Source organism: Mesorhizobium sp. M1295, from assembly GCF_040318135.1.
GTDB lineage: Bacteria > Pseudomonadota > Alphaproteobacteria > Rhizobiales > Rhizobiaceae > Mesorhizobium.
This window is the reverse complement of sequence record NZ_JAMYLU010000028.1, coordinates 1-55,861: the sequence shown is the minus strand read 5'-3', so window position 1 is coordinate 55,861 and position 55,861 is coordinate 1. Positions and strand designations below refer to the sequence as shown.

Genomic DNA, 55,861 nt, shown 5'->3' with positions numbered 1-55,861 from the left:
TCTGCTCCAGCGAGAAACCTTCAAACATGCAACTCCCTCCATTCGCAACATTTGCCAAACGTGTAAACGGAGAGGCAGTTCAATGTCGGCTTCCGCGGGATCTGAACTTGCTTTGTATTCCGCGAAAAGGTCGTGAGCCGAACGGCGGCTTTAACTGGTCCCTCGGCAATAACCGGACGGACAGCAAACGGCCCCCAAAAAGCCGCCAGGCGGCGACGCGCCTGATATCGCACTTCGAGATCAACTCTGCCGTTTCCTGTTAGCCGAAGTTGCAAACGGCCCCGCTCACAATCGTGGTTGCGCCTTTGGGCATCGTGGTTCAGACCGCTGGCGGATTAGAACTCATATTGGCTTTGCGATCGGCTCATCGCTGCCGACTATCGGGGACCTATATAAAGGGGCATGTCCACGCGCCGTAAAATCAATGCAACAGCGAAGCTGATTGGAGAGTGGCCTTTAACCCCAGCTGCAACGTTTGGATCGTCCGTCAGAGCGAGGGGTATTTTTCTCGAAATACGCGCCCGCCTTCCAAGGGAGTTCAGGAAATTGCTCATTATCGAGTCCCGCGTGCTTACCCTGCGCCTGTCTGAGGGCGCCGAGAATGATGTGCAGGTGGTATTCGGGATCGTATCCAAAGCACTGCAGAATATCGAAGACCTGCCCGTAATCCCCCGTGAAATCGAGGACATTCTGACGATCTCGACGGCCGAACGGCACCGCTGGCTGAAAGATGGTCGCTTGCAGAGCGCCGGGACGAAAACGGTGAAACTCCGCGGGCGGGCAAGGAACATCACCTTTCACGTGTTCGACCCGCAGCACGTGGAGGATGTGCTTGACCGCGACCTGGTTACGGTCTGGCGCGAACAGGACGCAGCGACAGCTGCAGAGAATAGGCGGCGAGCCGCAGGGAAGGCCGCTATGAAACGTGCTCAAAGAAGCGGTCGCGGAACTGCAGCTTCAGCTGGCTACGGCCCCGATGAGAACGCGCACTCCAGTTTGCGCGGCTGGGAAGATTTTGAGAATGACGGACTCCTGCGCTGATAGGCCGGGCGCACAAGCAGGTTAGGACGTTTGCCTGCGCCGTGCGAGATGCGCAAGGAGGGCGGTCAAACGCATCGCGTTCAGGACCCGCTTCGCAGGGACACCGCCCTTGCGCGCCATCTCGACACCCCAATGCATGTGGTCGAGCTCGCGGATCGAATGAGCGTCCGGATTGATGCTGAAGATGCAGCCCTGATCGAGTGCCTTTTGATGCCAGCGCCAGTCGAGGTCGAGTCGCCACGGATGTGCGTTGATTTCGACAGCGACGCCGTGTTTCGCACACGCTTTGAGGACTTTGTCGACGTCGAGATCATAACCGGGACGGCGCAACAGCTGGCGACCGGTCATGTGCCCGATGATTGTCGTCCGAGGATTTCCGATCGCCGCGATGATACGCTCCGTCTGTTCCTTCTTGGGCAACTTGAAGCGGCTGTGCACGCTCGCGACGACGAAATCGAACTGCTCCAAGATATGATTCGGGTAATCGAGCGAGCCATCCGCCAGGATGTCCGCCTCGATGCCCTTCAGTATGCGAAATTTTCCATTGTATGCCTTGTTCAGCCGGTCAGCTTCGCGGTGCTGTTCAGCAATCTCCTGCAACGAAAGGCCGCCTGCGTAGTGGGCGGACTGCGAATGATCTGCCACACCATAGTATTCGAAACCGCGCTTGCGCGTGGCCTCAGCCATTGCCTCAAGCGTTTCAGTGCCATCGGATGCGGTCGTGTGAGAATGCAGGATGCCATGCAGATCTTCATCCCGGACGAGGGCGGGTAGCTTCTGCTTTGCCGCTCGCTCAATCTCGCCCCTGCCTTCGCGCAATTCAGGCTCGATGAACTGTAAGCCCAGCGCTTGGTAGATTTCTTCTTCTGTGGCTGACGCGATCAGCTTTCTCCCGCGATGAAGCCCGTCGGCGTTTAGGGTGAATCCCTTGTCGGCCGCGAACGTCTTCAGTTGCTCAAGGTGGTCTGCCGAACCGGTTGCTTCGAGCAGGCTCGCGCCAAAGTGCTTCCTGTCCGTGACAACAAGCCTGAGGGTCGTGTCCTCGATTCCAGTCGACTTTCTGCCCTGCGCTACCAGGGCGAAGTCGGAAACGAGCTCGCAACCGCGCCGGAAGTCACCTGCAATTTCGACGCGCGAAAACTCTGGATGCTCTTGCTTCACCGATATGACCGCATGTTCGAGAAGAGCGGCGGCCTTGTGCAGGTGAAGTTGCGTTTCGCCGCTTCGCACGATGGCCAAGTTCTGCAGGAGCTTTGTCTGAAGCGCAGCGCCGAGGCCTTTGACTGGGCGTATGCGGTCTTCTCTTGCTGCGGCCTCGAGCTCCGCCAGCGAGTTCACGCCGAGCGCCTGATGAAGCTTCAGTATCTTATCTGGACGAAACCCGGGTATGGCAAACAGCTCCATCACGCCCGCTGGAACATCCTCGCGAAGCTTCTCAAGGCTCGGGTGCGTGCCGGTTTGGTAAAGCTTGGTCACGATGTCTGCGATCGCGTCACCGATCCCCGGGATCTTTGTGAGGGCGCCGGCGGCGATGATCCTATCGAGCGGCTGCGACAGCGCCGTCAGACTGTCTGCCGCGCGCAAGTATGCCTTTATGCGATAGGGATTGTCGCCGCGCATAGACGCCCGTTGTGCGTATTCCCTCAAAAGGCTGGCGACGGTCCTCGGATTGATTTTTGCCATGGCTTCAGCCAAACGAGGCCGATCTCCGCAGGTTCCAATCAGGCAAGGCCATGAGCGCCGCGTTGCCCTTAGAGTCCCGGCTTTACTGCCTCTTCACGTACGCTACAGATTGGGCAAGGATTGGTCAGCGCGACCCCATCCAGCCAGAGCTTTGGAGCCTGCGCGTTTCTTTAATTCAGGAGCATCGCCCACGTGGAAATGAGAGGGCGCATCTATTGTCTTCATCTCCGCCCACGTGATCGGTGCCGCGACAGGAGCGCCCGGACGTGATCTTGCGCTGTAGGGCATGATCGCGGTCGCCCCGCGCTGATTGCGCAGATAGTCCACAAAGATGCGACCCTTGCGGCGCGCCTTTGACAACACAGCCGTGAAATGGGCCGGATCGCTCTGGGCGACCGCCTGCGCCAGGCGAGACGCGAAGTCCTTCACCTCTGGCCACTCGGCGCCAGGGGTGAGGGGCGCGATGACGTGCACTCCTTTGCCTCCCGTTAGCATCGGGAAAGTCGTAAGCCCCAGCGATTTAAGGATAGCGCGGAACTGAAAGGCAGCGGCGCGGACGGCCTCAAAATCGAGGCCTTCATCGGGGTCGAGGTCGAACACGAGGCGGTCGGCCTTTTCGACATCCTCGATCCGAGCCCCCCATCCATGCAGCTCGATCGTTCCCATCTGGACGCAAGTCATCAGTCCGTCGGCATCGTCGACATAGAGATATGGTTCCTCGTGCCCGTCCTTCTCCGTGATGCCTACGTGGTGGACTTTGTCGCCAAAGCTGCCGGCGTCGTGTTTCTGGAAGAAGCACTTCTTCGCGCGGCCCTGTGGGCATCGAACCAGACTGATCGGCCGGCTGCCAACCCAAGGAAGCATGATCGCCGCGACCGCTGCGTAATGGTCGGCAAGCTGTCCCTTGGTGATGTTGGACTCCGGATAGATGACGCGGTCACGGTTACTTATCGCGATGGCGGTTGTCGCAAACGCGGCGAGATCGGCTGCATGACGTTCCGTCTCGAGCACGACCGCCTCCGGCTTCTTGTCTTCACGGAGACCAAGATAGCTCGGATGTCGTAACGTCCCTTCATTTGTCATTTCGGTGAAGGCAATCTCAGCGACCAGGTTCGGACGGAGCCAGTGTGCGCCGCGCACTTCGGCGCGTGGTGCGTCGACGGTGGCGGCCTTCTGCTCAAGCGGCGCCATGATCTTCAAGAGACGAAGAAGTTCAGCGGTATCGAAGCCGGTGCCGACTTTCCCGGCGTAACGCAGCTTGCCGCCGTCATGAACGCCAAGGATCAAGGACCGAAACGCGCGGACCTTGTCGGACGGCGTCCAGCCGACAATCACAAATTCCTGCCGCCTGATGCATTTGATCTTCAGCCAGCTTGCGCCGCGGGCCGCCACATAACTCGAATCCGCGAGCTTTGAGATGACGCCCTCAAGGCCGGCAGCGCAGAAGCGATCGAGCAGCTCTTCTCCGCGGCCGAGGATATGGTCGGAGTAACGAAGGACCGGATTTTTCGCAGGCAAGATCGCCTCCAGCTTCGCCTTGCGCTCAAGAAGAGAAAGCCTTGTCAGATCTTCGCCGTCGAGCTGCAGCAGATCGAACGCATAAAAGTCGATAGTCGCCGGGGCACCCTTCAATGCATTCTGAAGCGCCTGGAAGTTAGATCTTCCTTCCGCATCGACAACCACGGCCTCGCCGTCAATCAGGGCGGAGCGCACCTTGAGCTTGCGAGCCTCAGAGAGGATCGAGGGAAAACGGCTAGACCAGTCCAGACCAGATCGTGTGTAGGCTCGCGCCTCGCCAGCGCCGACTGCAACGAGAATACGATAGCCGTCGTATTTCATTTCATGGATCCAACGATCGCCGGCAGGGACCGTGTCCACGAGCGTTGCGAGCTGGACCGGCCGGAAAGCGGGCGGCGCTAAAGTGACCTCGTCACGAGCGGGCGACTTCGCTTGACTAGCGCTCGACGCATTGATTGCCTTACGCGACGTTGGCTTGACCACTCTGACCTAAACCATACTCAGAGACGAAACAGCGTTATCCGCCGTCCAACGCGCGACTACTTCTTTAGTTTCGCTGCCGGCCGTGTTGAGCTTTTCGCGATCATTACCGACCCGCTTGATTAGCGCCTCGGCCTGAGGCCGTGCTTCCTGCCTCCGGCCCTTCCATTCCCGATTTTCGCGCACAGCTCACAGGCAATAATCAAGAGCAGGAACGTGCCCTCAAATGCCGCCACAGCGTATCCGGTTTCTGCCATCGGCTTTCGAAGCCTGACATTCCGGTTCCGGTCCCCCTACCTCAACGTGCCCCATTGACGCCAAGTACCTCGCCCAGAGCAGCTCCGATGCCAGTTTCAAGAAGTGCAAAATGGCCCATATATGCGCCGACCAGAGTGAATGCTCTCGTATCCGGGTCTATTTCGAGCAGCGCGGACTTGGTCAGCATTCAGACAGCCTAGCGGGTCCTTCCCAACATAGCCATGGGCATTGGCCTGCTACTCACGGAGCACCCCCTCCTCCTTGGCAGCAGCCTCGAAAGCCTGACGGACCTCTTCCGGAGTCACACGGTCCTGAAAGGCGTCGGCGCACAGTTGCACAGCCTTCCTCCACTTAGGTCCCATCTTGGTCCATTTCATGAGTTCCTCGGCGGCACCCTCGACATTGTTACACCCGTAGGTGACCCCAGGTCGGTCGGTCTTGACGTACACCGGAGGGGAGAACCAATGGGTTGCCATGACACCTCCTCCTACTGGGAAAGATACATCTTGGCTTCCTTGGCGGCAGCCTCGAAGGCCTTTCGGACCACCTGAGGGTCAATCGAATCGCCCTCCAAGGCTGACAGGCAGAGGGTCACCGCCTTGTGCCAGCGAGGCCCTCGCCGGGTCCACATCTTGAGCTGCTCAAGGGCTTCCTTCGCGTTGTTGCAGCCATGCCTGACACCGGTTTCACTCTTCACGAACACCGGCGGGACGAACCAGATGGGCGCCATGATACCTCCTACTCAGGGAAGAGATACACGTTGGCCTCCTTGGCAGCCGCCTCAAAGGCTTCACGGACCTCTTGGGGGGAGGCTTTGCCCTCGAACGCATCGACGCAGGATTGGACCGCCTTGGTCCACTTCGGGCCGTTTGTGTCCCACCCCATGAGTTCCTCGGCGGCTCCCTCGACGTGGCTGACCCCATTGCGAATGCCCGGACGTTTCGTCTTCACGTAGACCGGTGGAGAGAACCAGAGAGGACCCATAAGGGGGAACTTAGAGCGGCAAGAGCCCGCCGACCAACCCCGCTTTAGCCGCAGCTAAGGGAACGATGTAGGCCCTCGCGGGTTTAGAGGTGGCAGCGGGATTCTTCGTGGATGTGCAGCCGCTGTGGGGGGTCCGTCGCCTCTCCCTCACCGGCGGCGGGCTCCTTTCGCGAAGGCGGTTGGTAATAGACACCTAGAACCTTATACCGCATCCAATTTAGCTGGTTCTCATTGGGGGAGTAATGTCCCCTCCTCTTTTGCAGCAGCCAGGAATGCCTTGCGGGCCTCCTCAGGTTCCATCTCGTCGAAAATCACGGCCATACAAACGCGCACCGCGAGGTCCCAGCAAGGGCCACGCTTGGTCCACTTCATCAGCTCCTCGCCGGCAGTCTCGGCGTTGTTGACGTTGTGGATGATCCCGGGACGCTCGGACTTGACCGGGACCGGAGGGTTGAACCAGTGGAGAGCCATGCGGTCACTCTTTGTCGGCCCGATCAAGTTCCTCCAGCAAATCTTTTGCTCAGCCCAGTTCCCGTTCTACAGGCAGAGTGAGCAGGTTGCGAAGGTAATTGCGGATTACTCCTCTAGCTATTGAAAATGGCGCAGGACGGCGCGCTTTCGTTGCGATGCCACAGTGACTGAAGTTGGCTGACAGCTACTCGCGACAGTCGAAAGCCACGCAGAGGCATGGCAGTTGCTGCCTCGACGATCGCCTCGGTTAGTTCTTCGTCGGAGGCCACCAAGCAAGGCGCAGCCTCCCGAGCTTCGCGTAGTGCAGCTTTGATCGAGACCGTGTCGCCACGGTCCGCCCTGTTGAGGAGGCGGTTATTCGCGGAGATCGAACCCGACGAACAGGCCAAAGGCTGGGGCAACATTGACAATAAGCTCCACCAGCTCGCAGTCAGTTTCCGCCAGGTGTGGCCCGTCTCGGCGCACCGCTGCAATAGTCTCTTTGACGGAGATGATCTGGCCGCGACGGGCTTGTAGGATCAGCTCGTGAACAAGGTGTTTGGCAGTCACTTTGTCGGGTCGGCAGTTCGTCCAAACGTTCATACAAGGCCTCCCACCTCAGCGAGAACCCAAGGGAACATTCATGATCCTCTGTCGAGAAAAATCAAGAAGAATGTTTGATAACTTCTGAGTGGGAATCAGAGGGACAAGCCACGAAGCGAGCCTCTATACTCTTTGACCTGACGCTCAGCCAGCCCGCTAAGGGACTTCTTCCGTCGGCCCCTGTTTGGCCCGATCAATAGCCGCAAGTAATGACTGTAGGGTTGGCGGCAGTTCTGGTTCGACCTCCAGATTTAAGAACGTTTGTACGTGATGACGATAGCCTTCGGAACGGATCAGTTTCCGAAACGCTCCGGAGACAGACTGATGGTCTGCTTTGTTGCTCGTTGTCATGTTCGGGAAGTCCCCAATGAGCCGTAACTCGCCCGCAACGAACGGGTTCCATCAGGAGGTCGGAATATTTTGGCTGAAATTTCTGAGCGGGAGATCGGCTAACTGGCTCGCGCGAAGACCCCCGTGCCCCCTTCGATTGCCGCAGCATTAATCCCCGCTGTTTGAACAGAAGATCGTGTCGATCTAGCGTCGGTGTTGCACATAGCGACCGTTGAAATGCTTCTGTCCAATGTTTGCTCACGCTGTGATGCCAACAGGGCAGGCTCTTGCGGCAGGGTGCCGCAAGGTCGCGACGATGAAAGGCCGGCCCAGTTCAACCCGCGCGACGTCCTTCAAAGCTGGGGGGATCGATCTTCACCAAGCGGTCTGCGGCCTCGACCGCAGTTCGTATCCTGCTGCACAGCGCGAGATTTTCGGCCAGCATTTCTTCAGTGCGTTGAATCGCGAGCTCGGTCCGGTGGATGCGCTGCCTGGCATTGGCAACTTCCGATGTAAAAAGATCGGCCAGCCATCCCGTGGCCGTGGGGTTCCATAGTGTCCATGGGTTTCTAATACATGGGGGAAGATATCGTTCCCTGATGTCGGGCGAAACGGCGGGCCGCAGAAAAGCGCGATGGGCCGAATGACCAATGCGCGCCCTGTCAAAACAGCGCCGGCAACAGGCGAACGGCTTCGGCCGCTCTACATCCCACGGGCAGAGGCGATCACGGTCCAGAGGGCCATTGATCTATTCAGTACGACTACAACGTAAGCGAAGACACACTCAGGCGGCTGGTGATCAAGCACCGTCTTCACAACCAGACAATGCCCGGTGCTCCGTGGAGAATAAGCGCTCCCGGTTTGGCTATGGCGCTCGCCGGCGATGATGACGCGCTTGCGCGGTTGAGGCGGGACGATCGCGAGCATCCGGACGTAACTCGGTATTTCAAGCGGCTCGGCATCCCGCGACCCTGACCTGTTATCAAAAGTTATGGTCGCGGCGACTGTCTAAAATAGACAATGTCGCGGCCCGACAGGGCTCCAAGAGCGACCGTTGCTGCCTTGCGCATCGCCCTCTAGGCCGCCGGCGTCGAGTTCATCCCGGAGAACGGCAGCCGCGCCGGCGTGAGGCTCCGCAAACCTTAGGCGTAGCTCGTTACTGCGCAGCCACACACCTACTTTTCGCCATCGGACGAAGCGGTTGCAACAGGTGGTGCGCGGGCCATAGCGCTGAGGCAGGTCGCGCCATGGAGCACCGGAGCGCAGCACCCAGAAGATGCCGTTCAGCACGCGCCGATCATCAACACGTGGCACACCTCTTGGCTTGTTGGGTAGACGCTTTATTCCATTGCTGACCATTGTCCAAAAGCGCTGTTAACCAAATTTTCTCACCCGCCAATGCTTATTCGCGCGACTGAAGGGGTGAGGTGATCGATGTGTGATTCAAACATAAGCGCGTTTCCGCTGCATCGGCGGCGGAAGTTGGTCGAAGGGATCGCCCGGGTCCTGGAATCCAAGAACGGGAAGGACGCGAACGCCTTCTGGCGCAACACCGCCAAGGCAATTCTCGTTCAACTGTCCGAATCAGGAATTGCACCCGGGGTCGCCGAACAGGAAGTTGGAACGCTTCTTCATGCTGTCTTGGCCGATATCGCCACCCGCAGTGCTGCGAAACTTGCACAATAGCATCGGCTCACGATGAAGGATTGCCGCATAGAGACGCCAGGGGCTCCACAAGCGTAGCACCACTGCATCCGTCAAACGCAGGTTTCTCACTGCGGATGAAAAGATAGGCGCGTTCGTCGAAATCATGCGCGCGAATGTGCTCTCGGGCGAGATACGGCTCCGCCTCGCCTGTCCGGCGGTCATCGACCAAATCGAGGTAGGCGATGCGGAAACCCGCATTCACGAAAGGCCGACGGACCTTTTCCACGAGCTGAACCCGCAAAACCAATGAGCCGCCGTTGAGTTCCACACTGCCAATTATGCGACTTTTCGCGCACAGACCGGGAACATCTGACCGTTTCCATTCATCGCCCAAGGCCAGTTTAGCGCTGGAAAAGCCAAAGTGGGAGTTCAGAAATGGCCGCAACTGGGCCGGTAGCGGTCCGGCAGCTAACAGTTAACGTAGGGCGAAAGCCACCTCAAGCTCTTGGAAAAACATCCTCAGGAAGTTACGCTGATGAATCTACTGTAACATTGGCGCATGCGAATCGATTTGTCAGATCAGTCGGTTGATGCCTTAGCCGAGATTATCTCGGGCGGCTCGGCCGGCGGCCACGAGCCGTCAATTGGCCTTTACCGGCAGGGGTGGCGGTTGGAGGCTTGGTTCAAGGGCTTTGGGGTACCCTTCGACATCAAAGGCGAGAGCCGTTTACCTGCCACCAAGACGGCCATCCATGGCGCAATGTTCATCGACACAGGCAACGGCGAACTGCTCAAAAGGATCATCGAGAGCGCGGCAGACCCGCGCGACTTCATCAAGGAGCCTGAGCGACACATCGCTGTTGTCGAGTACCTCAACAAGCACTTGTTCTACGACGGACTCACGTTAGAGCCGGCCGGGCGCACAATGCGCCTGGTCGAGATTGTGGAAACTGCCCCGGTTACCAATGAGCTTTCCGCAATGGCCGCCGGCATCGACTTTGATACGGTCAGCCGGGACCTAGATCGTGCGCTTCGAGCGGCCACCGCAGACCCCGAGTTGGCAGTTACATCGGCTTGCGCAGTCGTCGAAAGCGTCTGCCGCTCTATCCTTGTCGAGCTCGAGCTCGACTTCCCTGCCAAACAGGACATCAGCTCGCTCTATCGCGCAGTACGCGATCCTCTTGGTCTGGATCCGATGAAAGAAGGTTTGGCGCCCGAGATCGTCAACGACGTGAAGGCGGTGCTCTCCGGTTTGGTTACTTCGGTGCAGAGCATCGGCTCCCTCCGCACTCACGTCGGCGGCGCCCATGGCAAAGAGAAAGGCTTCCGACGTATCGATGCCCGCATAGCCAAGCTTGCTATCCATTCCGCGCCGCGATCGCGCTCTTCATCATCGAGACGTGGCAACTGCGCCATCCTGGGCGTGCGCTACCACTGCACGACAAGCCGAAAGAAGCGTCATGAGTGAGAAGCCGATAATCCTAAAGTTGATGCCCGATCGCGCGGACGAAGGCCTTCGTGTCGCCTATCATCCGAAAAAGGTCGGTGACTATGAGATCGAGCTCCAACTCAAACCGGAAGCAATGAAAGCGGCGGCGAAAGCCAACCCCGACTTCGAGACGCCGACAGAGCCGATCATTCTTGCCCGATACAAGGCCTCAACCCGCACCCTCACCACATATCCGATCAGCACAACCTTCGGGGCCTACTTCCTCGAGCCGAAATACCTCCATCTAGAGACCATCATTCTCGAAGACGTCGACTCACCGGGCGCGATCAATGACGATGACTATCTCTACTTTGAGGAGTTGCCAGCAGGCATCATCAGGGAGCCCTTGGCCGGCTTCGGCTTGGCTTACGACATGCGGTTCATCGCGGAGGCGGCAGAGCGCCAGAGCGGCGTTACCACGCTGCGAATCTCGGACGACAAAGGGGTATCCCGCAAGGGCGACGTGCTTGCGATGTCGTACTCGATGTTCGACAAATTTCGTCGCGATATCAACCGTACGCACAAGCGATCCATCGACCTGGCAAACAGGGCGAAGCGCGAGTACCTCGACGCCAATCTCAACATCATGCTTGATCCAGACTTCGAGCTTCCGATTGGCGACGGCACCCGTCGGCCAGTCGCCGACATCCTTGCTGAGACGCTCATCGGCAAGTCTCGATCGCCGGAGGCCGAAGCCAAGGCCGCAGCTCGCACGGTCAAGAAGTCGGTCAGGACGTTGGCAGAGAAAGAGCCGGGGGAGCTGCTCGAGTTGCGTCGTGAAATTGAGCTCGTGTCGTTGGAGGAGCTGATCGAGATTTTCGATAAGAAGCTCGGCCAGACCGGTCTGCAAGAGCGTCACTGGCAGGAGTTCTTCAACGCAAACGCTTTTATTCTGCAGCTCGCTTTCAACCTGCCAGCACTGGCCTTCGGCGACCAGGTCGCGGTTGGTGGCACGAAATTCGATGGTAGCGGCGGCAAACTGGCTGATTACGCCATCAGGCTCGGACTGTTCGGCAACCTTGCACTGATCGAGATCAAGACGCCCAAGACGGCTTTGCTTGTGAAGCGTCCCTACCGCGGTGGCGTATACGCGCCTTCCGAGGAACTGAGCGGTGCGGTTACGCAGGTGCTTGACCAGCGGCACCAACTGCAGAACGACATCAACAGCAAGAAGATCGCCTCGAAGGCGTACGACGTCTTCACCTACGCGGTGCCCTGCATCGTGATCGCAGGTCAGTCGCCCGCCGCAGACGAAGAGAAGAAGAGCCTCGAGCTTTACCGCAATAACCTACGCGACGTGATTGTCATCACTTTCGACGAACTGCTCGCCAAGCTGACGGCGCTGCATGAATTTCTGGCTAAGAAGCCCGAACCGATGAAGCCTGAGCCACTGAGGCGAAAGCCGGTCGAGTCTAGTGACGATGACCTGTTCTAGTGACGCGGTCCGATAGTGCCGCGCACTAACTAACTATAGGGGAGAGAGGCCGCATCGGGACCTCAACCGTCGGATAGCATGGTGTTCTATCACGCGACTGGGTTTGGCAGCTTGGCAGCCGTTGGCCACTGACTATCAGCGTGTCCACTTTCCATCCCGTTGCTGACACGGCCTCTTCGAAAAGCAGGCTGGCCGCTTTCTGTAGCTTGCGTACCACCAACGGCCGGGATGCGGCGCAAACTGCCGTCCTCTCAGCAACAACCCCAACAATCAGTGATATCGGTCCTCACTGAAAAATCGAAGTTGAAATGCACTAATTCCCATACTCGAGTTTTGGGTATAGTTTGTTGAGAGGGAGGACTTGGTACGTGGGGGCGGCGCGCTTTCTAGGACGGGCAACAATCGAGATTCCACAAGACTTTCAGCGTTTTGTGGAAGGCGCGTTAATTCGACTACAAGTCCAATATCCGTCGCTGCGGTTTTCGGCCTCCAGTCAGGGCGTGGCGGTTGAAGAGCTTCCGCCGGACAGGCTGGACGATCTGCGAAAGAACGTCCTTCACGCCATCTATCGCGAGAAGATCTACTCGGAAACGCTTCCGCTACGACATGCGTTGATCGGGGCGGTCACCGCCAGATGACTGTGTGGCCGCTCAAGTTTAGAGATCTCCCAAACGGAACGTTCCTGTTTAGCGACGATGCCGGTGGGTTTTTTCTCGGAAGCGGCGAGTTTCTAGGGAGATACGCGCGCGATGCGCTGTTGCCCGAGGACCTGAGATTTCTTCGTGGCAATGGGCATACGTTTGAACGCGAAGGCGATCCTGATTGGACATCCTTTGCCTATCGTTGGGCGGGAAGGCAATCGAAGCAGCAAGAGCTCTCGTATCTCATTCTCGTCCCGACTTTGCGTTGCAATCTGACATGCGGCTATTGCCAGGTTTCCCGGGCCCCTGAGGCCGCGCGCGGCTTCGACTGGTCCAACGAAACATTGAACGCCTCCCTCGACTTCATCGGCAATTTGAAAGGTCCGGACATTAAGATCGAGTTTCAGGGCGGGGAGCCTTTGCTTCGCGTTGATCTCCTCGAGCAAATTCGGGCTTTCACCCGTTCGAAATTTCCGCGCAGCCAGTTTGTCGTTTGCACCAACCTCCAGCGCATGGGTGAGGTTGAGTGGGCCTTCCTTGATCAACCGGACACGTTCGTCAGCACGTCATTGGACGGGAACCACGAGACGCATACCCGGCAGCGCACTGGCAACGGCCTGGCTACGGACACCTTCTTCGGAAACATGGCTGAAGCTGTGCGGCGCCTCGGCGTCGGCAAGGTGTCCGCCCTGCCAACCATCGACGTGGAGCATCCGCCGGATTTCGAGGATCTCGTAGGCAACTTCGAGCGCCATGGGATACAGTCGATATATCTGCGACCGATAAACCACCAAGGCTTTGCGCGCCGGCGGAAGAGCGATCCCAATGCGATCGCTCAATGGAATTCACTTCATTCAGGTTTCATCGATTACCTCATAGAGCGTAATCAACGCACTGGCCGATACGTTGAAGAGTACTATTTCAGCCAGTGCCTGCGGCGATTTTTGAGATCAGGCACCGACGACCACGTCGATCTTCGCAATCCGAATTTCTTCGCGTCCGACTACATCGTTGTCGATTACGATGGGCAGTTGTATCCGACGGACGAAGCCAGGATGCTGTCGCGGATCGGACGTGTCGACCTCTCGATTGGAACAGTGACCCGCGGCATTGATCAGCAAAAGGTACAGCTCCTCAATCGAGCATCGATCAACAATTTCGATGCCGACTGCATCCACTGTGTTTATCAGCCTTTTTGCGGCACGGACGTCGTCGACGATTTGTCACGCGACGGCCATATCGATCTCATTCGCAGTGAGACGTGGTTCTGCAGACGGCATATTTCTCTATTCGACAAAGTCGTAGAGGTGATGACGCGTCGCGACGATGCAGCTCGGCAATCCGTCGCCAATTGGGCCGGAGTTCCTTCCTGGGGAGATCACATGGTCCCGGTCCACGCATGATCCCGCTTCGCCTCAGAATTGAGACTGACGCGACCGATCCATATGTGGTTCGGCTCCGGTCCTTCGAGGGCGTTGCCCACGACACGCCAACGCTCAGCTCGTTCGATGCGGTGCTGGGTAACGCATCCGGCGAAAGTGCAGACTTTTCGGGCGGAGAGGGAACCCTCCGTGTCTTCGGAATAGACGCCAGTGATTTAAATGGCGACGTGCTGTTCGTTGTGCCTCGACGTCGGACTGCACACCGCCTTATCCGAGCAAATTCCCGTCACAACACACTGCTGGTCACTGAACGGTGCGACCAGCTTTGCCTGATGTGCTCGCAGCCACCGAAAAAGCAGCATGTCGACATGTTCCCGTATTTTGAGACGGCAGTCCTGCTCTCGCCAGAAAACGCAACGATTGGTCTATCCGGTGGAGAGCCGACGCTGTTCAAATCGGAGCTGCTGGAATTCCTAGGACGAATGCTAGCAGCGCGGCCCAACATTGATTTCCACGTTCTGACCAACGCGCAACACTTTGACCGCGATGATCTGGCGAAGCTCGGCGAGCTGGATTTAAATCGTGTCCTTTGGGGTGTTCCTGTCTACTCTAGCGATCCTTACGTTCATGACCGGATTGTGGCAAAGCCGGGCGCGTTCGACAAAGTCAGAGAAGGCCTGTCGATCCTTTGTCAGGCCGGCGCAAAAATCGAATTGCGTACGGTGCTCATGAAGCCGAATGCAGCCGGTCTGGCGGATCTGGCTAGGTTCGTGACGACATCGCTGCCTTTCGTCGATAAGTGGGCGATCATGCAGCTTGAGAACATCGGCTACGGCAGGCAGAACTGGGACTCGTTGTTCTTCGACAGTTCCAGAGGTTTTGACACGGTTAAAAAGGCGCTCGATGTCGCCATCAGCCGCGGAATCAGCGCCATGCTGTATAATTTCCCGCTATGCACTGTTCCGCCCAACTACAGAACATTTGCTCCGTCGACGATTTCAGACTGGAAGCGAACCTACGTCTCGGAGTGCGCTGGTTGCGGACTGCGTGACGATTGCGGAGGCTTCTTCGAATGGCATCCGAAAGCGCATGGGTATGAAAGGTTCGGCGTCACATGAGAAAGCGGCTCTTTACTATCCCGTCGTTGCTCGCAGCCGGCTTCATGCCAATCGAGAGCACCGCAATGCCGATCGCTCCATTCAATGATGGAGGCAAGTCGAAATCGTTGTTCGACATTTTCAAGCTGGATCACAAATTCACATTGGCGGGGCATAGGTCGCATTCGAGCCATAGCAGCCACAGCTCCCACAGCAGTCATCGATCTTCCACGGGAGGCACCTACTACCCACCTGCTGCACCCGTTTATCAGCCTCCAGCACCGGTGTATCAAGAGCCCGCGCCAACCTACCAGGCGCCGACTGCCACTGCGCCGGCTGCAGCACCTCTGGTTGTGCTTCCCGGGAACGCTGCCAAATTCAAGGAGATCGTTCTCCAGGTTCAGTTCGCGATGCTGTCGTTCGGCTACTACAATGGCGAGTTGGATGGAAAGATGAGCCCTGCTATGCGATCTGGGCTCCTGAAAATGCAGTCGGATTACAATCTGAAGGTAACCGGCACCATTACGCCCGAGACACTAAACGCCTTGCGCATTACAGCGAATTAATTTCACCGCGCGGCTCAAATAAGTCTAGCATTCTTGATTTCCCTAGCCCGTGGGTTCTTAAGGCTGCATTTTGATTGCCCGCCACGTGGAATCAAATGAGGCCTCAACGCAAGCGATGAGGCATACAACCGTGGTGCCGCACGCTCAACTCTGGCAAGCGCATCACTGGGCTTTGCGACCCTAAAGCAGCAGCGACACATAATTCGATTCGAAAATCCGTTGCTCGCTCTCAATGGCCAGACGCAAATGGCAGTAAAGCGCCCAATATTTGCGCCAGACCACGTCGGTTGCTGGCATGTATTCGATCGTCAAACCGATCTCGGTCGCGGCTTCCCAACCGATCATCTGAGCATGCGACTGATATTTGGCGACGTCCATCAATTCGGTGGTGATTTTCGAGAAATTCTTGCCCCGCCGTTTGAGCAGATTCTCGGCGAAGGACCGCGCGCGGTCCCTGACCGACTGGAACTTGCGCACGATCGTGGGGTCGAATTTTTCGAAGGTGATCCGATCAGTAAGATCGTCGGGTGCTTCGCGAAGCGCCTTTTTTGCCGCGTCATAGGCGTTCAGATAGGTCAAAACAGAATAAACTACGTCGGACCCGTTGCCGTCCTTGGATGAGACCTGAGGATCGATCGGTCCGAGTTCCGACGAGTCGCTCATGACGATCGTGTTGGCGCCGAGCGCCATTAATGTTCCGGCGCTCTTAGCAAAATCCGGCACGATGACCCTTAGTTGCCCTTCCTCGCCGGCTGCGCTCCTGACCAGCGTGATTAGCTTTTCGGCTGCATCAATATCGCCGCCGGGCGTATGCAGCAGGAGATCGATGGGGTCGCCTGGATTGGTGTTGTGAAGCATGTCGACGAAGCCAAGCGTATCGATGCGGTCGACAGCCGCCTTGTTGCCGGCCACGTAGCAGATCAATTTGGGCTGATCCCTTTCGATGTCGCGAATGAGCGTTTGCCGTTGATAGCGCGCCGCATTCATCGCCGTGTACATGGGTGTCTTTTCGATCGCACGCGGCGGCTGCGGCGTAATTGGTTGCGGCTCTTGGGCTGCCTCTCCGCTATCGGTCATCGGTCGCTATCCTTAGCCCAGGCAATCCTGCCGTTACGAATGAAGTAATGACACCGTCGCTGACTTCCTTTGAAATCCACACTTGGAGAAATGGTTAGTCGAACGACTTGGTTCAACGTCCAGTAGGGCCGCCGACTTGGATCGGCGTTGAGCATGATCCGATGTCCAGTCCGACAAGGGCAATCAAAGACGATCCACTTCGTTCGATTGATGTCGCGAATGAGCGCGACACCATTGCGCGGCAACCGGTCCGGCACCTCGTCGGCCGACTCGGCCGCGCCGACCACGCGCCAGCGCCAGATCGGAAGCCATTGCCCCCAAGAAATCCTCATGCCGTGCTCCACAACTGCCCTAGGAACGGCTCCTCATCGCCAGCCCCCCACTTGCCCTGGGCCACATGACAATAGTGGCCTTGGCGAGGTACGGCCTGATTGGTCGAGATCTCGCGCTCGTGAAGCCTCAGCAGCGTCTCGGTCGGCCGCTCAGGCGGACCGTAGCCTATCAGCCGATCGAGCAGTTCGTTGACTGCGGCGGCAGCGACTGCGGTCGTGAAGGCAACGACCGCTGGTTCGACCTGGCCCAAGGCCGGCGCGTAGCCCTCGTCTGCCAATCGCTGCCGTTCCTCGGGCGTGCGCATCTCGGCGGCCGCACGTGCCATATCGACCCGACTGCGGCAGACGAGACAAGCCGCGCCGGCCGTTAGCGTCGTTATCCGGCCGTCAATGCCGGTCAACACCCCTGTACGATCGCTGCTGAGCAGAACGCCTACGTCAATCACTGGAGTCAACAGGAAGGTCGACAGTCGCGACAAGACGAGCCGGCCTGCGTTGTCGTCGGTACAGCCGAAGACGAGATCGCTTGCCCGAAGGGCCTGGGCAACATGCTTGACAGTCACCATGCCCTGGATCGTTGAACAGCGAAGTTCGGGAGCGATCCGCGTCAGATGTGCCGCCAGCACATCCACTTTCGGCTGACCGACCTCGCGGGGTGTCGACCCATACACGCGCGTGACGTTGCTCGCCGACAGGGTATCGTTGTCGATCAGTAGGAGATGTCTCACGCCAAGCCGAACAAGCTGTTCAGCGACGGCCGACCCGGTGCCGCCGGCACCGACAATGGCAACCCGAATATCGCCGAGCACACTTTGAATATCGGGGCCAAAAGCGCGCACGTTGCGATCGAAGATCGCGTCTGGCGTCGCGACTTGGCTCGCGAAACTCGGCAGAAGGCGCCAGCGATCGCCGACCAGCCACACGCGGTCAATCGGCGCCGTATCGCCGTCTTCAGGCGTGATCTCGCCGCTGAAGACAAAGCTCTCGCCGCGCGGTGACGCAATAAGCGTCGCGTATACGCCAGAGCCGCTGCGCAGTTGAAAGAGATCACCGATTTCACGGTCGACCTGTCGGTCGTGGGGGCTGGGCAGCGGTACGCCCTCGTGGCCGGGATGGGTGTGAAACCAGATCGGGACCGCACCGTCTTTTTCGGCAGCGCCGAGCGCGCCGACATAGCCTTCGGAGCGGATCAGCATGTGGTGCGAACTCTGCTCGCAATAGGCCGCCTGCGGCACCCAGTGCAGCGATCGCCCAAGAAGACGAATCTCGGGGCCAGTGTCGATCCGCCGCGCAAGAAGGACCGCTGCGCATTCAAGCGGATTGCGCGAGGCTGTCGCGATCTCGTCGGCGAGCGAGCCCGGGAGGACCAAGGTGGTGATCATGCGGCGCGCGCCCTCCCGGCAACGTCAAGTTCCTTCCTGACGAGCGTCAGGTAGCTTTCGAGCGAGTCGATGCCGGACCGCCACTGTCCAGCCTGAAAGTGGCGCGACCAACGCTGCCATGTACGGCCAAGATAGGCCTCCTGCGACTGGGTCGCCTCGATCACCTGCCGATCCGTACGGCACACCGCAGGCTCAAACCACCACATGTCTGGTGCAACATCCGGGTACCCGGGCGACAGCCGCAGCAGCAGATCAGCTGCGACGGCGGTGAATCCGGACGGCAGCGGAAAGGATGGGATAATGATAGCGACCATGCCGCCATCGAGCGAAAGGCTATGGCCCGGCGCCCGCGCCTGCAGATAGTCTTGGTCGATCGCTGGCAGCATCGTCGCCTTCCCTCACCCATGGCCAGGATTGATCTGCGCAGGCGCCGTGAAAAAGCGCAGGCCATTGCGCATTTCGACCTTCGCGTCAGCCTCGATCTTTACGTCGGATCCGCCCGGCACGACCTCGAAGAGATCGCGATCCTGGCCAATGTCCGGCTCCGGCAACTGCCGCAACTGCGTTCCAGTCAGAACGGCCTCGGAGACCTTGTAATTCATGCGATCTATCTTGATCTCGAACATCTTGGGGCGGTCGGGACGCCCGTGCTCGTCATTCTGTATGTCGCTCATCATCACCTCCATGAATTGATACCGTGATACCATGATACCATGGTGGTTGACAATAGGCTTGTTTTGGTGCAAAACAGCGCCATGAAACAAGCTAAAGCGATGACTGTTCGCCTATCCGAAGAGCAGGCTCAGGCCCTGGAGATGGTCGCCAGCGTCGAAAATCGGCCCGTGTCCGATATTATTCGGGCAGCGATAACCACTCATATTGAGACCCGCAGACGTGACCCAAGCTTTCAGGCCGGGCTCAAGGACCGCATTTCACAGGCGCGTAAGCTGCTCGACCGCTAGTTGGTCAGTGTTGCCTTCGATAATAGGGGAAGCATGAAGAAATACACCAAGGGTCTGACGCCTAGCGCGCCCAGCCATATCCTCGGACAGCGCACATTCGCGGCGATCACAGCCGTCGAAGGCATCAACTTGAGCGCGGCCAGCCGTAAGCGTCTCGCGGACCTGAAGAAGCGCAAGCTTTCGCCTGACGATCAGCGGGCCGAGATCATCCGCGCTTATCAGGATGCCAAGTCACGCGGGTGATGTCGGTCGGTTACGACGCCTTCGACGATCCCTACGCCTATAAGGGAACCACGACCCTAAAGAACAAGCTAGGCTTGCGCGATCCCACATTGCTTGAAGCCTTCGAGCTTGAAATGACAACGCTGCGCGCTGGCGAGCCGCTACCGCGCGGTCGTTATGACCCGAGCCACTATCGCCGCGTCCATCACCACCTGTTCCAGGATGTCTACAGCTGGGCTGGCAAGTACCGCACGGTGCGAACTGCAAAGGCTGGCAATCCGTTCTGCTTTCCGGAGTATATCGACGGCGAGATGAAACGGCTTTTCAGTGCGCTTCCGTCGGTGATTGGAGCGGAGACCGCTGAGGCTTTCGTGACCGAGGCGGCCCATTTCCTGGCCGAACTGAACGCGATCCATCCCTTCCGAGAAGGCAATGGCCGTTCTCAATTGTCATTCATGGCGATGCTCGGCGAGCGCGCTGGATATCCCATAGATTTTAGTCGCGTCAGAAGAGAAACATTTTTACCGGCGATGGTCGAAAGCTATGCGGGCGATCTCACAAGATTGGTTCTGGAGGTTCGCCATCTGCTCCGTTGAGATCTTGGATCTGTGCCGGACCCGTGTTCCGGAAACTCTAAGATTTCCGGTACTGGACCCATAATCCACCGTGGTTTTCAACGGACTCCCTTTGATATTTGTTCTGCGTATGTTCATATCAGGGGACAACACGAGGACTCAACTATGGGCATGCGATACAAGGGCCGGCCGTTTGACTCGGGGGATTTTGCGAAGGATTTTGAAGCTGCGGCTATCGAGAGCATCAAGGAACAGCTGTGGGAGCGGTTCAGTGCCATTCGCCATCCTGATACAGGCGAATTTCCCACTGTCCTGGTCCTTGGAGAAGCCCTCGATGATTTGCGGCTCAGTATTGAGGGCTCGCCGCAGCTTCTCGCGCTGGTGAAGGACAAGATGAGCGACAATGAGCAGGCGTCGACTGTGTTCCTGCCCCTGCAACAGGGCTCCCCGAAAGCCTTTCTCAGCTACTCGTTCGACGATCGCCAGCTAGCAGAGACGGTCGCGCGCGCCCTGATGGCGGATGGAATCGATACCTGGTGGGCGGAATGGGAGATCCGTTCAGGAGATTCCTTGCGCCGCAAAATCGACGAGGGACTGGGCAACTGCACGCATTTCATCGTGCTGCTGACTCCGAGCGCCATGCAGAAGCCGTGGGTCCAGCAGGAGATGGATGCCGGCCTGGTCCGCCGCATCTCTGGGCAGGCGCGCTTCATAGCCCTTCGCTACGGTGTCGCGGCACGGGAATTGCCGCCGCTTCTGTCGGGCATGCTCTCGCCAGAACTTGATGCCACGCGCCTAGACGAAGGCGTGCGCAATCTGGTGAACGACATCCATGGCGTGACGCGTAAGCCGCAGCTCGGCCCAGCGCCCATTGCGGCTGTGCAGCCGGCGACGGGTTACTCCAAGGTCGCAACGGCAATTGCCAAGATCTTTGTTGAGGAGACGTCGGATGCAATGTTCTCGCACCCTCAGAAAGGGGTAGATGAGCTGGCGGCCACCATTGAAGCGTCCGAGGAGGACATCGAGGACGCTCTGCACGAGCTGCGCGATCTGGTTTCCGTCAGCTTCGGCCGCGTCTTGCCCAAGGAGGACCTGTTTGCCACATTCGACAAATATTTCATGGATTGGTCGCCCGAAGATGACGCGCTGCGTATCGCTGCCGACCTGATCAACGACCCGTTGATGCCCCACGATACAGGCCAGGTCGCCGAGCGGTACGGCTGGGAGCCGAGGCGCATAAACCCCGCTCTGGCCTATCTGATGGCCCGCAAGCTGATCGTCGACTACAAGGTACTCGCCAGCCAGTACAATTCGATCCGGGTGGTGAAAACGGACGCCACGCGGCGCTTCGTGAAGAGCCGAAGCTGAGGATGCCAATCCGCAGGGTCATGCCCGACAAGGCGCAGTGACCGGGGAGCCCGACCACAGGACCATGGAGCAGTCACCCTTCTATTTTGGCAAATGGGGAGACGTCCCCATCGACGGCGATGTGAGGCCATTTAGCATCTTCAATCCGGTCCGCAGCGGGGCGGGACGGACGAACCGAAAACACCACTTCATCTCGGTCACCTATATGGAAGGCTTCGCCAATGACCGCGGCCGCGTCCAAGTCTATCGGGCCGAGGCGCCAGAGGCACCGCTGCCGAAGCAGCCGAGGGCAACTGGGTACGAGAACTACTATTACTCTCAGAAACTCCCCGGTGGCGGTCAAGAAAACCACAGATTCGAAGACCTCTGGAATCCGATCGAGACCGTTTGGCCGGAGACCGTCCGTGCGCTTCAAGCACGTCGTCTTTCACCGGCTTTATCCTTCAATGTCCAAGGCATGCAAACGATCATGCGCACGCGCGTTCCGGCGACCCGTGATCGCATTGCGCTTATGCTGGAGGCTAAGCTGCGAAGCGAATGCAAGGTGCTCGAGGAAATCGGTAAACTGCCCCCAGACTTGGAACGCTACGCCGGTCAGTTCGACACAGTCCCGGTCGGCATCAATCCGCAAGAAACTCTGCTCGCGATGGAGGACGAATTCCAGACGTTCGGCGATCTCTGCTTTAGGCTTGGCTTCGAGGTTCTTCACAACAAGACCGACATCCCATTCCTCACCTCCGACAATCCGGTGTGCACCTATGACCCGCGCAAACCGCTGCTCGCACGCACCCCTTACGATCACTCCGGTGACATCGAGATGATCTTTCCCCTGACCGCTCGCATGCTGGTGCTCGGTTCAAGCAAGCGTCAGCCGTTTGGCGTCCTGTCACGGCACCGCGACGTCACGGATAAGCACAAAGTTCGCCGGTTCAATCGAACAATCGCTCAATTCGCGTACCGGATGACCGTCGGCCAGGACCGGTCGAGCGATGCGCTGATTTGTGCCCATGCGCATCTCGTACCGACGATCAGCACCGAGGTCCGCCGACACAACAATGAAATCCAGATCGTCTGGCGGCATATCTTCGGGTCGAAACCTGCTCTTTCTCAGTACATTGACACTCCGGAAAAGGCCTCTCGGCTAGAAGCGAAAATGGCCTCAGCCGCATCGAGCCCCGTGTCCGACGGGAGCTAGTAGCGCAGGAAAGAGACGTCGGCACTGCGGCGCGTCAAGCACCTCCGGCAGCAGTATTCCCTAACCAAGCCGCAGCTGTTGCTTCGACAGACCGTCCCAGACTAACCCGCTGAAAGACGGGGATAGATTGAAATTCCGCAGCTTGGCCATGCGAGGCGTGCTAGTTCTCTCTGCTCTGCAAAGGAGACATCATGTCCGACGTGACGCGGGAACGCGTGACAGACGAACTTCTCCGCATGGAAGAAGATTGTATTCATTCCGGCAAAGCGCACTTCAACGCTTCAGCGCGCTGGGCGGTGTGGAACTATGTCTTCGGCATTCCCTCGGTGATCCTCAGCACCGCAGCGGGCGCTGCTTTTTTCAAGGACTATCCTGTCGTCGCGGGGTCCATGGCGCTTTGCGTTGCCGTCCTCACGTCGCTGATGACGTTCCTGAAACCCGGTGAGAAGTCGGCTGACCACAAGAGTTCGGGCGACCAGTACCTGGCGCTACGCAACAATTCCCGCGTTTTCCGCGAGGTCGAACTCCACAACACTCCCGATGCCGAAACCGTGCTGACCGCCCTGAAAGGCTTCACCACGCGGCGCGATGAACTGAACCAGGCAAGCCCTGCTTTTTCAGACCGCGATTTTAAGAGGCCCGCGACGGCATTAACGCCGGCGAAGCCAAGCACGCGGTCGACAAAGGTTCCACCAATGACGGTCAATAGCTACCTCATATCCCGTGCAAGCGACGCGGTGCTCTCGGCCGACGAGAAGGCCTCGATCGCGACCTCGGTCACGACCTTGAGCTCCCGGCTGGCCAGTTATTTCACGGTCGCCGGTGATGGCCTAACGTCGCATTTCCGGTTCGGCTCGCACACCCGTGGCACGATCCTTCCCCGCAAGATGGATGCGCACTCGGACGTTGACTACATGATCGTTTTTGAAAAAGGCGGACTGAACCCACAGACCTACCTCACCCGACTGCGTAAGTTCGCCGAGCAGAAATACGCCAACTCCGAACTCTACCAATCGAGCCCCACGGTGGTGCTGGAGCTCAACCATATCAAGTTCGACCTAGTGCCCGCCTTGTTCTCGTGGGGCACGACGTATCAGATCCCCAAGGGTCCCGATGAGTGGCAGAGCACGAACCCGAACGATTTCAACAGCACGCTCGAGACTGTCAACGGCAACAATTCCTATTTGATCAAGCCAACCGTCCGCCTCGTCAAATTCTGGAACGCAGAAGCCGGCTATGTCTACGATTCGTACGGCCTCGAAAAATGGATCGTCGGCCTGGGCTTTTATGGCTGCTACACCCAGAAGGACTACTTCTTCAAAGTGTTCGACAACCTGTCGGCGAACGAAGTGGCCCAATGGCGCAACGATAAGATCACGCGCGCCAAGGACATCATCGCCAGGGTCCGCAAGTACGAAGCCGATGACATGCCGAATTCGGCTGAGATCGAGGTCAAGAAGCTTGTCCCGGCATAGCGAGCAACTCTTGTGATAGCTCTTCCGCTCCGGCCAACACGGCTGCGCCTGCTGTCCCTGTAAACGCGATCATGCGCATCAGTGATCGCAGGCCGGTCAAATGCCGTGTCCCCTCCCCGTCGTTGGAGTGAGCACCTTGAGCGAAGCCAGGTCAACCTGTCCAACGTGCCCCACGCCTCTGTGATTGGGACATGCGCCGACGCTCCAAACCACCTGTCAGTCGCGTCGATCTAACCTAGGAAACCTGTTGAGGCTCCGCGACAACTCGCGCTTCGGGCGTTGGCGGGTTAACGCTGGGGACTTTGTCCGAACAATCTAGAGCACGTCCTGTTTAATCAGGTTCATATCCTGCGGCTTTGAAGTAGTTGGCGCATTCGGCTGGGGTGAAGAGGTCGACGACCGCGCCGACCGCGTCCCAGAGAGCCTTGATGGTTCTCTCGGCCTTTGCTCGCAGCAGCGCCTTGAGTTTGGCGAAGGCGTTCTCAATAGGATTGAAGTCGGGACTGTAGGGCGGCAAGTAGAGCAGGCTCGCACCTGCGGCCTCAATCGCGTCGCGCACGCCGGCGGCCTTGTGGGCGGGCAGGTTGTCCATGACGACTACGTCGCCCTCCGACAATGTAGGGACCAGCACCTGCTCGACATAGGCCAGGAACACGTTGCCGTTCATGGCGCGGTCGTAGACGAAGGGCGCAGTCATGCCCGTCAGCCGCAGCGCTCCGGTGAAGGTCGTGGTCTTCCAGTGGCCATGCGGCACGCCGGCCCGGCAGCGCTCGCCGCGCGGCGCTCTTCCACGCAGGCGGGCCATCTTTGTGGAGAGGCCAGTCTCATCGATGAACACGAGCTTCGCCGGATCAAGATCGAGCTGGCCGTCGAACCAGTCCCGGCGCCGCTTCAGGATGTCGAGGCGACCCTGCTCCAGTGCGTGCGCGGACTTTTTTTGAATGTCCAGCCGTGACCGCGAAGCCAGGCGCTCAAGGCGCTGCGGCTGATCCGCACTGACTGCTCGGCGACGAGCCGCTCCACCATCTCGTTCAGCGTGATGTCCTTGCGCTCCTCGATCAGCCCGACGATGAAGGCTTCATGCGCATCGAGGCTGGAGGCGCGGCGGCGGCCCTGCGGGCGTGGCGCCAGTTCGCCGATCTTCGCCCGCGCAATCCAGCGGATCGCGCTGGACACTCCCACGCCGAACCGCGCCGCCGCTTGCCGCGCCGACATGCCCTCGTCCGAAGCCTTCAAGACCCGCGACCGAAGATCACCGCTCAATGCTCTTCCCATCGTCCACCTCCATCGAGGTGGATGTTGAATCAGCACAAAACGCAGCCGTCACATCACAATCGATTCATCGATCACAGGACGTGCTCTAGTCCTATTTCTGACGAGATCACGGTTGAGACGTCAGAAATATGCTACGAATTTCGGAAAAGCCTCACAAACAATAAGCTGCGGCTATTCGTCGAGTTCGCCTCCGACACCCTCTGGGCCGACGGCAAAGTCTGGCACGATGTCACCGCCCAGCAACTTCTCCTTCGACAGCAGCCCGGCATCCTCAAGCGCCTCGAAATCCGGCAGGTCGCGCAGCGTGTCGAGCCCGAACTCCAGCAGGAATTCTTTCGTCGTCACATAGGTGTAGGGCGCGCCCGGCGTTGGGCTGCGCGGACCGGAAGCGATCAGGCCGGCACCGCGCAGATGACCAATAAAATCGCGACTGATCTCCTTGCCGAAGAAAGACGACAGCTCGGCGCGGGTGATCGGTTGAAAGTAGCCGATGCACATAAGCACGAGCACCTCTGACTGCGTGAGGTCGGCCGTCTTCCCACTTCCACCTACAGCAGTGCGGATGGCGTCTGCATAGGCAGGCCGGGTCAAATGTTTCCAGCCGCCGGCGACCGAAACCAGATCGTAAGGGCGGCCGCGCAGCTCCTCGCGGATGTCGTCGATGAGAAGATCAATGCTGCAGCTTTTCCCGACGATGCGGGCGAGCATTTCGCGGTCGACCGGCTCGCTAGCGGCGAAGATCGTTGCTTCGACTCGGTGCATCCATTCACGCCAACGCGCTTCCGGCGGCAGATGATCCAGTTCCCGGTCAAACAGCTGGTCAGCTGATCGACGGTCATCTGGCTGGCTCCCTCCTCGCCTACGTGCACTCTCCGCCATTGTCTTCACAGCCCGTAGATGCGGAAGGTGGCGCGGCCGGACAATTCACGCACGGCACCGAGCTCGACCAGCCGGTCGAACAGGCGGCGCAGGCCGCGATCGCTCATGCCGGCGATTTGTTCCGAAGCGACGATCGCGTCGTCAGAGAGCAGCTTTTCCACGACGACGTCCGCCGCCTTGGCCCTGAGTTTCGGCGCGACCGCAAGCAGCCGATCCGCGCGGCGCTCAAGTTCGGCGAAAAGATCAATGGCGCGCAGCGCAGCGCGCGCCTGTGCGGCCAGCAGGCTTTTAGCCCAATCCGCTTCCGTTTCGGCGCCGGCAGCCAGAGCGGCAGTCCCTGGTCGACGCGCCCGGCCCGTACCCACAACTAAGGTCGCTTCGGCGCCCAACAAAGGGATTGCATGTGTCCAGCCTAGCCGCTGCGCGAGCAAGACATCGGCAACCCAGGCTCCGAAAACGCGCCGGAAGCCGTAACGCTCCGCGGCCGCGAAGGCCCCGACCAGCGTTTCGACCGTGCCGGTGTTGGCGGCAAGCTGTCGCAGATCGTCCATCAGATCGCTGACCGCCTCATCGTTGAGTGTGAGACCTAGATCTTCCAGCACCGCCGCGACATTTCTCTCCGTCAGCAGATCGTCCGCTGGCCGAGATGCCAGACGCCGCCAAGCAAGAAGGAAAAGGCCGGCGGGACCGACATTGTCGCCCGGTCTTGTAAGCAATACGGCATCGCGCAAGGCCGCTTCGTCCTCGACGCGACCCGCCTGCTTTGCCGTTGCCGCGGCCGCCGAAAGTGCCAGCCGCTGCCGCCAGGCGCCGGCCCATCGCTCTTGCCGGCGGACCACCGCATCGAGCGCGCCGATGGTGGCGCCGGCGGCGAGCGCGACGTCCTCAACGCCTTTTCCCGCAAGGCTTTGCGCATCAGGAACCGCCCGACGTAGCCAGGCCGGCACCGTTGCCATCGGCGCGATCGAAGGGGCACCAACAAGCGTGGCGTCGTGGCGCGGAGAGGGTTTAGGACGCAGAATCATCGACAGCACGATGAATCATGGCGGCGCTTATGGCAACAGAAATGGACAACAAGCGCTGCGCCTGTCGTACTGACAAAACGAAATGTTGCATTATCATTCGTTGTTTACGAGGCTAGGGGTCCATGGTAGAATTGGCCAGAAAGGTAGAATTTTGGAGTCTTTCGTGTCCCTGAACATCAAAAATCCGGCCACCGTGGCTCTCGCCGACGAACTCGCGCGCCGCCAGGGTATCAGCAAGACGGCAGCCATTCATCAGGCCCTGAGCGAGCGCTTGCATCGCTTGGGCTTTGGAGAGACCGCTCAGGAGCGGCTGCTGGCAGAATTGCGCGCCATCCGAGAAAGAGTGGCACGATTGCCTGAACTGGATAGTCGCAGCGACGACGAGATCATCGGGTACGACGAGCATGGAATCCCTAACTGATGGTGATCGACACCTCAGCCGTTGTAGCGATCCTTCGGAGCGAGCCTGAGGCAGCACGGCTGGAACGAGCGCTGGTCTCCGACCCAATCCGTCTGGTCCCGGCAACCTGCGTGCTCGAGGCACGCATGGTGCTGGTCAGCAGGCGCGGCGAACACGCATTGGCCGAGATCGATCTTTGGCTGCGCAAAATCGAGGCCGACATCATTCCTGTCGACTCCGAATTGGTTGATCTGGCGACCCAAGGTTGGCTGACCTACGGCAAGGGCCACCACCCGGCGGCGCTGAATTTTGCCGATTGCCTCTCCTATGCTTTGGCAAAGCGTGCGGATGAACCGCTGCTTTTCGTCGGCAAAGACTTCTCCCAAACGGATATCGAAGCGGCATGAGCATGGCTGGCGACGCGCAACGATCATCGGCTGCTTCCGGCGAGGACGACATGCCCGACATCATCGATATCGTCATGCAGATGGGCGATGCCGACCTAGCCTCGTCCCCTCCCCTTCCAGCCATTGCCAATCCCAGCCTGCCTGCGCATCTTGAGGCGCTCGCCGGCCGCGCGCGCGATTATATCGAGGCGGCGAGTTCGGCCAACACGCGCCGCGCCTACGCAGCCGACTGGAAGCATTTTTCGAGCTGGTGCCGGCGCCAAGGCATCGAGATGTTCCCGCCCGATCCTCAGGTCGTCGGGCTCTATATCGCCGCCTGCGCGTCAGGTACGGCCACTGGCGACAAAAAGCCCAACACCGTTTCCACCATCGAGCGCCGGCTTTCGTCGCTCTCCTGGAATTTTGCCCAGCGCGGCCAGCCGCTGGACCGCAAGGACCGGCATATCGCCACGGTGATGGCTGGCGTTCGCAACACCCACGCCTCCCCGCCCCGGCAGAAGGAAGCGATCCTGCCCGAGGATCTGATCGCCATGCTCGAAACCCTCGACCGCGGCACGCTGCGCGGGCTGCGCGACCGCGCCATGCTGCTTTTGGGTTTTGCCGGTGGGCTGCGGCGCTCCGAAATCGTCGGGCTCGACATTGGTCGCGACCAGACCGAGGATTCTTCTGGCTGGATTGAGTTTTTTCCTGACAAGGGCGTGCTGGTGACCCTGCGCGGCAAAACCGGCTGGCGCGAGGTCGAAATCGGCCGCGGCTCCTCCGACGCCACCTGCCCGGTGGTCGCGCTGCAAACCTGGCTGAAGCTGGCGCGGATCGGCCATGGCCCTTTGTTCCGAAGGGTAATAGGGCAAGGCAAAAGAGTCGGCGCCGATCGGCTTAACGACCAGGAAGTTGCGCGGCTGGTCAAGCGCACGGCGCTCGCCGCCGGCGTGCGTGGCGATCTGTCGGAGGGCGAACGCGGTCAAAAGTTTGCTGGCCATTCGCTGCGCGCCGGCCTCGCGTCCTCGGCCGAGGTCGACGAGCGCTATGTGCAAAAGCAGCTCGGTCACGCCTCGGCCGAGATGACGCGAAAGTATCAGCGCCGGCGCGATCGTTTCCGCGTCAATCTCACCAAGGCGTCCGGGCTCTGAAAAGCCCCCCTCCCTGCCCCGTTTTGTCCGCTGGGATGAGGTGGTCAGATCTCAGGCGATAACAATACCTCATCGAGCACAGCGAGCGCTGTATCCAGACTATCGGCGGCCGACGCTTCGTAGTCAGGCATGATCATCAACTGCGTTATGGCACGGCCCACAAGAGGGCATCGCGATAAAAGTACGCCAAACAACGCTAAGGGAGAACAAACGGTGATCTGATTTCGTTCGACGCTCGTTTTCGAGAGCCGTTCTGGGTCGTTCGCAATCAACTGTGTAGGCCAGCGGAGCGAGCAAGGAGCGCCAGATCCGGACAGGGCTGAGTGGGGTGTTTCTCGGTGGGGCCATGCCCTAAGGGACACGAGATGTAGTGGATTCGTCGATCCGCGCTGTTTCGATTCGCGCACCCGGGCACAACGCTTGGATAAGTCCCATCAGATGCTCTCCGGTGGCCGTCATCTGTTTAGCTGACATTGGGCCGAGGGCTTCCAGCACGAGCCACATGGCGCGGGTATCGACCGTGACCATGGTGCGCCGCCCCTGCCGCCAGTTCCAGCGGCGGCACGTGACACCGGCATCATCGCACCAGATGACTTCGCCCGGTTCAGGATGCTCGGTTACCATTTCACCTTGCTGGATCGTGTCGAATGGCTCCGCTCCCTTCGCAATTAAAAGTCTCGGGACCCCCTGGTAGAGATCGAGATCTTCCCCGCCAATCGGAACGCCATACAACACGCTGACGGCATTGTAGGCATCAACCAGTGGGGATATCCGCGGGAGAGAGCCATCTTTCCGCACCCGCTTGAGAAGCGCGGCGGCCGAGCACGGCGTTCGATTGGCCTTTGTGCCGAAAGCCTCGTAGGCAACGGCCCACGCCGCAAGACGCGCGTCCCTTTGGGCGTCATCGCGAAGCGCTGCCTGTTCCGCCGCCGCAATCGTGTCGTTCAACGCCTGTGCATCCGGCACGTCGATTCCAGCGTTCCGCACCACAATGCTGATCAGATGAAAATCCGGGTGGCGGGCCTTGATCTCGGGGTCAATCAATGGCGTGAAAGACATGGGAAGCTCTTTTCTCATGGGGAGGCTTTGCGCTGCGGGTCGTTCGGGAAATGTTTCAAGAAAGGTGCTTGTCGAGCGTTGGTGCGTGGAATATTTTTCAAGGGTTTGCCGATAGGCAGGCGAGATCGCCAACGACATGATCTTCGCCCGATGCCCTACAAACACAATGCCAGCCGCCGTCACCGAGTCGCGAAGATGAAATTCAAGGTGACAAACTGGCCGGAATACGAGGCGGGCCTTCGGCGGCGCGGCAGTCTGACGCTGTGGTTGACAGAAGAAGCCTTGGCCAGGTGGCATGCGCCGCGAAGAACGACCCGCGGCGGCCAGCCCCGCTATTCCGATCTCGCCATCGAGGCGGTCTTGACACTGGGATGCGTCTTCGGGCTTCGTCTGCGCCAGAGCGAGGGATTGGCGACCTCGCTGCTCGATCTGATGGGGCTTGATCTACCGGTTCCCGATCACACGACGCTAAGCCGCCGGGCGCAGATATGGGAACCATCGGCCAAGCGGCAGCGGCATCCGAGGACGGTCCGCTGCATGTGCTGATCGATAGCACCGGATGAAAGTCTACGGCGCCGGCCAATGGCTGGAAGACAAGCACGGTGCCAGATCACGCCGGACCTGGCGCAAGCTGCATTTGGTTCTCAATGCCGACAGCGGCGAGATCATCGCCCATTGTCTGACCGACCAGGACGGCGACGATCCCTCGCAGGTGAAGCCGCTGCTCGACCGGATCGACGCAGAGATCGACCAATTCACGGCCGACGGAGCATATGATGGCGGTCCCACCTACTGCGCGGTGCTGCAACACAGCGTCACCGCAAGGATAGTCATCCCGCCACGTTCAACGGCCGTGGAGAGTGATGACACCGGACCACCCGGTCAAAGGGACGGTCACATCACGGCGATCGCCAATGATGGAAGGCTGAATTGGCAGGCGTCCACCGGCTATGGCAAGCGCGCCCTGATCGAGACCGCCGTCGGGCGCTACAAGGGGCTGATCGGACGTCGCCTGCGAGCCCGCTCCTTTCGGCTCAGCAGACTGAGGTCGCCATCGGCTGCGCCGTTCTCAACCGCATGACGGCGTGCGCACGCCCGGAGTCCGTTCGCTGCCCGGCAAGGCCGACATAGCAGGCGGCATCAAAGAGCTGATTGTGCCTAATGCCACATTTGTGCACCAACGCCTTGTGGCGCGGGCAGCCACAGGCACAGGCTACGCGGAAAATGAAAAGCGGGGCCAACCCATTCGCTTGCACACAGCCTGCGTTTTGCCAGCTCCTCAACCGCAACGTGCTGTCAATCTTCGTCTTGCCATGTCTTGAACGCCGAACTGTTCACGCCATTGGCGCCGCTTTGTCATCCCGTGCCCCGAAATGAGGCCGTCGTTCGAACGATATGCGCAGTTGCTTATCCGCCAGAAACCGGCGAGCCAGATCGGTGTCGCGCTTACCCACGCGTGACACCCAGTCCGAAAACAGGCGAACCGCGCGCCGGTTCATATGCCGCGAAGGACAGACCAGCCAGTATCCCGGAAACTCGATGACCTCGAACTCTATCGAGACCGGAACCAGAGAACCCGACACCAGGTCCTCGAATGCGATGGATGTGCTTTCCAGGACCACACCTGCACCGTCCTTCGCCAGTTGAACCGACATTGACGAACGGTCGAAACGATAGGGATACGTCATGCGGGCGCCCTGGATACCGTTGCACGGCAGCCAATAATCCCACCGGAAATAGGCCTTCACACTGTCGATCAACCGCGCATGGCGAAGCTGCTCGCGCGGATCCGGTGAGATCGCGCGCAGTTCAGCAAGATAGGAAGGCGAGCACATCGGCAGGATCAGATCGTTGACGACGCAATCCGAATAAAGGCCGGCCCAGCCGCCGTCGCCATAACGAAGATCGAGATCGATGACCTCCGTTTCGAAATCCGAGAAATTGGGCGTGGCGTCGACGCGCAAATTCCAGCTCGGATAGCCCTTGCTGAACTCGGCCAACCGCGGCGCCAGCCATTTCTCGCCGAAGGAAGGACTGACGCGCAGGCTAAGCTGGAAGCTTTCGCGCTGCCGCACAATGGCATTACGCACCTCGCGTATGGATTCGAAAGCCTGGGTCGTGGTCTGGAAGAGCCGCTCACCGTCGATCGTGAGCGAGAGATGGCGCTTTTCGCGCTGAAAAAGCCGCACCCCGAGTTGGTGTTCGAGCAGCCGCAGCTGCTGGCTAACCGCCGAAGGTGTCACCTGCAATTCCTGAGCGGCCTTTGCCACGCCGCCGAGCCGCGCGACTGCCTCGAAATGCGTCATCGAATTGAACTTGATGTCTGACCTCGTCCTCGTCAGTTAAGCTCAGCTACACAGAATGTTAAGAAACGAAAATTGAGCCGAATGTCAATCGGTCGCACAGTGGTCCCGGAAGGAGATACAGGATGGAGCCGAGTTCAACCCAAAGCTTGGGTAGCGCCGGCAGGGAATATCCGAACTTCCGCGGTTGCGGCAGCCGATGAATTATCATCCCGACCCCGCCGAGACCTATCTGGCGCGGCCGGAGGTCAGTCGTACGCCCGAATGGCGGCGCGGCTTCCGGGAGCTGGCGAAGCGCGGGCTGAGCTTCGACCCGCAGCTCTACTATCCGCAGATGAGCGAGTTCCTCGAACTGGCGCGCGACTTTCCCGACGTGCAGATCATTCTCAATCACACCGGCATGCAGGTCGACGGCGCCGAGCATTTTGGCGCCTGGAAAAAAGGCATGCACCAGTTAGCGCAAGCGCCGAACGTCGCCTGGATCTCGGGCCTCGGCATGGGCGACTGGACTTGGACCACGTTCTCGATCCGTCCTTATGTCGAGGAGGCGATCGCAGCCTTCGGCGTCGGCCGCTCGATGTTCGCGACGAACTTCCCCGTCGACAAGCTGTTCTCGAGCTTCGACGCCATTTTGAACGCCTTCAAGGAAATTACGATCGCCCACCCGCACGAGGAGCGGCTCGCGCTGTTCCATGACAACGCCGCCCGGTTCTACCGACTTTAGATCGCCGGCAAACAGAAATAGCAGGAGAGTTCGACTTGTTGCTGAAGGGCAAGGCCGTGGTGATTTCGGGGGCCGCGGGCCCCCGGGGAATTGGCCGCTCCACGGCAGCGCTGATGGTACAGCACGGGGCTCGCGTTGCAATACTCGACCTCGATGACGGGCAAGCGCGTGACGCCGCTGCGTCGCTTGGACGCGACCATATCGGCCTTGCGTGCAACGTCGCGGACCTCGACGCCTGCAAGAGGGCGGCGGCGCAAGTGACAGAAACCTTGGGCAGGATCGATGTGCTCTGCAACAATGCGGGCGTCACGCAGCCGGTCAAGACGCTGGAGATCAGCGCGGCTGACTGGGACCGCATCCTCGATGTCAACCTACGCGGCGTGCTCCATCTCAGCCAGGCATTCATCCCGAACATGCGCGAAAATGGCGGCGGCTCGATCATCTGCATGTCGTCAGTTTCGGCCCAGCGCGGCGGCGGCATCTTCGGTGGCCCGCACTATTCGGCTGCCAAGGCGGGTGTTCTGGGGCTTGCCAAGGCCATGGCGCGCGAATTCGGTCCCGAAGGCATCCGCGTCAACTGCATCACACCGGGCCTGATCCAGACCGACATCACCGGCGGCAAACTGACCAACGCCATGCGCGCCGACATCATCAAGGGAATCCCGCTCAGCCGGCTGGGCGAGGCGCGCGACGTAGCCGGCGCCTATCTCTTCCTGGCGTCCGATCTGGCCAGCTACATCACCGGCGCCGTGATCGATGTCAACGGTGGGATGCTAATCCATGGCTGAGTGGACAACGGAGCTTGAGATGCCTCGCGCTGGCAGCAATGTTAGCCTGGCCGAACGAGCCTATCGTATCCGCCGACACGCCGTGCGGATGGGTCAAGTCCAGGGCCAAGGTTATGTCGGACAGGCGCTGGGTGTCGCCGACGTGCTTGCCGTCGCCTATTTCCATGCGCTTCGTTACCGGCCGGAGGACACGTTGTGGGAGGGACGCGACCGCTTCCTGCTGTCGATCGGACACTATGCGATCGCGCTCTACGCGGCTCTGATCGAAGCGGGCGTGCTGCCGGAGGAAGAGCTCGAAACCTATGGCAGCGATGAAAGCCGTATGCCGATGTCCGGCATGGCGCCATACACGCCCGGCATGGAGATCACCGGCGGCTCGCTCGGTCACGGCCTTGGCATTGCCGTTGGCATGTGCATGGGGCTGACGCGCAAGCGAAGCGACAGTTTCGTCTACAATCTTTTGTCCGACGGCGAGCTCGGTGAGGGCTCGACCTGGGAAGCCGCGATGTCGGCCGCCCACCACAAGCTCGACAATCTCATTGCCATTGTCGACTTCAACAATCAGCAGGCCGATGGTCCGTCGACGGCCATGCTCTCCTCCGAACCGGTGACCGACAAGTTCGAGGCGTTCGGCTGGCATGCGCAGCGCGTCGACGGCAACGACATCGAGGCGGTCCGCAAGGCCTTCGACATGGCGCGCGGCCTGAAGGAACCTCGTCCGCGTGTGATCGTTTGCGATACGCGCATGGCCAAGGGTGTGCCATTCCTGGAAACCCGCGACATCACGCATTTCATCCGCGTCGAACCGCACGAATGGACGTTAGCGCTCGAAGCTTTGGAAAAGGGACGTCCGCGTTGAGGTTGTCAAAGTTCGCGCCGCGCCACGCCGCCAATGCCGGTGAGCGCAAGACCACATCGGCGATGATCGCGTCGATCGCGCCCGATGGCGTACCGACACGCAATGCGCCGTTCGGGCACACACTGGCCAGACTGGCGCACCAGCGGCCCGGGATAGTTGGCCTGACGGCGGACCTCGCGAAATACACCGATCTCCATGTCTTCGCACAGGAGCATCCGGACCGCTTCTATCAGATGGGCATGGCGGAGCAGGTGCTGATGAGCGCCGCCGCCGGCTTGGCGCGGGAGGGTTTTACGGCCTTCGCCACCACCTACGCCGTCTTCGCATCGCGACGTGCCTACGATTTCATCTGCATGGCGATCGCCGAGGAGAAACTCAATGTGAAGATCGTCTGCGCCTTACCGGGGCTGACGACCGGCTACGGCCCCAGCCACCAGGCGACGGAGGACATCGCGATCTTCCGCGGGATGCCGAACCTGACGATCATCGACCCTTGCGACGCGCTCGACATCGAACAGGCCACGGAGGCGATCGCGGACTACAACGGGCCGGTCTACATGCGGCTTTCGCGCGGTAAGGTTCCTGTCGTGCTCGACGAAGACGACTATACATTTGAAATCGGCAAGGCGCGAATGCTGCGCGAGGGCGCGGACGTATTGTTCATTTCCAGCGGCCTGATGACCATGCGCGCGCTGGAGGCCGCGAAGGCGCTTGAAGCCGACAGGATCGGCTGCGCCGTTCTGCACGTTCCGACGATCAAACCTCTGGATACGGAGGCGATACTCGCTGCCGCGCGCCGTTCGGGACGGCTGGTGGTGGCGGCGGAGAACCACACCATCATTGGTGGCCTTGGCGAAGGCGTTGCCGCGCTGCTGATGCGCGAGAGAGTGACCCCAGTCTTTCGCCAGATCGCCCTGCCCGACGAGTTCCTCGACGCTGGCGCGCTGCCGACGCTTCACGATCGCTACGGGATCTCAACTTCCGAGCTCGTGCGCCGCGTCCGCATTTGGAGCGAATGAGAAGTAAGAGCTCTCCCCACACAACAGTTGAGTCATCGACCTTGACCTTGCCCCTCTTATCTAATCCGGTTTGAAGTTCGTTCTAGCCCATCGAGAGGACCAGGACATGAAACGTAGCCGCTTCTCTGAAGAGCAGATCATCGGAATTTTGAAGGAACATGAGGCCGGGGTATCGGTTGCCGATCTGTGCCGCAAGCACGGGGTCAGCGACGCCTCGATTTACAACTGGAAGGCCCGCTTCGGCGGGATGGATGTCTGCGAGGCTCGGCGACTGAAGGCTCTGGAGGACGAGAACACGCGGCTGAAGCGGCTTCTGGCCGACGCCATGCTCGACAATGCGGCGTTGAAGGATCTTGTGGGAAAGAAATGGTGACGCCCGCGGCCAAGCGGAAACCTTTCCAGCGACCAGATCGATCAACTTCAACGCCGACTGCAACGGACCAGGCGATCAAGGAAAGGTGCATCATGAAGCATTCGCGGAGCCGACAATAGCCGACGCCATTCTCGACCGGATCATCCACAACGCCCATCGCATCACCCTCGAAGGCGACAGCATGAGAAAGCAAAAAACACCGCCGCCCTTGACCGGCGCCGAAAACGGCGAAATCAATCGCAAATGACTTCAACCAGGCAACCGAGCGCCGACCCCATCCTGCTGTCCGCGAATTAGTGAAACTGCTGTCCGCGATTTAGCGGAACGACTGTCCCGTTTTTGCGAAATACGCACGTCCGACGCAGCTTGCGTTGACAGAGGCGGTTTTACGCGCAGTTGCAATAGCACTTCCGCCGGCCTATTTTTGTGGAGTTCAATTGTGGTTCGGCCAAGGGCGCTTTGGGCGCCGGACCGGCCCCGTGTAAACCTCATTAAAGAGAGACGAACCCTGCCATGGAAGAATTCTTATCGCGCATCGCCACTGGTGCCGGCATCGGCCCGGCTCTCGCAGAGAAGGCCGTTGGGTTAATGCTGGGTTTCCTGCAACGCCACGCGGCCGACGGTCCCGTTGCGCGCATGATCGCGGCCATTCCCGGAGCTTCGGAATTAGTGGCGAAGTATCATGGCAACGACCCAGAGGGCGGAGGCGGCCTCATGGGGCTCGGCCAGCAATTGATGAGTGAGGGTCTCAGCATTCTAAAGATCGCCGCCATCGCCAACGAGACGATCGCCTTCGCCAAGGAACATGCCGGCGACGAACTCGTGGACGAGGTCCTCAATTCCGTTCCTGGCCTTCCCCAGTTCGTCTGATCAGCGGCAGCCGGGGGCGCATGACCTCGTGCGCCCGTGCCGGCCCGTCTGCGCAGGTAGGCATTCTCCGCCGAGCGCTCCGTACCGATCTCGCCAGACCACCAACCGCCGGGCACGCGAAGCGAGCGTTGGAGTACTTCATTCGTCTGTCCCAAAATCGACCGCAGGCGAACCGATGTGTATAACTTCCGGCGGTAAGGGTTTATCGTGAACGCTTTCGATGAAGCCCGCGAGATAAGCAAACGTATTGTATTTCTCAAGAACCAACCGCTTCGCCTCTTGTATTGCGCCGCGACGCTCCTTCCAGAGGTCCGAGTCGATGATTTCTTGAATTTTTTGGATTACGTTCTTGTCCTCTGGGTCAATCAGAACCATTGAGTCGGAAGGGAAGAACCTCGTGATTGCCGGGCTGCCGTAATAGATCGGCATTGTTTCAGCAACGAAGCAGTCCATAAGCTTCTCTGTAAAATAGTAATCAGCACGAGTATTCTCGAAAGCTATACTGTAACGGTACGGTGCGAGTGCGTCCCATTTATCTCCAATCAGCCGAAAACCTCGGCCGAACAGGTCAAAATCGAGCTCCTCTCTCAGCCGTTCCAGAAACGCCAGCCGATATCGATGCCCTTTAAGCAGGGCGATGTTACTGGTAATCCATGAGAGCCGAAGCGGCTTGTCCACGACTTCGCTGACCAGAAGTTGGTCATATGTCTTTGTTACAGACCAAGACCGAGTGATAGGTGGAGACAAAACGAATCGGCGCTCTGCATTCTGCCGAGCAGCCAGCTCTGCGTCAGACGTCAGGACGATGGTATTTTTCCCCTGCCCTTCATGAAATGCGCGATGAGCTTTCGTCGGCGGTTCGCCGATTGCAAAAATTGTCCTGTTTGGACTCGCCTCGATATCAACAGGGAGCCCAAAAATAGAAGCAGAGTTAAAGACAATATGCCAATCGGGCGCGAAGGATGTCCTGCGTACAAAAGCGACATTGTTCCAGATTCCACTGCCCTTTGGAGTGAGATGGTGGATTGCATCATCCAAAACGCCCCAAGAATCCAGACATGTAGCAACAATGGGCGCCGGACGTTCCGTCAACAATTTGGTCGACAAAGCAGTTCCACCCCATTCACTTCCGTTGGACCGGGAGCAACTCGTGCATCGGGCGCAAGACCTCTCTGCGCCTGAAATAGCTCGCGATCCCGATCGGTATCAAACACACGATTCTGTGCGACTTCGCGATTCTGTGCGACTTCGCGCCATTCGACAACTCATCTCTAAGACCGCGGGAATCCCTTCACTCGTGAAGGTACTCAATCGCCATTTCGGATTGCGGTAAGATTGGGCAGCATAAACCTTCCGGGACCCGCTGTCGAGGCAATTGTCGCTTTGCACCTAACCAGGTTCTTCCTCACTTTGTGTGGTGATCAGGCCGGTTGAGTGGCAGCATGCGTGCCCTCTAAAATATGGAAGTTGACTACATTCTTATTATTAATCGGGATATACGACCAGTTTAGAGGCGGCTCGCCTCTCACAGACGACGTTTGCAGCGGCGACGGCAGATCGAGATATTGGCGGGTTGATGCCGGGGCTTTGTCCGAAATCTGTGGTCCGATTTCGGACGAAGTGACGGTCAAGATGTCCGAAATATGCTACGAATTTCGGACAAGCTTCACACACAAAGCGCCGCGGCTTTGCCCGACATCATCGATATCGTCATGCAGATGGGCGATGCCGACCTAGCCTCGTCCCCTCCCCTTCCAGCCATTGCCAATCCCAGCCTGCCTGCGCAGCTTGAGGCGCTCGCCGGCCGCGCGCGCGATTATATCGAGGCGGCGAGTTCGGCCAACACGCGCCGCGCCTACGCAGCCGACTGGAAGCATTTTTCGAGCTGGTGCCGGCGCCAAGGCATCGAGATGTTCCCGCCCGATCCTGAGGTCGTCGGGCTCTATATCGCCGCCTGCGCGTCAGGTACGGCCACTGGCGACAAAAAGCCCAACACCGTTTCAACCATCGAGCGCCGGCTTTCGTCGCTCTCCTGGAATTTTGCCCAGCGCGGCCAGCCGCTGGACCGCAAGGATCGGCATATCGCCACGGTGATAGCTGGCGTTCGCAACACCCACGCCTCCCCTCCCCGGCAGAAGGAAGCGATCCTGCCCGAGGATCTGATCGCATGTTCGAGACCCTCGACCGCGGCACGCTGCGTGGTCTGCGCGACCGCGCCATGCTGCTTTTGGGTTTCGCCGGCGGCCTTCGCCGATCCGAAATCGTCGGCCTCGACGTCGGCAGGGATCAGACTGAGGACGGGCGCGGCTGGGTCGAGATTTTTGCCGATAAGGGTCTGCTTGTCACATTGCGCGGCAAAACCGGCTGGCGCGAGGTCGAAATCGGCCGCGGCTCCTCCGACGCCACCTGCCCTGTGGTCGCTCTGCAGACCTGGCTAAGACTGGCGCGCATTGCGCACGGACCGCTGTTTCGGCGCGTTGCTGGTCAAGGCAGAGCCGTCGGTGCCGATCGCTTGAACGACCAGGAGGTCGCACGCCTGGTCAAGCGCACGGCGCTCGCCGCCGGCGTGCGCGGCGATCTGTCGGAGGGCGAACGGGCCAAGAAATTCGCCGGCCACTCACTGCGCGCCGGCCTCGCCTCGCGTCGGCCGAGGTCGACGAACGCTATGTGCAAAAAATGCCTCCGCGGAGATGACGCGAAATTATCAGCGCCGGCGCGATCGTTTCCGCGTCAATCTCACCAAGGCGTCCGGGCTCTGAAAAGCCCCCTCCCTGCCCCCGTTTTGTCCGCTGGGATGAGGCGGTCAGATCTCAGGCGATAACAATTACCTTATCGAGCACAGCGAGCGCTGTGTCCAGACTATCGGCGGCCGACGCTTCGTAGTCAGGCATGATCATCAACTGCGTTATGGCACGGCCCACAAATTCCGGGTTTAGCTTTTCCAACCGATCCTTGGTCCGGGAGACCTGTTCCGGGAATGCGCGCAGATTGAAGCGAACAAATGACGAGGTCTCTTATCCCCGACACGAATAGCTCGCGATCTCATCGGGATTTCCCTTACCGCCATAGGCAGCTTGAGTGGGATAAGCGCAGATCGGCTGGTGCTTGCCGGGGAATGCCTTGCTGCCAGCCGCGAGAGAATCCGGAGCCTTGTCTTGGTTTATCCAGCCCTCGATGGCGGCCAAAGGATCAAAGTCGTCGAAGGCTTGGCCATCGCCGCAGTGGATCATCCCCGGGATTATGAACATGCGCACGAAACGGCGAGTCGCTTCCAAATCGCCGCCGCTTGTGACCTCGACGACTTGCTTGTACCAGCGCACCAGATCGTTGGCTGAGAAGACCGGATCGGAAAGTCCCTGAAACAAGAGCAGCTTTCCACCGTGGGCAGCGAAGCTGGCGAGATACGTGCCGGTCGCATCATTGAGCTTGGCCGTATCCGCAACGCGTGCCGGATCCTTGTCGAAGTCGAACTTCAGGGGGTCAAAATTCGGCGCCGGGGGCGTCATGAAGTAGTATTGAAGCGAGCGGGCTCCCAGAACGATGTTATTTGCATCCGACTGGGAAGTGGGGGAATTGCCCAGCTTCCACATTCTCCAGTCCGCGCCCGCAACGCCCGTATCATATGGCCAATCGCTGTAAAGCTTTTCGCCATCGGAGCTTTCCGGACCCGCGAACGCGCGGCTCATGGCCTGCACTTGACCAGCCGTGAGGCAGCTGTCCGTCTTATCGCCTTGGCAGGACAGGACCTTTGGGTCGAACCGGCACTGCTGCCAGGCGTTGATGACGCCATCCTCAATGCCATCGCGGGCATCACAGGCAGCGAGAACCGCCTTGGCGACGATGTTCAGATCCTGCTGGGAGAAGGCGCGGGATAGAATGGGATGGCCGGCCTCATCCTTGGGAGCGATGCTCATGTACTGGCGAGTATCCCAGGCTTCGGCAATGTTGGCGGCACTGAGACGAAAACCCGGGCTACCTGCAACAATGCCGTCGAACTCGAGCGGATATCGCTGAGCCGCTATCAACGCCTCACGACCGCCATTCGAGCATCCCATGAACACCGACTTTTTCGGAGCCGCCCCATAGAACTTGGCAATCACCTGCTTCGAGACCGAAGTGACTTTGCCAATGGAGGCGTACGCAAAATCAATGCGTGCGGCTTGATCGACCCCGAAAGCCGGATCGGGGCTTGGGTGCCCGCCATCCATGCTTACAACAGCGTAGCCGCGCAAGAGCCCGGGAGCCGCGGTCGAGTTCCGGCAAGGAATGGTCCCGACGGCCGGCGCCAGGAAGCCATCAACTGCGCCGCCGCCCTGGAAAAGGAACATGTCGTTCCAGGTCGTCGGAAGACGCACCTCAAACCGGGTGCCATATGATTGACCATCGACCCCCTGGCGTTTCCCGATAACACCTCGGACAAGGCAGTGCCCGCCCACTTTTACCGCCTGAGGCGAGGCGCCGGTGAATGCAGTGAAGGGATCTGCGGGGATCTCCTGCGGCTTTTGAAGGCTAGCCTCGGTAAAGATCACGCTTGGAATTTTGAGCTTGGCGATGGACCGGCACGCCTGATCCGACGCGTTTGCCGCCAGTGCAGGCGCACATACACATATGATCGCCAACATCAGTGCCAGCGTGCACCCGCGGTCCCGCAGCTTGAGCCCGTTAGCCAAGAACATACCCATCCTCCCTGGATGCGCCCGATAGCCCGAAAGCTGATCGCATTGGTAGCTAGTTGTGAGCTTTCAGTAGGTTGTCCATCCGGTCCGAACCGGGAAAGCTGAGATTGTCGAAGCTTCAGTGACTCCAGGGGGACCGGATGAACATCCATAAGAATACCGGTCTGACGCCGCTCGGTCGAGAGCGGATTTTTTGCGCCTGGGCGCGCCGGCAGCACCTCGAGGTGTTGCCGCCTGATCCGCAGACCGTCGGCCTCTACATCACGGCCTGTGCATCCAGAAAGGTTACAGGAGACAAGAAACCAAACTCTGTGGCGACGATCGAGCGCCGTCTCTCCTCCCTGGCGTGGAATTATACGCAGCGTGGCGAGCCGCTCGATCGAAAGGACCGCCATATCGCCACCGTGCCCGCCGGCATCCGTAACAGCCACGCAAAACCGTCTGTGCAGAATGAGGCCATACTTCCCGAAGACCTGATCGCCATGCTGGAGACGGTGCTCCGCAAGACCCATCAGGTCGCCCCAGGCCAGAGCAACCGGCTCGTCCCCGGGGAGGACGAAACGGTCGACCACTCCGCTTGTTCGACTTGTGTTCGGGCGACTATCCCGGCTTCTATGCATCGCGCTTCGGCGCGGCGAGCTTTGTCCAACGCGCCAAGCCTTTGAACCGAATCGCTGTAGACGGAAGTCGCGGCGAGCTTCGCGTTGTTGATCGGAGCATCGAACCAGGCGTCGTATCCGCGGTATCCACCCCATCGTCTGTCGCGCAATCTGTTGGCGAGCGCGTCCTCAGCCGTTCGATCGCGGCCGTCTTTGCCGCAAACTATTATATGGCGGCCGCCGATGCCATTCGGGCGCGCAATATCTCAGGGGTTGAAGGATCGTCGATCAGTTTTCCGATGTCTTGGCGGGCCGCGATGATCTGCACATGACCCTGCAAAGATTGCGCGTAGTAGGAAATACTGGTGCAACTGGTCACCCCAGGCGTCAGGATAATCGTAGAACCAATCGAACGAATGCACGCATCGCGGTTTGCCTACAGCACTGCTCTCCTGTCCCGATAGCGCAAATTCGCGGCTACCTCCGGCCACGAACAGTCGGACCAATTTTATTTGTAGGTTAGACCTTCGTCCTCGGCAAGATTGGTCAAGCGATGACTCGCTGCTGAATTGCCGGCCCGCGCGTGATGAGCGCGAAGGCGTCAGGTGCCCCCGCCGTCAAGACTCAAGCCGCAACGCAATCAGGCGGGAGTGCCTTCCGCTAGGTGGGGATGGACTGGCCGCCGAAGTCAGAAGCAGCAAGCCTGGAGCATAATGGAAGACCTCGACCATGTGAAGCAGGCCGTGAAGGGCGACCTAGCCTATTTGCAGCCACCTGCTCAAAGCCGCGACATGAAGCCAGCCGCCAGCCTGCTAGTCGACAGCAACCGTTCAGCTTGCTGCCGCCGACCGCTTGAAAACGATGGTCACCTTCGTCCCTTTGTTGGCGCTGGACTCGACGGCTAGCTGCGCCTTGGCGTTCTCGGTCAGCGATCGCGCGATCAGCGCTCCGAGCTTGCCTGGTTTGGGCCACACCTCGCCTTCCGGCAGGCCGATTCCGTCGTCCGCCGCTATAACCCGGCAGCCGTCGCCATTGACGATGCTGTGCAGCGTTATCGTGCCGCCGTCGCGTTCCCGGAACGCATGCTTTAGTGAATTGGTCAGCAATTCGTTCACGACCAGTCCCGCCGGCATTGCGACGTTTATTGACACGGGATATGTATCCACCTTCATATCCAGGCGGATCCCCTCGACTGCATGCGAACTCATCACCGCGGACGCGATCTGGCTGAGATAGACGCCAAGATCGACCTCCTCCTTCGGCTCGTCGGCCGTTAGCGTCTGGTAGAGGATCGCCAGAGCGTCGACGCGACCGGCGAGCCGCTCAAACCGTCTCCGGTCGGCCTCGGGCGCGTTGCGGCTTTCCAGCCGGATCAGTGCGGTGATCATCTGCAGGTTGTTCTTTACCCGGTGCTGCAGTTCGCGTAGCAGCGTGTCTTTCTCGCTGACACGGTCCTCCACCGAGCGCTCATCTCCCGCCTCGCCATGGGCCGATACGTCGACCAGCGCCACCAGCCGGAAGCACATTTTGCCGTTGTCGTCCTCGATCACGTTGGAATAAACGTCGACGATCGTCGGCTTATCATCGTTGCGTTCCAGCCTGTAGGTGCCGACTAAATCGGTTTCCTCGACCACGGCCTCGGCTAGCGGCCTGTCCTTTTGCTGATGGAGGCCCGTGCCTAAAAGGGCCACCCAGTTTTCTTGGGTGAGCCTGGCGGCTGTCAGGCCTGACAGTTTCTCGAATTCCGGATTGGCGTAGACCACGCGCTCTTCACCGGCAAGGTCCGAAACGGCTATGGCGATCGGCACCTGGTCGAGGAATTTCTTGAACTGTTCGCTTTCCAGTGCGGTTGCAAGGTCAGGTGTATCAAGCAACTGCTCGACCGCCTCAGCCTTCTCTGAATCCGATGTCATTTGCGCGCCTGTTTTGTGCGGATATTATCAACAATGCGGCGAGCCTGCCATCGCCAAAACTGGAGCTGCATCTCACATTTCGCATCACGCATCTGACAACAAGCTCTGCATCGCGTAACGGCCGCACGTCTAGCATTGCGACCGGCCGAAGGAGAGCGGCAAGGATCGGCTACAATCCAGGTGCCTGGAATGTCGAAGCGACCGGTCAAGTGGGTACGCTGCGGAAGATCGATAGAGCAGGCATTCAGGGAGAATGAGTTCGCGTGCCGGCCTCGGCGATACGTGCCGACACTGTCAACCTCATGACCGCATGCGGGCTGAAAGAGCAGCGCCTCGCTCCAGCGGTAATTCAGGCCGCTAGCTGCCTAACTGCGGCAAGCCCATCAATCGTGTATGTTGAGACGCTATTGCCGATGCCTAATATCGAACCCGTCATGGCAATCGTTGTGACGGGAAGCGCTCGCTTATGGGCTGTGCTGGAATGCGCATGAAGTATGCGCCTGTGCGCCGCTTCGTTGATCTCTTGGCCTTCGAGGAAGTCGTCAATCTCATCGTATGTGAGACCGGGACGAGGTTCTCCAGGTCGGCGGTCGGAATCTTTTCAACAAGATCAGACGGAGCGCCCAGATACACTGCCAAGGCGCGAACTCTGCGCTTGTTCAGCCCGGAAAGAGGAAGAATGTCTGCGGCACCATCGCCGAACTTGGTGAAGAAGCCCATCAAGGCCTCGGCTGCTTCGAAGCGACTTCTGAAAAAGAAGTGTGGGTTTGCTCTCATACCCTTTGCTGAAAAATGTTGTCATAGAGCGCATGGAATGCCACGCGCTTCGAATCGGAGTAGCCATCCGGGAAGCCTGAAGCCCCTTTGAAGCGCATGTCCGGCAGCTATTCATAGCGTGGATGACTTTGATCGAAACAAACGATTTCATAACTCTTCGGAAATCTTGCATGGACAAAAGCACGTCCGCACCGGTCACCCATCCAAAGGAGAAAATCTTCCATGCGCCCTGACGTGCAGTGGAGGTCGTGCCGAGAAGTGAGTTGCAACTGGCCGATCATGTCGGCGGTTCGACGCTAGTCGTCCCCAATGTTCCTGAGCTGCGAAGTCTTGCAGGCGAGCCAGCTGCCCAGCGCGATTCTGCTTGTGGCGGGCTTTTTGCCGCAGGCAGTCCGCTCGTTTGGGCAGCGGATTGGAGACCCGGCCGGCAGCGCTACCATACAACATCAGCGCACTTTACATCTACGCGGTATTGCCGGGCTTCCAGTCGGTGCCATGTTTGGCCGACGAATGACGCGATGCGGCCTCCTGCACAAGCGAAGGCGTTATCGGATGTGCGACCGGGAAGCAGGCGGACAGTGCAGCACATGTCACTCGCCTGTGCGACGGTCTTTTGGGGAATGAAATCGGGCCAGTTCACGGCGCGGCATTATTCGTCAACAGCCGCCCCTTCGCAAGGATATAGGCAGCCCGCGTCACAAGTTCGTGCTGCAGATGAAAACGGCATCGCCGGCATGCAAGTCAGCAGCCGCTCAAGATTCGATTATCCAGCCAAGCTCTCGGCGTCATGGAACGGCAGGCGCCACGATCGAAGCATCTCATGTTGATTCAGGCGGCCCCTTATGAGGCGTTCTTTGATGCCGGTGATGCCTGACAGGCGGTTGCAGCTGCAAGCGACAACGCGGCCTATTTAGTTGGAAACGGTCTGAGGCAGGCCAATTTGGCTTGCCCGTCACTATGTGGAGAAAGAAATGCTGTGTCTAGGAATTAGCGGCGGACTTGACCAAGTCCATGAAAACCGATTCGAGCTTCCGAACGCCTTTATGCACGATGGCGCCGCGGTGCTCGTCCGAGACGGACAGGTGATAGCCGCCGTCGAAGAGGAACGCCTCAATCGGATCAAACACTCCAACAAGCTCCCAATTCGTTCGATTCAATACTGTCTGTCAGCGGCGGGGGTTCAGTTCAGCGACATTGATCGTGTCGCGGTCTACGCAAGCGAGCCCTATGCCAATGCCATGCTTGAAGGTATTTCCGCATCCCACCCGGACATTCTCTCCATTCCGTTGAGTGCTAAATCGTTGGTGCAGGATCTGTTAACGCGTGAGTTCGGCACTAAGTTGGACAGTTCGCGTATTTCATTCGTAAGTCATCATCAGGCGCACGCCGTGAGCGCCTTTGCAATGTCGGGCTTCGAACAAAGTCTCATTCTAGCGATTGATGGCTGTGGTGATTTCCTATCGGGCCTCTTGGCGGTAGGGTCTGGCACAGAAATTACGGAAGTCGAGGCTTTCCCCGAGAACAATTCTCTTGGGCTGTTTTATCTCGAGACGATCCGCTATCTCGGCTACGGCTTGTTCGACGAGTATAAGGTAATGGGACTCGCGCCCTACGGCGACCCCGCTCCCTATCGCGAGCTCTTCGAGCAGTTCTACGAGCTCTCCGCCAACGGAGGTGGCTACCGTGTTCACCTTGACCGCATCGGTCCGGCGTTGCTCCGCAACATCGAGGTCAGGCGAAAGGGAATGCCCTTCACTCAGCAGCATCGAGATGTGAGTGCGTCACTGCAGGAAGCGCTTGAGCGGATCGTGTTCCACATTCTCCGGCATCACCGTGAGGCCACTGGCATGAAGCGGTTGTGCCTGGCGGGGGGGGTAGCCCACAACTGCACGATGAACGGTAAGCTGCTGTATTCAGGGCTTTTCGAAGACATCTTCGTGCAACCCGCGTCTCACGACGCTGGCTGCGCATTGGGAGCTGCGCTGATAGTCTCTAACGAGATGGGCCGCCCCGCGCCGTGTGAGCGACTGCAGGAGGTCTATTGGGGTCCTGATCTCGGGAGCGACCGCGCCGTGCAACAGGAACTGAATGCATGGGCCGGACATCTCGAGGTTGAACGCTCTGATGACGTGGCAAGCAGTGCAGCCGACTGGATCGCCAACGGCGCCGTGATCGGCTGGGTGCAGGGTCGTTCGGAGTTTGGGCCACGTGCGCTGGGCAACCGCAGCATTCTTGCCGACCCTCGGCCCGCCGCAAACAAGGACCGAATCAATGCGATGGTCAAGAAGCGCGAAGGCTATCGGCCCTTCGCGCCATCTGTGCTGGAGGAGGATGCGAGCGAATTTTTCGACCTCCCGGACGGCAAGCGCGAATTTCCATTCATGAATTTCGTCGTTCGCGTGCGTGACTCAAAGCGCGCCTTGCTCGGTGCCATTACGCACGTCGACGGTACCGCTCGCCTGCAAACAGTATCGCGCAACGCCAATCCCGCTTACTGGGAAGTCATCAATGCGTTCAAGAAGCGCACAGGCACTCCAATTCTGCTCAATACCTCCTTCAACAACAATGCCGAACCGATCGTGGATTCGGTTGCGGACGCGATTGCCACATTTCTGACGACAGAGCTGGATGGACTTGTGGTCGGGCCCTTCCTGGTAAAAAAGCGGGCTGCAACGCTGCAGGATTGGACTGCGCTTGCGGTTTCATTGCCGCCCTATGTGTCCCTCCATCAAGACCGTGCGTACACAGCGCAAGATCGTCAGGAGACTGTCTGCGAGATCAATACGAACCACTCGAGCAGTGACAGCGTGCGAATTTCACACGACTTGTTTAATCTGCTGATGCGGATTGAGGGCGAAGCCGTGTTGGGAGATCTCCTCAAGCCAATTGCGCCGGATCAGGCTAAGCGTGAAGCTCTGATGGAGGGCCTGCGACGGCTGTGGGAGCAGCGCCTCGTTCGATTGCATCCCTCACAAGCTGCTCGCATGGATCAAGACTGCGATCAAACGCTGGACCAGCATAACAGGCTCTCAGCGTGATAGAGGTGCCGCTATCCAAGCTCGGCGAATAATGGTGTTCATCGATGCCGCCTGCCACCTCACCGCTGGCAGGCAGTCGACTTCATCACAGGGTTGATTCGTCCACTTCATGTTGGACGACCCGGACGCGCAGAAAAAAGCGCCTGCGGCGGGTCCTTTGTAACCACCATGATGCGGGACCACAGCGACAGGGCGTGCCCGAGACGGTCAATGCGGCCGGCGGTGTCGTCGCCGGCGGCGACGGTCGCATTCAGGATCAGCATCGACCAAAGAGCGAGCCCACTGCCGTTATGCTCCGAGATCTGGGGACGGCGGCATGGCGATCACCGTCTACTCGGCGTTGCCGAACTCACTGCATGCGAGACCGTGACGAAGCCCTTCACATTGCGGGTCGGGACATAGCTGGCTTTCTTGGCGCGCTACCATCGCTAGAGATGCAGACTTCGTCCAACAGCTCCTGCTGGAGCGCGGCTTGGATCTGATGGCAGAATTCTTGCGGAGACGCGGACAAAGTGGGGAGCACTCCAACCTACACACGCGTCACTGGGCTATCAGTGTTGACCGTATAATCTTCGGAATGGCAATGGCATATTTTACAAAGCACGACGGCAATCAAATTATATACCGCAGCTGGGAAGAGCCGGAACAGTCAAGCGCAAGGATGAGAATTTTGGTCCTCAAGCTTGATCATGTCGGCGACTTTTGGATGTCTCTAGGGCCTCTAAAGGACCTTCGTCAGCGTTTTGCGCATGCCCACATTACGCTGGTGGTGGGAAGCTGGAACATCGCTACTGCAAAACAGTTCGACCTCGCCGACGATCACGTTGCTTTTGACTTTTTTCCTCGCAACCCAAAAGTCAAAACGCGCAAAGAAGCCGCCGACATAAGGCCGCTGCTGACCGGCGAGTTTGATCTTGCCATTGATATGCGTGTTCCGGAAGAAACGAGGCCGATCTTGCTTGAAGTTCCCGCCAGGCACCGTGCGGCGATAGTTGATCCGTACAGCATGCATCAGATCGATATTGCGATAGCGCCATTCAATCTGAAACTGCGCAGAACCATTTTCTACAAGCTGGTCCAAAAAATAGGGCTTGCTAACAAAATCCCCCGTAGATGGCTTGATTGGTTCATTGACCGTAAGCAGGTGCGTCTCCAGCATGTGTCAGAAATCCTCCTCTTTCTGGTCGCAAAGGCAGCTGCCTATTTCGAAAGCGGAGCGGGTCACCCACAGAATTCGACTACAGGCAATGCCCCGATTGTCGTGGCTCCGTTCTCCAATTCCAGCCTGCGAGATTGGCCGATTGAAAGTTTTGGCAAAGTTGTCGCTGCTCTTTCGACCCGTGGTGAGGTGGTCCTCGTTGGCCGTGGCGAATGCCTGGAAGCGCTTGAGGAGGTTGCGAAGATAGCTAGGGAACGTGGAGCCGCGAACATTCGGACGGCTGTCGACTTGTCAGAATTGGAATTCAATTGTCTCGTGAATTCGGCCGCGCTCGTCGTTTCGAACAATTCAGGCACCGGCCATGTCGCTGCCCAGCTTGGCCGCCCTACTATCGGCATTTTCACGGCGTCACATCTACCGGAGATTTGGGGGTTTCGAGGTCCCTTGGTCAGCATGCTTATGAGTGTTATTGAATGTCGCGGATGTGGTCTGGACCAAGTGCGGCATTGTCCGGTCAAAGTCCGATGCAAGTTCGACATCACGCCGGATCTCGTGATTGCCGAGGTAAACGCCTTGATGAATCATTGTAAGGGTACGGCACAAGCTTAGTGGCTCGCGGTCACCACAACCGCGATTGCCCGGACCGCAGTGGCGATGTCACATTGGCCGACAGGTGGCATAGAGCGGCGCCTGAGAATGAAAGTGCCGCCGCCCAGCCTTCATAGCCGTTCCTCCTTTGTGGCGTGACGGCCCGAAAGTCGCCATCGCGTCAGACGTTTATCAGGTTCGGGATAGCCGGGGCTCGTCCGGCGACAGTCATGGCAGCGACTTCGCTTCTGGACCCGCTCATCCGGCCGCCAAAAACAAATGCGCTTCCTAAGCCGTAATTGATCCGCCGGAGCTGACCAAAGCCACCTTGCTCTGGGTTGCGGCAATGGCGACTGGGGCGAGAAGCCGAGAAGAACCGATGCGGCGAGAAATCCTGAGACCATCCGCCACGAGACGTCGCCAGGGAACGTAGTATTGCGTTCCGCGTTACACTAACGTATATACGTCCGCAGCACAGGAGCGCGCCATGGCCACCACACCCACCAGGAAGGAAGCACCCGTTTCGATGCGGTTTCGCGACGATGATCTCACCATCATCGACCGCGGCGCGGAGCTGCTCGGCCTGTCGCGCACGGAGTTCATGCGGCGCGCCGCGCTGCACGAGGCGCAGGCGGCCATCCTCAACGAAACCGTCATCCGCGTGTCCCCGGAAGCCTATGACGCCTTCATGCAGGCGATCTCAGCCCCGGCCGCTGCGCCCCCGGCGAAGGCGGCCGAGCGGCTGCGTCGGTCCCCGCCCTGGGACCGCTAGGTGGCGCTTTCAGGCATCGAACTCCTCGACCACGCACACCGCCTCGACAGCTTCGATTGCGGCAAGCCGGCGCTCAATGCTTGGCTGGCCGGCTTCGCGCGAACGAACCAGGCCCGCGGGTTTACCCGCGTCCTGGTCGTTCACGACGAGGGAACAGTCGTCGGGTATTACGGCCTCGCGCCGGGCGTGATCCAGCCAAATAGCGCACCGCGCGCCATCCGCACCGGACGCCCGCCCGATCCGATCCCCTGCCTGCTGATCGGACAACTCGCCGTCGACCACCGCTATGCCGGACAAGGCGTCGGTAGCGGCTTGGTCAAGGACGCGCTGTATCGCTGCGTCGCCGGCGCCGACATCGTCGGCGGCCGCGCGGTGGTGGTGCGGGCGATCGACGCCGAGGCAGAGCGCTACTGGCAGAGCTGGGGCTTCATTCCCGCGCGGGACAATCCGTCGGTGCTCATGCGCTCGATCCAGGACGTGAGCCTCTGGCTGGCCGACAAAGGCCACTAGCTCCGCGCGCGTAGCGCCTCCGGAGCGGCAGGTCTGCGCGTCGGCCTGCCGCCGACCGGGCTCTAGTTGCGGCGTCCCGCCGCTCCCCGAGCCGGCTTCGCCGTCTCGGCGTTCGGGTGACCCCTCACGCAGGGCCAGAGGGAGACGGCGGTCAGAGCGAGGGAGCCCTGGAGAGAAGGGAAAGTCATGATGTCGATGATATTCATAGGGGGTTCACGCGAGATATTTGAGCTGCCGGAACCTGCCATCGCTCGGATCCGCCCAATCGTTGTTGCCGTGCACGGCGTGCTGATTGGCGACGCGTCTGGAGCCGATGCCGAGGCGCAGGGCCTGCTGGCGGGCTACGGCTACAAACATGTCGGGGTCTTCCATGCGGCCAAGGAACCCCGCAATGAACGCCGGCAAAGACCGGGAGATGGCGCGCGCCGATTTTGGGATGATAGTCTGGGACGGCGCATCACCCGGCACGGCCGTCAACGTGCTTCGGCTCGCCATGGCGAACAAGCCGAGGTCATCTACGATCTGGCCAGGGGCAGCATGGCGACTACGCACCATGTCGTCCCGGCGAGAAAGTCGTCATTGTCCTTGAGGCTCACCGCCGCATTGACGGTGAGGATGTTGACCGCCGGCAGCCGGTGGCGCTTGCCGACCTCGAAATCGTTGAAGTCATGCGCCGGCGTGATCTTGACCGCACCGCTGCCTTTTTCGGGATCGGAATACTCGTCCGCCACCACCGGGATCTTGCGGCCGACGATCGGCAGGATGAGGTTCTTGCCGACAAGATGCCGGAAACGTTCGTCGTCGGGGTGGACTGCTACAGCCGTATCGCCCAGCATCGTCTCCGGGCGGGTCGTCGCAACGGTGATGAAGGTCTTCGGATTCTCCGGATCGAAGGTCACGCCCGCGACCGGATAGCGGAAGTGCCACAGATTGCCGTTGACTTCCTGCTGCTCGACCTCGAGATCCGAGATGGCGGTCAACAGCTTCGGGTCCCAGTTCACCAGGCGCTTGTCCTTGTAGATCAGCCCTTCCTTGTAGAGCGTCACGAACACTTCGAGCACGGCCTTGGACAGGCCTTCGTCCATAGTGAAGCGCTCCCGGCTCCAGTCGGCCGAGGCTCCGAGCCGCTTCAGCTGGTTGAGGATGGCGCCGCCGGACTCGGCCTTCCACTCCCAGACCTTGTCGATGAACTCATCGCGCGTCAGGTCGCGGCGGTGGATCTGCTTTTCCATCAGCTGGCGCTCGACCACCATCTGCGTGGCGATGCCGGCGTGATCCATGCCGGGCTGCCACAGCACGTTCTTGCCGCGCATGCGCTCGAAGCGCACCAGAATGTCCTGCAGCGTGTTGTTGAGCGCATGGCCATGTGCAGCGAGCCGGTGACGTTCGGTGGCGGGATGACGATGGTCAAGGCTTCCGCGCCCTCCTCGGCGCCTGCGCCGACACGAAACGTCTTTTACAAGCGTATTATGTTTTTTTGCGCATAGACCAACGAGTTGAACGGCGGCCCCATGAATCGCCGATGTGTAGGTCGGGCAAAGGCGCCCACCAGCTCGTACTTGTCAAGACGATGCCACCCTTGATCTTGCACCCGCCTCCGATACCAGCGATGCACTGCGTCGTATGCTCATGCCTGTCAGGATGGGATGGGCGCTGCTAGCACCGTGGCAGTTTGACAACCCGGCCATCGGGGCGGTAGCACCGTCCAAGGCCAAGAGTCGCAGGGCAGACCGCACCCCATCGGGCTGCGCGACCCAGACCAGCTGACGCCCAACTGGCACACTCATCGCGCATCGGCACCGTGGATGCGACATCTACTTTGTTGCGAGCGCGATATCGGAACTTGGTTGTGACGCAGCTGTGCGTAAGCGCACCGCTGTCAGCGAGTGAGTGAGTGAGTGAAAGAACTACGTGGTGGAGGTGAGAAGTCATGCGGCGTCAAGATTCCCCGCCCTTTGCGGCAAACACACTGATCCCTCTTCAGAATCCGGTCTTTCGTTCGATCTGGACAGCCACGCAGATATCCAGCCTTGGCTGGCTGGTGCAGAGCGTGGCTATAAGCTGGCTTATGGCAACGATTTCAGCCTCCGATCTGATGGTTGCGCTCGTGCAGGCTGCATCGACACTGCCCGCCTTCTTCTTGTCGATCCTTGCTGGAGCGATTGCAGACAGCTTCAGCCGCCGCGGCGTGATGCTTGCCGGACATTGCCTGATCGCACTGGCATCCACGGCGCTGGCTCTCTCTGTTGGACTCGGCTTTGTCAGTCCATGGCTGATCTTGGGACTGAGTTTCTTGGCGGGATGCGGCTTTGCCTTGAATGATCCAGCCTGGCACGCCTCGGTCGGCGACATCCTGGAAAAGCGCGACATACCCGCTGCAGTGACGCTGATGTCGGTGGGGTACAACGTGGTTCGGAGCATAGGACCGGCGCTGGGCGGTGTAATTGTGGCTTTGCTGGGCCCCCTTACGGCTTTCGCCTTCGCTGCGCTGACCGACCTGGTCCCGTTGAGCGCTGTGCTGCGCTCCAAGTGGCAAGTTCGCTCTTCGCCTCTTCCGCGCGAGCGGATGACGACGGCCATTCATGATGGCATGCGCTTCACGGCAATCTCCTCGGAGATCAGAGTGGCGATCGTGCGCGCAACCCTGTTCGGGCTGTCAAGCATCTCGATCCTTGCTCTGCTCCCCCTCGTGGTTCGCGACCAACTGGCGGGGGGGCCAATTGTTTACGGCGTCCTGTTAGCCGGCTTCGGCACAGGCGCCTTCATCGCGGGCATTGGCAATAGCTACTTGCGACGCATCACGTCCCAAAATCGATTGATCACGCTCGCATCCGTTGCTTGCGCAACGTGTTGCCTTTTACTGGCTCTCACATCATCGGTGGCTGTAGCAGCGATCGCGCTTGCAATCGCTGGCGCAGGCTGGGTTGTCACCTGGACCGGAACCGACGTGTGTGTGCAGTTGGCAAGCCCAAGGTGGGTCGTTGGTCGCACCCTGTCGATCTATTACGCCCTGACCTACGGCGGCATGGCAGCGGGCAGCTGGATCTGGGGTGCTGTCGCGCAGTACTATTCCCTGACGTGGGCTTTGGAAGGTGCTGCAGCGGCGCTGTTGCTGGTTGCAGCCGTGGGAAAGCTATTGCCGGTACGGCTATGGGAGGAATCGGATCAAGGGGCCTTCGACTTCAGGCCACCAGAACTGGCCCTCGATTTGAAGCCCAGGAGCGGCCCGATCGTGATCAAGGTGGAGTACTCGATACCCGAGGAGAATATCGAGGAATTTCTGAGCTGCATGCGCGAAAGGCGGCGCGTTCAGAGCCGTGCCGGTGCGCGGGACTGGACCCTCCAGCGCGATCTTCAGAACTCGACTCTTTGGACCGAGACATTCCGCACGCCGACATGGACGGACTATCTTCGTCTAAACCATCGGCTAACGGTGACTGACAGGGAGGTAGGCGAGCGCCTTGCCGCTCTGCAGGTCGGTGATTCTCCTCCTCGTCTCTCACTTTCGATCGAGCGGTCGACAAGCCCCGCCCCCGGCAGCCAAGTCCAGCCCGTGCCCTTTGTATCGCGCCCGTAAAGAAACCAGTAACTTTTCTGGGTTCGGACACGGGAATGGCCGAGACCTACTCCATCTTTAGTCGGGACTGCCCGGATTGCCACACGTTGCGGCCGGTTAGGCGAGCATGAGGATTTGTGTGGCACGTACGTCCACCACGGGCCCATGTCCAGCCCCACCGCCTCTGCCATCAGATCGGCTTGGGCACGGGTTCAGGTCGCCTGTCCCCCTGCATCGTGGCGAGCAGCGCGAGCAAGGGGGCGGAGGGGCGGGCGGAGGGGTCTCCCCGGTCTGCACGGAGCGAAGCAGGCAGACGGAGGAATCCGCCAGCGGCGACTTGCAGGGAGAGGGCCGCGCGCCTCTTTCCCTCCCTCACAAAACGTGCCACCAAGCACGTTCACGTCGGCGCAGCCGTGCCGCAGAGCCGGCCGCAACAAAGAAGGCCCGCAAGGCGGAAGCATCGAAATGTCCGCCAGCGGGACCAATTCAGTTCGGTGCTGGAGAAAGCGGTTCAACAGGGCGGCCGTAGGAGCACCAGCATAGCGCCGTCGCCAGGCGCGATGCGGACCGACAGCCCCGACGAAGGGCGCTGATTGATCGACTGAAATTGGATCGGGTCATTTTATCAGCTGACATAATCCATGAATTTTTCACGATGCTTCAGCGCGCGCCTGGATTTTCTGCATTTAGCTGCAGCGAAGGTCCCGGTGATGCGGTGGAAGCGCACCCGGGGCATCTTGGACCTATTTGATGCAGCCATCCAGGACTGCTGCATTGGGTCACAACATGCTAGGCGGGCTTCTGGAGATGAACGCGACGATCGGTCAGACGCTCTTTCATTGGCTGCGGTCGGCGCCACACGGTCGCGGAGCTTCAAATCTGATCGGGACTGTCGGGAATTCTGTGCGCGAGGCCATGATGATGGAAAGGAGAGAATCATCGCATGGCTATTGAGAAGGAACTTCTGGAC

Annotated in this window: 54 protein-coding genes and 9 pseudogenes (1 of these 63 cut by a window edge); 32 read left to right on the top strand and 31 right to left on the bottom strand. The window is 59.4% G+C overall.

All coding sequences use genetic code 11. The features are described 5' to 3' along the window. Positions 1–28, bottom strand: the 5' portion of a protein-coding gene (locus NKH29_RS28235) for an alpha/beta fold hydrolase (RefSeq protein ID WP_353001093.1). The gene continues 287 nt to the left of window position 1, outside the view; the window shows 28 of its 315 coding nt (coding positions 1–28); the start codon lies at positions 26–28; the stop codon falls past the left edge of the window. A gap of 374 nt (positions 29–402) precedes the next feature. Between NKH29_RS28235 and NKH29_RS28230 the strand changes: the two genes are divergently transcribed. Next, positions 403–1,041: a hypothetical protein gene (locus NKH29_RS28230; protein WP_353001092.1), complete on the top strand. Its 639-nt coding sequence runs from the start codon at positions 403–405 to the stop codon at positions 1,039–1,041. 21 nt (positions 1,042–1,062) lie between these two features. Here the strand turns inward: NKH29_RS28230 and NKH29_RS28225 are convergent, their stop codons facing one another. The 9 genes and pseudogenes from NKH29_RS28225 to NKH29_RS28185 all read right to left on the bottom strand — a co-directional run. Next, entirely contained in the window at positions 1,063–2,724 is a 1,662-nt protein-coding gene (locus NKH29_RS28225) for a DNA polymerase/3'-5' exonuclease PolX (protein WP_353001098.1), read from the bottom strand. Between the two features lie 102 nt (positions 2,725–2,826). Further along, positions 2,827–4,725, bottom strand: coding sequence for a DNA ligase D (ligD, locus tag NKH29_RS28220; RefSeq protein WP_353001091.1), 1,899 nt, complete (start codon positions 4,723–4,725; stop codon positions 2,827–2,829). Between the two features lie 295 nt (positions 4,726–5,020). Then, positions 5,021–5,167 (bottom strand): hypothetical protein, encoded by a 147-nt coding sequence (locus NKH29_RS28215; protein ID WP_353001090.1) that lies wholly within the window; start codon positions 5,165–5,167, stop codon positions 5,021–5,023. A 49-nt stretch (positions 5,168–5,216) separates the two neighbouring features. Then, positions 5,217–5,456, bottom strand: coding sequence for a DUF982 domain-containing protein (locus NKH29_RS28210; RefSeq protein ID WP_352625651.1), 240 nt, complete (start codon positions 5,454–5,456; stop codon positions 5,217–5,219). An 11-nt stretch (positions 5,457–5,467) separates the two neighbouring features. Next, on the bottom strand, positions 5,468–5,710 hold the full coding sequence (locus NKH29_RS28205) for a DUF982 domain-containing protein (RefSeq protein ID WP_353001089.1): 243 nt from the start codon (positions 5,708–5,710) through the stop codon (positions 5,468–5,470). 8 nt (positions 5,711–5,718) lie between these two features. Continuing rightward, a complete protein-coding gene (locus NKH29_RS28200; protein WP_353001088.1) occupies positions 5,719–5,964 on the bottom strand; it encodes a DUF982 domain-containing protein in 246 nt (81 codons plus the stop codon). A gap of 228 nt (positions 5,965–6,192) precedes the next feature. Then, a complete protein-coding gene (locus NKH29_RS28195; RefSeq protein ID WP_352458910.1) occupies positions 6,193–6,435 on the bottom strand; it encodes a DUF982 domain-containing protein in 243 nt (80 codons plus the stop codon). 354 nt (positions 6,436–6,789) lie between these two features. Further along, complete coding sequence (locus NKH29_RS28190) at positions 6,790–7,017, bottom strand: hypothetical protein (protein ID WP_352458909.1); 228 nt, start codon at positions 7,015–7,017, stop codon at positions 6,790–6,792. Positions 7,018–8,508: 1,491 nt separating this feature from the next. Continuing rightward, a pseudogene (locus NKH29_RS28185) lies at positions 8,509–8,706 on the bottom strand (transposase); the annotation flags it as partial. Positions 8,707–8,781: 75 nt separating this feature from the next. Here NKH29_RS28185 and NKH29_RS28180 point away from each other — a divergent pair. Then, the gene (locus tag NKH29_RS28180) at positions 8,782–9,033 is read left to right on the top strand and encodes a DUF6074 family protein (RefSeq protein WP_352541505.1); all 252 of its coding nucleotides are present in this window, start codon (positions 8,782–8,784) and stop codon (positions 9,031–9,033) included. Positions 9,034–9,040: 7 nt separating this feature from the next. Here the strand turns inward: NKH29_RS28180 and NKH29_RS28175 are convergent, their stop codons facing one another. Continuing rightward, complete coding sequence (locus NKH29_RS28175; RefSeq protein WP_353001087.1) at positions 9,041–9,322, bottom strand: hypothetical protein; 282 nt, start codon at positions 9,320–9,322, stop codon at positions 9,041–9,043. Between the two features lie 231 nt (positions 9,323–9,553). On the opposite strand from NKH29_RS28175, the gene NKH29_RS32740 reads away from it, so the two are divergent. The 6 genes from NKH29_RS32740 to hxsA all read left to right on the top strand — a co-directional run bounded on the left by NKH29_RS32740 (position 9,554) and on the right by hxsA (position 15,604). Beyond that, on the top strand, positions 9,554–10,462 hold the full coding sequence (locus NKH29_RS32740) for an abortive infection family protein (protein ID WP_502911304.1): 909 nt from the start codon (positions 9,554–9,556) through the stop codon (positions 10,460–10,462). Beyond that, on the top strand, positions 10,455–11,918 hold the full coding sequence (locus tag NKH29_RS28165; RefSeq protein WP_353001086.1) for a Shedu immune nuclease family protein: 1,464 nt from the start codon (positions 10,455–10,457) through the stop codon (positions 11,916–11,918). The genes NKH29_RS32740 and NKH29_RS28165 overlap by 8 nt, the downstream gene beginning before the upstream one ends. Positions 11,919–12,286: 368 nt before the next feature. Next, positions 12,287–12,556 carry a hypothetical protein gene (locus tag NKH29_RS28160; protein ID WP_353001085.1) on the top strand — a complete coding sequence of 90 codons (270 nt, stop codon included), beginning with the start codon at positions 12,287–12,289 and terminating at the stop codon, positions 12,554–12,556. Further along, positions 12,553–13,962, top strand: a complete 1,410-nt coding sequence (hxsB, locus tag NKH29_RS28155; protein WP_353001084.1) for a His-Xaa-Ser system radical SAM maturase HxsB — start codon at positions 12,553–12,555, stop codon at positions 13,960–13,962. Before NKH29_RS28160 ends, hxsB begins: the two co-directional genes overlap by 4 nt. Beyond that, positions 13,959–15,059, top strand: a complete 1,101-nt coding sequence (hxsC, locus tag NKH29_RS28150; RefSeq protein WP_353001083.1) for a His-Xaa-Ser system radical SAM maturase HxsC — start codon at positions 13,959–13,961, stop codon at positions 15,057–15,059. The genes hxsB and hxsC overlap by 4 nt, the downstream gene beginning before the upstream one ends. After that, positions 15,056–15,604, top strand: coding sequence for a His-Xaa-Ser repeat protein HxsA (hxsA, locus tag NKH29_RS28145; protein WP_353001082.1), 549 nt, complete (start codon positions 15,056–15,058; stop codon positions 15,602–15,604). Before hxsC ends, hxsA begins: the two co-directional genes overlap by 4 nt. A gap of 180 nt (positions 15,605–15,784) precedes the next feature. Here the strand turns inward: hxsA and NKH29_RS28140 are convergent, their stop codons facing one another. From NKH29_RS28140 to NKH29_RS28120, 5 genes are read right to left on the bottom strand one after another with little or no spacing between them, the layout of a single operon-like run. Next, a complete protein-coding gene (locus tag NKH29_RS28140) occupies positions 15,785–16,681 on the bottom strand; it encodes an SDH family Clp fold serine proteinase (protein ID WP_353001081.1) in 897 nt (298 codons plus the stop codon). Further along, positions 16,678–17,013, bottom strand: coding sequence for a ubiquitination-like system serine protease family protein (locus NKH29_RS28135; RefSeq protein ID WP_353001080.1), 336 nt, complete (start codon positions 17,011–17,013; stop codon positions 16,678–16,680). Before NKH29_RS28135 ends, NKH29_RS28140 begins: the two co-directional genes overlap by 4 nt. Further along, complete coding sequence (locus tag NKH29_RS28130) at positions 17,010–18,395, bottom strand: ThiF family adenylyltransferase (RefSeq protein ID WP_353001079.1); 1,386 nt, start codon at positions 18,393–18,395, stop codon at positions 17,010–17,012. The genes NKH29_RS28135 and NKH29_RS28130 overlap by 4 nt, the downstream gene beginning before the upstream one ends. Continuing rightward, complete coding sequence (locus NKH29_RS28125) at positions 18,392–18,781, bottom strand: E2/UBC family protein (protein ID WP_353001078.1); 390 nt, start codon at positions 18,779–18,781, stop codon at positions 18,392–18,394. The genes NKH29_RS28130 and NKH29_RS28125 overlap by 4 nt, the downstream gene beginning before the upstream one ends. A 12-nt stretch (positions 18,782–18,793) precedes the next feature. Then, entirely contained in the window at positions 18,794–19,069 is a 276-nt protein-coding gene (locus tag NKH29_RS28120; protein ID WP_353001077.1) for a multiubiquitin domain-containing protein, read from the bottom strand. A 39-nt stretch (positions 19,070–19,108) separates the two neighbouring features. Here NKH29_RS28120 and NKH29_RS28115 point away from each other — a divergent pair, with 39 nt between their 5' ends. The 6 genes from NKH29_RS28115 to NKH29_RS28090 all read left to right on the top strand — a co-directional run bounded on the left by NKH29_RS28115 (position 19,109) and on the right by NKH29_RS28090 (position 24,192). Continuing rightward, a complete protein-coding gene (locus NKH29_RS28115) occupies positions 19,109–19,357 on the top strand; it encodes a DUF6290 family protein (RefSeq protein ID WP_353001076.1) in 249 nt (82 codons plus the stop codon). A gap of 33 nt (positions 19,358–19,390) precedes the next feature. Next, a complete protein-coding gene (locus NKH29_RS28110) occupies positions 19,391–19,600 on the top strand; it encodes a hypothetical protein (RefSeq protein WP_353001075.1) in 210 nt (69 codons plus the stop codon). Then, positions 19,600–20,175 (top strand): Fic/DOC family protein, encoded by a 576-nt coding sequence (locus NKH29_RS28105; protein ID WP_353001074.1) that lies wholly within the window; start codon positions 19,600–19,602, stop codon positions 20,173–20,175. Before NKH29_RS28110 ends, NKH29_RS28105 begins: the two co-directional genes overlap by 1 nt. Before the next feature lie 144 nt (positions 20,176–20,319). After that, positions 20,320–21,522 (top strand): toll/interleukin-1 receptor domain-containing protein, encoded by a 1,203-nt coding sequence (locus NKH29_RS28100; protein ID WP_353001073.1) that lies wholly within the window; start codon positions 20,320–20,322, stop codon positions 21,520–21,522. A gap of 64 nt (positions 21,523–21,586) precedes the next feature. Continuing rightward, on the top strand, positions 21,587–22,717 hold the full coding sequence (locus tag NKH29_RS28095) for a DUF4238 domain-containing protein (protein ID WP_353001072.1): 1,131 nt from the start codon (positions 21,587–21,589) through the stop codon (positions 22,715–22,717). Between the two features lie 191 nt (positions 22,718–22,908). Next, complete coding sequence (locus NKH29_RS28090; RefSeq protein WP_353001071.1) at positions 22,909–24,192, top strand: SMODS domain-containing nucleotidyltransferase; 1,284 nt, start codon at positions 22,909–22,911, stop codon at positions 24,190–24,192. A 331-nt stretch (positions 24,193–24,523) separates the two neighbouring features. Here NKH29_RS28090 and NKH29_RS28085 read toward each other — a convergent pair. The 3 genes from NKH29_RS28085 to NKH29_RS28075 form a co-directional block, all read right to left on the bottom strand. Beyond that, a protein-coding gene (locus NKH29_RS28085; protein ID WP_353001070.1) for an IS630 family transposase occupies positions 24,524–25,467 on the bottom strand; the annotation gives its coding sequence in 2 pieces (ribosomal slippage) (positions 24,524–25,131 and positions 25,131–25,467; 945 coding nt in all). Positions 25,468–25,638: 171 nt separating this feature from the next. Continuing rightward, positions 25,639–26,346, bottom strand: a complete 708-nt coding sequence (scpB, locus tag NKH29_RS28080; RefSeq protein ID WP_353001069.1) for an SMC-Scp complex subunit ScpB — start codon at positions 26,344–26,346, stop codon at positions 25,639–25,641. 5 nt (positions 26,347–26,351) lie between these two features. Then, the gene (locus tag NKH29_RS28075) at positions 26,352–27,302 is read right to left on the bottom strand and encodes a DUF1403 family protein (protein ID WP_353001068.1); all 951 of its coding nucleotides are present in this window, start codon (positions 27,300–27,302) and stop codon (positions 26,352–26,354) included. 232 nt (positions 27,303–27,534) lie between these two features. On the opposite strand from NKH29_RS28075, the gene NKH29_RS28070 reads away from it, so the two are divergent. Genes NKH29_RS28070 through NKH29_RS28060 form a run of 3 tightly spaced genes read left to right on the top strand, consistent with a single transcriptional unit; the run spans position 27,535 to position 29,308 of the window. Beyond that, on the top strand, positions 27,535–27,792 hold the full coding sequence (locus NKH29_RS28070) for a type II toxin-antitoxin system VapB family antitoxin (RefSeq protein WP_352785150.1): 258 nt from the start codon (positions 27,535–27,537) through the stop codon (positions 27,790–27,792). Then, on the top strand, positions 27,792–28,178 hold the full coding sequence (locus tag NKH29_RS28065) for a type II toxin-antitoxin system VapC family toxin (protein ID WP_353001067.1): 387 nt from the start codon (positions 27,792–27,794) through the stop codon (positions 28,176–28,178). Before NKH29_RS28070 ends, NKH29_RS28065 begins: the two co-directional genes overlap by 1 nt. Then, complete coding sequence (locus NKH29_RS28060; protein WP_353001066.1) at positions 28,175–29,308, top strand: site-specific integrase; 1,134 nt, start codon at positions 28,175–28,177, stop codon at positions 29,306–29,308. The genes NKH29_RS28065 and NKH29_RS28060 overlap by 4 nt, the downstream gene beginning before the upstream one ends. A gap of 351 nt (positions 29,309–29,659) precedes the next feature. Here NKH29_RS28060 and NKH29_RS28055 read toward each other — a convergent pair whose 3' ends face one another. Then, positions 29,660–30,505, bottom strand: a complete 846-nt coding sequence (locus tag NKH29_RS28055) for a B3/B4 domain-containing protein (protein ID WP_353001065.1) — start codon at positions 30,503–30,505, stop codon at positions 29,660–29,662. Positions 30,506–30,517: 12 nt separating this feature from the next. On the opposite strand from NKH29_RS28055, the pseudogene NKH29_RS28050 reads away from it, so the two are divergent. After that, positions 30,518–31,498 (top strand): annotated as a pseudogene (locus NKH29_RS28050) (IS5 family transposase). Positions 31,499–31,701: 203 nt separating this feature from the next. Here the strand turns inward: NKH29_RS28050 and NKH29_RS28045 are convergent. Then, a complete protein-coding gene (locus NKH29_RS28045) occupies positions 31,702–32,673 on the bottom strand; it encodes a LysR substrate-binding domain-containing protein (RefSeq protein ID WP_352457357.1) in 972 nt (323 codons plus the stop codon). A 164-nt stretch (positions 32,674–32,837) separates the two neighbouring features. Here NKH29_RS28045 and NKH29_RS28040 point away from each other — a divergent pair. The 7 genes and pseudogenes from NKH29_RS28040 to NKH29_RS28010 form a co-directional block, all read left to right on the top strand. Continuing rightward, positions 32,838–33,394, top strand: a pseudogene (locus NKH29_RS28040) (amidohydrolase family protein); the annotation flags it as partial. Between the two features lie 35 nt (positions 33,395–33,429). After that, positions 33,430–34,182, top strand: a complete 753-nt coding sequence (locus tag NKH29_RS28035; RefSeq protein ID WP_353001063.1) for an SDR family NAD(P)-dependent oxidoreductase — start codon at positions 33,430–33,432, stop codon at positions 34,180–34,182. A gap of 19 nt (positions 34,183–34,201) precedes the next feature. Further along, entirely contained in the window at positions 34,202–35,041 is an 840-nt protein-coding gene (locus NKH29_RS28030; protein WP_352453734.1) for a transketolase, read from the top strand. Further along, complete coding sequence (locus NKH29_RS28025; protein ID WP_502911303.1) at positions 35,038–36,060, top strand: transketolase family protein; 1,023 nt, start codon at positions 35,038–35,040, stop codon at positions 36,058–36,060. Before NKH29_RS28030 ends, NKH29_RS28025 begins: the two co-directional genes overlap by 4 nt. 106 nt (positions 36,061–36,166) lie before the next feature. After that, positions 36,167–36,453: pseudogene (locus NKH29_RS28020) on the top strand (transposase); the annotation flags it as partial. Between the two features lie 71 nt (positions 36,454–36,524). Next, positions 36,525–36,680 (top strand): annotated as a pseudogene (locus NKH29_RS28015) (ATP-binding protein); the annotation flags it as partial. A gap of 266 nt (positions 36,681–36,946) precedes the next feature. Next, positions 36,947–37,303 carry a hypothetical protein gene (locus NKH29_RS28010; RefSeq protein WP_352453730.1) on the top strand — a complete coding sequence of 119 codons (357 nt, stop codon included), beginning with the start codon at positions 36,947–36,949 and terminating at the stop codon, positions 37,301–37,303. 138 nt (positions 37,304–37,441) lie between these two features. On the opposite strand, the gene NKH29_RS28005 is transcribed toward NKH29_RS28010, so the two are convergent. Further along, positions 37,442–38,410 (bottom strand): glycosyltransferase family 10 domain-containing protein, encoded by a 969-nt coding sequence (locus NKH29_RS28005; RefSeq protein WP_352453731.1) that lies wholly within the window; start codon positions 38,408–38,410, stop codon positions 37,442–37,444. Between the two features lie 611 nt (positions 38,411–39,021). Here NKH29_RS28005 and NKH29_RS28000 point away from each other — a divergent pair. Continuing rightward, positions 39,022–40,062: pseudogene (locus NKH29_RS28000) on the top strand (site-specific integrase). A 255-nt stretch (positions 40,063–40,317) separates the two neighbouring features. Here the strand turns inward: NKH29_RS28000 and NKH29_RS27995 are convergent. Continuing rightward, complete coding sequence (locus NKH29_RS27995) at positions 40,318–41,979, bottom strand: tannase/feruloyl esterase family alpha/beta hydrolase (protein ID WP_353001062.1); 1,662 nt, start codon at positions 41,977–41,979, stop codon at positions 40,318–40,320. A 191-nt stretch (positions 41,980–42,170) separates the two neighbouring features. On the opposite strand from NKH29_RS27995, the pseudogene NKH29_RS27990 reads away from it, so the two are divergent. Beyond that, a pseudogene (locus NKH29_RS27990) lies at positions 42,171–42,488 on the top strand (integrase); the annotation flags it as partial. Positions 42,489–42,490: 2 nt separating this feature from the next. Here the strand turns inward: NKH29_RS27990 and NKH29_RS27985 are convergent. From NKH29_RS27985 to nadE, 4 genes and pseudogenes are all read right to left on the bottom strand, one after another. After that, positions 42,491–42,748: an aminopeptidase gene (locus NKH29_RS27985; protein ID WP_352453904.1), complete on the bottom strand. Its 258-nt coding sequence runs from the start codon at positions 42,746–42,748 to the stop codon at positions 42,491–42,493. Between the two features lie 56 nt (positions 42,749–42,804). After that, the gene (locus NKH29_RS27980) at positions 42,805–42,957 is read right to left on the bottom strand and encodes an aminopeptidase (RefSeq protein WP_352453905.1); all 153 of its coding nucleotides are present in this window, start codon (positions 42,955–42,957) and stop codon (positions 42,805–42,807) included. A gap of 451 nt (positions 42,958–43,408) precedes the next feature. After that, the gene (locus NKH29_RS27975) at positions 43,409–44,491 is read right to left on the bottom strand and encodes a sensor histidine kinase (protein WP_353001061.1); all 1,083 of its coding nucleotides are present in this window, start codon (positions 44,489–44,491) and stop codon (positions 43,409–43,411) included. Positions 44,492–44,924: 433 nt separating this feature from the next. Continuing rightward, positions 44,925–45,226: pseudogene (gene nadE / locus NKH29_RS27970) on the bottom strand (NAD(+) synthase); the annotation flags it as partial. Between the two features lie 1,013 nt (positions 45,227–46,239). Between nadE and NKH29_RS27965 the strand changes: the two are divergent. Then, a complete protein-coding gene (locus NKH29_RS27965) occupies positions 46,240–48,306 on the top strand; it encodes a carbamoyltransferase family protein (protein ID WP_353001060.1) in 2,067 nt (688 codons plus the stop codon). A 107-nt stretch (positions 48,307–48,413) separates the two neighbouring features. Here NKH29_RS27965 and NKH29_RS27960 read toward each other — a convergent pair whose 3' ends face one another. Then, a complete protein-coding gene (locus tag NKH29_RS27960; protein WP_353001059.1) occupies positions 48,414–48,569 on the bottom strand; it encodes a hypothetical protein in 156 nt (51 codons plus the stop codon). Between the two features lie 320 nt (positions 48,570–48,889). On the opposite strand from NKH29_RS27960, the gene NKH29_RS27955 reads away from it, so the two are divergent. The 3 genes from NKH29_RS27955 to NKH29_RS27945 all read left to right on the top strand — a co-directional run bounded on the left by NKH29_RS27955 (position 48,890) and on the right by NKH29_RS27945 (position 51,335). Then, on the top strand, positions 48,890–50,074 hold the full coding sequence (locus NKH29_RS27955; RefSeq protein ID WP_352453586.1) for a glycosyltransferase family 9 protein: 1,185 nt from the start codon (positions 48,890–48,892) through the stop codon (positions 50,072–50,074). A 466-nt stretch (positions 50,075–50,540) separates the two neighbouring features. Next, the gene (locus NKH29_RS27950) at positions 50,541–50,825 is read left to right on the top strand and encodes a type II toxin-antitoxin system TacA family antitoxin (RefSeq protein ID WP_352453587.1); all 285 of its coding nucleotides are present in this window, start codon (positions 50,541–50,543) and stop codon (positions 50,823–50,825) included. Further along, complete coding sequence (locus NKH29_RS27945) at positions 50,826–51,335, top strand: GNAT family N-acetyltransferase (RefSeq protein WP_352453588.1); 510 nt, start codon at positions 50,826–50,828, stop codon at positions 51,333–51,335. 213 nt (positions 51,336–51,548) lie between these two features. On the opposite strand, the gene NKH29_RS27940 is transcribed toward NKH29_RS27945, so the two are convergent. Both NKH29_RS27940 and NKH29_RS27935 read right to left on the bottom strand, forming a co-directional pair. Beyond that, a complete protein-coding gene (locus tag NKH29_RS27940; protein WP_353001058.1) occupies positions 51,549–51,839 on the bottom strand; it encodes a hypothetical protein in 291 nt (96 codons plus the stop codon). Between the two features lie 56 nt (positions 51,840–51,895). Then, positions 51,896–52,785, bottom strand: a pseudogene (locus NKH29_RS27935) (class I tRNA ligase family protein); the annotation flags it as partial. 480 nt (positions 52,786–53,265) lie between these two features. On the opposite strand from NKH29_RS27935, the gene NKH29_RS27930 reads away from it, so the two are divergent. Further along, positions 53,266–54,912 carry an MFS transporter gene (locus NKH29_RS27930; protein ID WP_353001057.1) on the top strand — a complete coding sequence of 549 codons (1,647 nt, stop codon included), beginning with the start codon at positions 53,266–53,268 and terminating at the stop codon, positions 54,910–54,912. 604 nt (positions 54,913–55,516) lie between these two features. Here NKH29_RS27930 and NKH29_RS27925 read toward each other — a convergent pair. Further along, on the bottom strand, positions 55,517–55,861 hold a 345-nt coding region (locus NKH29_RS27925), incomplete at its 5' end, for a hypothetical protein (protein WP_353001056.1).

Bases quoted from the DNA above. Each gene is read 5' to 3' on its own strand.
- NKH29_RS28230 (WP_353001092.1), top strand. From the start codon at position 403: ATGTCCACGCGCCGTAAAATCAATGCAACAGCGAAGCTGATTGGAGAG.
- NKH29_RS28225 (WP_353001098.1), bottom strand. From the start codon at position 2,724: ATGGCAAAAATCAATCCGAGGACCGTCGCCAGCCTTTTGAGGGAATAC.
- NKH29_RS28215 (WP_353001090.1), bottom strand. From the start codon at position 5,167: ATGCTGACCAAGTCCGCGCTGCTCGAAATAGACCCGGATACGAGAGCA.
- NKH29_RS28210 (WP_352625651.1), bottom strand. From the start codon at position 5,456: ATGGCAACCCATTGGTTCTCCCCTCCGGTGTACGTCAAGACCGACCGA.
- NKH29_RS28205 (WP_353001089.1), bottom strand. From the start codon at position 5,710: ATGGCGCCCATCTGGTTCGTCCCGCCGGTGTTCGTGAAGAGTGAAACC.
- NKH29_RS28200 (WP_353001088.1), bottom strand. From the start codon at position 5,964: ATGGGTCCTCTCTGGTTCTCTCCACCGGTCTACGTGAAGACGAAACGT.
- NKH29_RS28195 (WP_352458910.1), bottom strand. From the start codon at position 6,435: ATGGCTCTCCACTGGTTCAACCCTCCGGTCCCGGTCAAGTCCGAGCGT.
- NKH29_RS28190 (WP_352458909.1), bottom strand. From the start codon at position 7,017: ATGAACGTTTGGACGAACTGCCGACCCGACAAAGTGACTGCCAAACAC.
- NKH29_RS28180 (WP_352541505.1), top strand. From the start codon at position 8,782: ATGTGTGATTCAAACATAAGCGCGTTTCCGCTGCATCGGCGGCGGAAG.
- NKH29_RS32740 (WP_502911304.1), top strand. From the start codon at position 9,554: ATGCGAATCGATTTGTCAGATCAGTCGGTTGATGCCTTAGCCGAGATT.
- NKH29_RS28165 (WP_353001086.1), top strand. From the start codon at position 10,455: ATGAGTGAGAAGCCGATAATCCTAAAGTTGATGCCCGATCGCGCGGAC.
- hxsB (WP_353001084.1), top strand. From the start codon at position 12,553: ATGACTGTGTGGCCGCTCAAGTTTAGAGATCTCCCAAACGGAACGTTC.
- hxsC (WP_353001083.1), top strand. From the start codon at position 13,959: ATGATCCCGCTTCGCCTCAGAATTGAGACTGACGCGACCGATCCATAT.
- hxsA (WP_353001082.1), top strand. From the start codon at position 15,056: ATGAGAAAGCGGCTCTTTACTATCCCGTCGTTGCTCGCAGCCGGCTTC.
- NKH29_RS28140 (WP_353001081.1), bottom strand. From the start codon at position 16,681: ATGACCGATAGCGGAGAGGCAGCCCAAGAGCCGCAACCAATTACGCCG.
- NKH29_RS28135 (WP_353001080.1), bottom strand. From the start codon at position 17,013: ATGAGGATTTCTTGGGGGCAATGGCTTCCGATCTGGCGCTGGCGCGTG.
- NKH29_RS28130 (WP_353001079.1), bottom strand. From the start codon at position 18,395: ATGATCACCACCTTGGTCCTCCCGGGCTCGCTCGCCGACGAGATCGCG.
- NKH29_RS28125 (WP_353001078.1), bottom strand. From the start codon at position 18,781: ATGCTGCCAGCGATCGACCAAGACTATCTGCAGGCGCGGGCGCCGGGC.
- NKH29_RS28120 (WP_353001077.1), bottom strand. From the start codon at position 19,069: ATGAGCGACATACAGAATGACGAGCACGGGCGTCCCGACCGCCCCAAG.
- NKH29_RS28115 (WP_353001076.1), top strand. From the start codon at position 19,109: ATGGTGGTTGACAATAGGCTTGTTTTGGTGCAAAACAGCGCCATGAAA.
- NKH29_RS28110 (WP_353001075.1), top strand. From the start codon at position 19,391: ATGAAGAAATACACCAAGGGTCTGACGCCTAGCGCGCCCAGCCATATC.
- NKH29_RS28105 (WP_353001074.1), top strand. From the start codon at position 19,600: ATGTCGGTCGGTTACGACGCCTTCGACGATCCCTACGCCTATAAGGGA.
- NKH29_RS28100 (WP_353001073.1), top strand. From the start codon at position 20,320: ATGGGCATGCGATACAAGGGCCGGCCGTTTGACTCGGGGGATTTTGCG.
- NKH29_RS28095 (WP_353001072.1), top strand. From the start codon at position 21,587: ATGGAGCAGTCACCCTTCTATTTTGGCAAATGGGGAGACGTCCCCATC.
- NKH29_RS28090 (WP_353001071.1), top strand. From the start codon at position 22,909: ATGTCCGACGTGACGCGGGAACGCGTGACAGACGAACTTCTCCGCATG.
- scpB (WP_353001069.1), bottom strand. From the start codon at position 26,346: ATGGCGGAGAGTGCACGTAGGCGAGGAGGGAGCCAGCCAGATGACCGT.
- NKH29_RS28075 (WP_353001068.1), bottom strand. From the start codon at position 27,302: ATGGCAACGGTGCCGGCCTGGCTACGTCGGGCGGTTCCTGATGCGCAA.
- NKH29_RS28065 (WP_353001067.1), top strand. From the start codon at position 27,792: ATGGTGATCGACACCTCAGCCGTTGTAGCGATCCTTCGGAGCGAGCCT.
- NKH29_RS28060 (WP_353001066.1), top strand. From the start codon at position 28,175: ATGAGCATGGCTGGCGACGCGCAACGATCATCGGCTGCTTCCGGCGAG.
- NKH29_RS28055 (WP_353001065.1), bottom strand. From the start codon at position 30,505: ATGTCGTTGGCGATCTCGCCTGCCTATCGGCAAACCCTTGAAAAATAT.
- NKH29_RS28045 (WP_352457357.1), bottom strand. From the start codon at position 32,673: ATGACGCATTTCGAGGCAGTCGCGCGGCTCGGCGGCGTGGCAAAGGCC.
- NKH29_RS28030 (WP_352453734.1), top strand. From the start codon at position 34,202: ATGCCTCGCGCTGGCAGCAATGTTAGCCTGGCCGAACGAGCCTATCGT.
- NKH29_RS28010 (WP_352453730.1), top strand. From the start codon at position 36,947: ATGGAAGAATTCTTATCGCGCATCGCCACTGGTGCCGGCATCGGCCCG.
- NKH29_RS27995 (WP_353001062.1), bottom strand. From the start codon at position 41,979: ATGTTCTTGGCTAACGGGCTCAAGCTGCGGGACCGCGGGTGCACGCTG.
- NKH29_RS27975 (WP_353001061.1), bottom strand. From the start codon at position 44,491: ATGACATCGGATTCAGAGAAGGCTGAGGCGGTCGAGCAGTTGCTTGAT.
- NKH29_RS27965 (WP_353001060.1), top strand. From the start codon at position 46,240: ATGCTGTGTCTAGGAATTAGCGGCGGACTTGACCAAGTCCATGAAAAC.
- NKH29_RS27960 (WP_353001059.1), bottom strand. From the start codon at position 48,569: ATGCTGATCCTGAATGCGACCGTCGCCGCCGGCGACGACACCGCCGGC.
- NKH29_RS27955 (WP_352453586.1), top strand. From the start codon at position 48,890: ATGGCATATTTTACAAAGCACGACGGCAATCAAATTATATACCGCAGC.
- NKH29_RS27950 (WP_352453587.1), top strand. From the start codon at position 50,541: ATGGCCACCACACCCACCAGGAAGGAAGCACCCGTTTCGATGCGGTTT.
- NKH29_RS27930 (WP_353001057.1), top strand. From the start codon at position 53,266: ATGCGGCGTCAAGATTCCCCGCCCTTTGCGGCAAACACACTGATCCCT.